Raw genomic sequence first — 55,481 nt, 5'->3', positions numbered from 1 at the left:
ACGCCGATCTTGGCGAGTTGTCCCATCACCTCGGCCGCCAGCCGCTGCGGCACGGCGGGCAGGATGCGGTCGGCCGCCTCCACCAGCGTGATCTTGAGATCCTTGGCCGGGTCGATCCGGTCGAGGCCGGTGCGGGCGACCTCGCGGGTGGTCCGATGCAGCTCCGCCGCCAGCTCCGTTCCGGTCGCGCCGGCGCCGATCACCGTCACGTGGAGCTGTCCGGGACGCACCGGGCCCTCCTGAGTGTGAGCCCGCAGCATGCCGTTGACGAGGCGCTGGTGGAAGCGCATCGCCTGCTCCTTGGTGTCGAGGGCGATGGCGTGCTCGGCGACGCCCGGCGTGCCGAAATCGTTGGTGGTGGAGCCCACGGCCATGACCAGCGTGTCGTAGGGAACGGCCCGCATCGGGGTGACCTCACGCCCCTCGCTGTCGCGGCTGGCGGCGAGGTGAATCACCCGCTTCTCACGGTCGAGGCCGGTCATCTCGCCGATACGGTAGCGGAAGTGGTTGGCATGGGCGTGGTGCAGGTAGTCAACCGCGTGGTGGCCGACATCGAGCGAGCCGGCGGCAACCTCGTGCAACAGCGGCTTCCAGATGTGCGTGCGTGCTCGGTCCACCAAGGTGACGTGGGCCTTGCCGCCCTTGCCGTACTTGTTGCCGAGCTTCGTCACCAGCTCCAGGCCGGCCGCCCCTCCCCCCACCACGACAATCTTGTGCAGATCCGTGACCGATTCGCTCGGAACCATCCTCGCCCCACTCGCCTCGCCGGCCGCCTCGTCCGGCGGCCCTTCAGTTTGGAATGATCTTACATCAGCAACCCGGCAAGCACCCACACGTTCGCAGTGTGCCTGGGACGCAAATCCGGCATCGATGATGGGGCGATATCGTAAAAAAATTTTCCACCCTAGGACACGGGCGCGCCGGGCTGCCGGAGCGGATGGGCTCGGGCGACGGCATCGAGGGAAAGAAGCGTGTCGGCGATCCGCCCGACTGTCGGATAGGCAGCGGTGTCGATCCCGAAAATTCCGGTCCCGACCCAGAGGCTGATCAGGCACAGATCGGCGTGGCTCACGGCGTCGCCATGGCAGAAGCGGCCGGTGCCTTGTTCGCTCGACAGCCGCGTCTCCAGCGTCGTCAGGCCGGTGGTGAAGGCATGGCGCAGGAACTCGAGCATCCGCTCCCGCGGCAGCCCATAATTCTCCATCAGGAAGCTGCGCACCCGCGGCACGTAGAGCGGATGCGTATCGCAGGCGACGACCTGGGCCAGCGAGCGCGCCCGCGCGCGTGCCCGCGGCTCGGCGGGCAGAAGCGGCACCTGCGGATGGGTCTCTTCGAGGTAATCGAGGATCGCCAGCGACTGCGTCAGCGGCGGCCCGTCGCCGTCGAAGAGAGCGGGTACGGCACCCTGCGGGTTGATCTTCAGGAAGTCGGGCTTGAACTGATCGCCGGCATCGAGGTCGAGAAAGATTTCCTCGTAGGCGATCCCCTTGAGATTCATCGCGATGCGCACGCGGAAGGCCGCGGCCGAGCGCCAGTTGCCGTACATTTTCATGGGCACATTCCCGTCTCGCTATGACCGCTCAGAACGCGCGAAGCGTCAGTTCGGTGTGTTCAACCTGAGGCGGGCTCGCGAACGTGTCGGCGACCATGGCCCGGTAGGTCTTCCAGGCTTCCGATCCGGTAAAGTCCTGCGTGTGCGCTTCCAGCGTGTCCCACTCGATCAGAAGGCGGTAGCGCTGCGGCTTCTCGACCGATCGCCGGACGGCGAAGCTGCGGCAGCCGGCGGCGGCGCGGAAGATCTCGGCGGCCCGAGCGATATTGGTCTCGAACGCGCCCTCCGAGCCGGGCTTCACGTCGATCTGCGCGATTTCCAGGATCATGTCCGTCGCTTCCCAGCGGGCCCACGTCGGAGACGGGGCGGAGTGCTCGATCGCTCCGCTATAGCGGCTGGGCCGGGACCGGCAAGGCGCGCGACGGTGCCGAAGACCTCACAGGCAAACCGGGTCGTAGATCGCCGTTATCGCAGTGATCCGGCCCTGTTCGTCCGCGCTCCAGTCGATGCTCCAGGTATGTCTGCAGGGGAACGCCTGCTGGACGAAGCTCGATTGTTGACGTCCCGCGCTCTCGCGACGCCGAAAGCCTTGAGCATCGAGGGTCCGGACGAGCGCGGCTTCTGCTGAACCGACCGGAAAGGCGTTCACGATGCGCAACGAGAAGGCCCGGTTTGCTTCCCGTAACTCCGGGGGCAGTCCCTCGGCGAGTGGAGGGCGCGAAGCGGGTGACGGCTTGAGCACGTACCACAGGGCGAGCCAAGCACCGCCGACCAAGGTGAGGATGACGAGAAGAGCGACGCCGATTCCCAGGAGCATGCGTTTCTGGCTTCGCTTCATTGCCCTCCACCCTTTCCGCCAACACGGCGAACTAAAAAGCCCCTCCCTTGCGGGAGAGGCTTTTCGTCGGCGTCGAGTGGCTGAAGCTTATGCCGCGAGCGTGCGCAGCACGTAGGGAAGAATGCCGCCGTTGCGGAAATATTCCAGCTCGTCGAGGGTATCGATCCGGCAGGTCAGCGGGACCTCCTTCTTCGAGCCGTCGGCCGAGGTGATCTCGGCGGTCAGGGTCTGACGCGGCTTGAGATCGCCCGCGAGCCCCTTGATCGTCACCGTCTCGTCGCCCTTCAGCCCGAGCGACTGCCAGGACGTGTCGCCCTGGAAAACGAGCGGGACGACACCCATGCCGACGAGGTTCGAGCGGTGGATGCGCTCGAAGCTCTCGGCGATCACGGCGCGCACGCCGAGCAGCTTGGTGCCCTTGGCCGCCCAATCGCGCGACGAACCGGTGCCGTACTCCTTGCCGGCGAAGACGACGAGCGGCGTCCCCTCCTCGGCGTATTTCTGCGCGGCGTCGTAGATGTACATCTGCTCGCCATCGGGCTGGTGGAGCGTCCAGCCGCCCTCGACGACGTTGCCGGCCTCGTCCCGCACCATCTGGTTCTTGATGCGGATGTTGGCGAACGTGCCCCGCATCATGACCTCGTGGTTGCCGCGGCGGGTGCCGTACTGGTTGAAGTCCTGTACCCGCACCTGATGCGACTGCAGGTACTCACCGGCGGGCGAGGCCGCGCGGATGTTGCCAGCGGGCGAGATGTGGTCCGTCGTGATCGAGTCGAGGAACAGGCCGAGGATGCGCGCGCCCTCGATGTCGGTGATCGGATCGGGCGTCTTGGTCATGCCCTCGAAATAGGGCGGGTTCTGCACGTAGGTCGAACCCGCATCCCAGGCGAAGGTCTCGGCCTCGGTCACCTCGACGCCCTTCCAGTTGGCGTCGCCGCCGAACACGTCGGCGTAGCGGCTCTTGAACAGCTCTGAGGTGATGTTCTCCTCGATGAAGCGGTTCACCTCCTCCGAGGACGGCCAGATGTCCTTCAGGTAGACCGGCTGGCCGTCCGAACCCTGCCCCAGCGGCTCCTTGGTGATGTCGATCTGGAGCGAGCCGGCGAGCGCGTAGGCCACCACGAGCGGCGGCGAAGCGAGGTAGTTCGCCCGCACGTCCGGGTTCACGCGGCCCTCGAAGTTTCGGTTGCCCGAGAGCACCGCCGCCGCGACCACGTCGTTGTCGTTGATCGCCTTCGAGATCGGGGCCGGGAGCGGGCCCGAATTGCCGATGCAGGTAGTGCAGCCGAAGCCGACGAGGTTGAAGCCGAGCGCATCGAGGCTCGTCTGCAGGCCGGACTTCTCAAGATACTCGCCGACGACCTGGGATCCGGGGGCGAGCGAGGTCTTCACCCACGGCTTCGAGGTCAGGCCCTTGGCGACCGCGTTGCGCGCCAGCAGCCCGGCGCCGATCATCACGCTCGGATTCGAGGTGTTGGTGCAGGACGTGATCGCCGCAATCACCACGTCGCCGTGGCCGATGTCGAAGTTCGTACCCTCGACGGGGAAACGGCTGGCGATGTCGGCCGCCTTCTTGAACTCCTTCTCCATGGCATCGGCAAAGCTGGCCTTGGCGGCGTCGAGCAGCACGCGGTCCTGCGGCCGCTTCGGGCCGGCGAGCGACGGGCGCACGGTGCCCATGTCGAGTTCCAGCGTATCGGTGAAGACCGGATCGGGGGTCTTCGCGTCGCGCCACATGCCCTGCGCCTTGGCGTAGGCCTCGACGAGCGCGATGCGGTCGTCCTGACGCCCGGTGACCTTCAGGAAGTCGATGGTCTTCTGGTCGATCGGGAAGAAGCCGCAGGTGGCACCGTATTCAGGCGCCATGTTGGAGATCGTGGCGCGGTCGGCGACCGGCATGTCGTCCAGGCCGGGGCCATAGAACTCCACGAACTTGCCGACCACGCCCTTCTTGCGCAGCATCTGCGTGACGGTGAGCACGAGGTCGGTCGCGGTGGTGCCCTCCGGCAGCTTGCCGGACAGCTTGAAGCCGATAACCTCGGGGATCAGCATCGACAGCGGCTGGCCGAGCATGGCCGCCTCCGCCTCGATGCCGCCGACGCCCCAGCCGAGCACGGCCAGACCGTTGACCATGGTGGTGTGCGAGTCGGTGCCGACGAGCGAGTCGGGATAGGCGATCTCGACGCCGTCTTCGGTCCGCGTCCACACCGTCTGCGACAGGTATTCGAGGTTCACCTGGTGGCAGATGCCGGTGCCCGGCGGCACCACGGAGAAGTTGCGGAAGGCCGACTGGCCCCATTTCAGGAAGGTGTAGCGCTCACCGTTGCGGGCGTATTCAAGGGCGACGTTGTCACCGAGCGCCTTCGGGGTGCCGAACTCGTCGACGATCACCGAGTGGTCGATGACGAGATCGACCGGCACCAGCGGGTTGATCTTCTGCGGGTCGCCGCCCAGCGAGGCCATGGCGTCGCGCATCGCCGCGAGGTCGACGACGGCGGGCACGCCCGTGAAGTCCTGCATCAGCACGCGGGAGGGGCGGAAGGCGATCTCGGTCTCGGCCTTGCCCTTGTTGCCGAGCCACGCCACGGCAGCCTCGATGTCGCCCTTGCGAACCGAGCGTTCGTCCTCGAAGCGGAGAAGGTTTTCCAGGATCACCTTCATCGAGAACGGCAGCGCGGTCGCGTCGGCCAGGCCGTTCCTTTGTGCCTCGGGGATCGAGTAATAAGTGTAGGTCTTGCCCCCTGCCTCGAGTGTCTGGCGGGCTTTGAAACTGTCGAGCGATGCCACGGCGAGTCGGGTCCTGAGCTGGCGTTAGCGAACACGGAGCAGGCATAACCTGCGCCACGAGAGGTGTTCGGCCGGATGCGCTCCAAGGAGCGCGCGCCGCCCCGGGGGTGCCCGGGTAGCGAGTGCCCTCGGTGGTCTCCCGGTGCCGGGAGGCCCGCGAATGACACTCAGGATGGTGCGCGAGGGGCGGTTTGGACGCCCTTGAATGATCGCGCGGCGCAGCCTGGGCCGGTCTATAGAACGTTTCGAAATTGCCCGCTACTGGCCCGATGACACAGGCGTGCGACTGACATCCCTCGTCCGAGCGACGCGCGAAAACCCCCGGTCAGCCCTCGCCGGCCGAGGCAAAGCAGCGGCGCAAAGCCGCCCGGAACGCCCTGATCTCGTCCGGTGTCAGGCGCGCGAGTCGGGCTTCCAGCCACTCGCGTCCGGCAAGCGCGGCCGGGTCGCGGGCAGCCTCCTCCTCGGTCGGACGGAGGGGAGCCGGCGGCGGCCGTTCGGCATCCATCTCGGCCTCCATGGCAGTGCTTCCCGCGAAATCAGCGATCAGCGTCGAAGAACCAACGCGTTGGGCAATCGGGCGGTTCGCACGGCGCGGAACGATCGGCTATAGGCCGCAAACGACCGGCTCGCCGACGAGATCCGGCCTCCAATGCTCCTCGTCTCACGAGAGGCAGACCAACTTCCCTCGGGACGAAGACGAGACGTGCGGATTTTCCCCTCTTCCAAGGCCGATCCGTGCGGTTGATCGTCGAGGATCTCGCCTGCCGCCGCTCCGGGCGCCGGATCTTCTCCGGCCTCTCCTTCGCCGTCGGTCCCGGTGAGGGGCTCATGGTGACCGGGCGCAACGGCGCGGGCAAATCAACCCTACTGGCGATGCTCGCCGGGCGCCTCAAGCCCGATGCCGGCACGATCCGCGCCGAAGGCCTCGGCGAGGCCAGCCTGCCGGAATGCCTCCACGTGATCGGGCATCGCGACGGGCTGAAATCGGCATTGACGGCCGAGGAAAATCTAGGATTTGCCCGCGACCTTCTCGGTAATCCCGCCGCAACCCCGAAAGCCGCGCTGGAGGCGATGGGCCTTCCGCACGTAGCGCGGCTGCCGGTCGGCTACCTTTCCGCCGGTCAGCGGCGCCGAGTCGCACTGGCCCGCCTCCTCGTCTGCCGCCGCCCGCTCTGGCTCTTGGACGAGCCGACCGCCGCGCTCGATCTCGCCTCGCAGGGCGTGCTCGCCGGCCTGATGCGACGCCACCGGACCGATGGCGGACTTGTGATTGCTGCGACGCACCAGGCCCTCGGTCTGGAGGATGCCCGCGAGTTGCGCATCGCACCGGCTTCGTCGGCTCCCGCAACCGATGCGGCGCTCGACGCGGAGGATTGGCTATGAGTCGCGCGTTCGCCGCCCTGCTAGCACGCGATCTGAAGCTCGCCGCCCGGGTCGGCGGCTCGGGCGCGCTGTCGCTCGTCTTCTTCCTGATGATTGTGGTGCTCGTGCCCTTCGCCCTCGGGCCGGACCTGAAGCTTCTCTCGCGGATCGGCCCGGCAATCCTGTGGCTCTCGGCGGTGCTCGCCACGCTGATCGGGCTCGATCGACTGTTTCAATCGGACGAGGAGGACGGCTCCCTCGACCTGATGACCGGCGCCGCCCTGCCGCTGGAACTTGTGGTGCTGGCCAAGGTGCTGGCTTCGTGGCTCACCACCGGCCTACCCCTCGCCCTCGCCTCTCCGCTGTTTGGATTGCTGGTGGCGCTCTCGCCGAAGGCCATGGGCGCAACGGCGCTGACGCTCGCGCTGGGCACGCCGGCCCTCGCGTTCATCGGGGCGGTCGGAGCGGCGCTGACGGCCACGATCCGCCGCGGTGGCCTGATCCTGGCGATCGTCGTGCTGCCGCTGATGATCCCGACTCTGATCTTCGGCGTCTCCGCAGCGGAGGCCGCCCTCGGCGGCACGGTGCCGTTCGCGACCCCGCTCACGGTACTGGCCGCCCTGAGCCTGATCGCGGCGGTCGTGGGCACCCTGGCTGCGGCCGCCGCCCTGCGCTGGTCGGAGTGAGCCGGCCGCCGCTCCAGGCACCCGCGTCGTGAACGGCTTTCTCGGACCGCGAAGGTACTCGGATCACGAAACTACTTGTCGCAGCCGATGCAGATCCCGGTGTCGATCTTGTCGTCCTTCCGCTCCATCGCGGTTTCGCGGTCGGGATTGTTCGAGTCCCGGCGCGCTCCTCCGCCCCCGGCCGGCGGCATGGTCCGGCCGACCGGCGAGGTGTTGGGTGCGTAGATCGTCGAGGCCGGATCACCGCCGGTGCCGGTTTGAGCCGGTCCCTGCGCGGTCGCGGGGACAGCGAGGGCGGCCGTGAGAACCGCTGCGGACATGAGACGTGCGATCATCGGTAAACTCCCTCGGAGTTCCAACGCGGTAGCCCTCTGCCGGTTCACGTCCCCCCTGCTCTCGTCTCTCATTCCGTCACTGATCAGAGATGCGTCTTAGCCTCGCAATCCGGAAAAACCGTATCCCGCCGTCAATCAGGCCAGCGGATCGCCGCTTCGCGCAATCCCAACAGGCGCGCCTCATCCAGCCCGAAGGCCCGGGAGGCATCGAAGACCTCGCCCGAGACGCTCACCTCGCAGGCCCGATCGAGGCTACCACCGGCGCATTGCGACAGCGCCCGCCTGTGGCCTGCAATCTCCGCCGCGCCGACGCGGATCAGCAGCTTGCCCGCCATCCGAACATCGCCTGCCGCATCGCGCGGCAACAGACCGACGCAGGTGATCTCCTCCTCGGTCGTGTAGACGAGGTGGCAGTGATCGAGCGTGACGCGCTCACCGATGTGATGCCGGGCCGCCCCAACGAAGGCGACGACGTCCGACTGCGCCTCAAGAGCGCGCGGCGCGGACGGCATCAGCAATCCGGTCAGCAATACTGCGCACCCGATCCGCATGACGGTCCCCTTCGAACGATCCTGCCGGTCAATCCTGCAATTTGCAGGCCGAACAAGGTCGAGTGACATGGAGGGACATGGGAGCTTCGAGGAAGAGCCGAACGAATCGGCCGTGTTATGGTGCGTCGACCTTTACTGCGTCTGGCCGCTCTGCGGGGCGTGGGTGTTCTGGTTGTCGGTCGGACCGGTGCGTGTGAACGCGAAGACGATGATCGCTGCCATCAGCAGCAGCACGATCGGGAATGCGAACATCCAACGCGGCATCTCGAGCATCCAAAGGCGCAATCTGGACGACCGGAACTCGTGGGTGATCGTTTTGCTCCACCGGCCCGCAGGCCGGCAACATATGCGAACGATGCATGCCCCGTCCGATCCGCCGTCGATTGCATTGTGCAGTGCAACGTGAGACACAGGGACATGCCGGATCGCGATGGCGTCGCGGTCCTGCAGCCCTTCTTGGGCGTTTCCTCCCTAGACTTCGGGCCGTCCCTCGGGACGGCCTTTTTTGTTTTTGCTTTCCTCCGGATCGCCCCAAGCATCTCAGGCCCGACTCCTCGGGTCAGGCTTGCTCAGGCCCGTCGTCGCAGGTTGTCGAACCGCCCGGCACTATCGAGCAGTGCCGCGATCGGTCATGGCAGCGCAGGCGGCTGGGCCGGCTCATGGTCGCCGATACGATCGCCTCGCGAGCAAGACCGCCGCTGCTGAGATGGCGGCCGGCGTTATCGACGAGGGGCGTTGTCATCACGCCGCAGGGCCGTCAGGCAACCGAGCAGTCTTCGAAGGACTTGATCGAAGACAGCGGCCCTCTGGATTCCGTTCAGACGTATCCGAGGGCCTTGTCCAGGAGTGCTTTCATGCGTCGCGTTGCCTTCACCCTCGCTGCCCTGAGCTGTCTCGGTTCGGGGGCGGCCATTGCCCAGGTTCAGCCTCCGGGCCTGCCGGGCGGTCCGTACCCGCCAGGCACGATCATCCAGCGCCAGACCAATACGACCGGCAACACGGTCGATTATGTCATCGCGCCCGGAGCCACGGGTGCCGACACCATCACCACCAATTCGGCGGCGGGCGGTAATGCCGGCCAGCCGGAGCGTGCGATCCCGCAGGGCAGCGCCGGCGGTGGCAATGGCGGCGGCAGCTCTCGCTGACATCGGCTCGGCCGTGCTCGGGCCGCTTCGACGCCGAGATCACCCGGCGACGGGCCGGCCCTCACCCGTATCGGAAGACGCGGAGCATCGAGAGAAAGCGCGCTTTGCGATGCTCGGCAGGATGCGGACCGACATCTCGCGGCTTCGGATCCAGCCGGCGCCGCCGAGTCGCGCTCGGCTTCCGATTCGGTGAAAGGCTGGACAACGCTCGTCAGGCACAACAACCTGACATCTGTCGCCGACTGAGCGTAGCAGTGGTGCCGCAAGAGGGATTCGAACCCCCGACCCCCTCATTACGAATGAGGTGCTCTACCAGCTGAGCTATTGCGGCGTCGCATCCGGCCCGACGCATCGAAGCCTGACGGAATGTGCCGGGTCTTAGACGGACCCTCTGTCCTTGGCAAGCCTCGGAGCGGGTCCGACGTCGACATCGCGTTGCGGTGTTGGGGGGCTTGTGCGTAAGACCACGCCGATGAACGAGCTCCTCACCACCGATGCCTTGAAGCCGCAGGGTCCCGTGGGCCCACGCCGGCCGCCTCTCGTGCTGGCCTCAGCCTCACCGCGCCGGCTTGCGCTGCTCCAGCAGGTCGGCATCGAGCCGGACGCGCTCCTGCCAGCCGATCTCGACGAAACCCCGCGCAAATCGGAATCACCCCGCGATCTGGCGCGCCGTCTTGCCCGTGAGAAGCTGGAAGCGGCCGGTGCCGCGGCACGGCGCCGGGATGAGTTTCGGGACGCCTATCTCGTATCCGCCGACACGGTGGTGGCGGTGGGACGGCGCGTGCTGCCCAAGGCCGAACTGCTCGATGAGGCGGCCGACTGTCTCCGCCTGCTCTCGGGACGGGCGCACCGCGTCTATACCGCCGTCTGCATCCTCTCGCCGAAGGACCGCCGCCGCGAGCGCATGGTCGAGACCCGGGTGCGCTTCAAGCGCCTGTCGAACCGCGAGATCGAGGGCTATCTCTCCTCGGGCGAGTGGCGCGGGAAGGCCGGCGGCTACGCCATCCAGGGCCTCGCCGCCGCCTTCGTGGTGAAGCTCGTCGGCTCACACAGCGCCGTGGTCGGATTACCGCTCTACGAGACCATGAGCCTGCTCGAAGGCGAGGGCTTTCCCGTACGCGGTGCGTGGGGCGCCGCGTCGTGAAGCGAGCAGTGAACGGGGGACTCGCGCCCTGTCCGATCTGCCGCAAGCCGGCAAACCCCGAGACGAAGCCGTTCTGCTCGGCGCGCTGCGCCGATATCGACCTCGGTCGCTGGCTCGGCGAGCGCTACGTCATTCCTGGACCGGAGGACGAGGAGCTGCCTCGGCCACCGCGATCCGATGACGGCGACCCTTCCTCCTGACGCCAGGATCTGTGCTCGGCAAAAAAGCTTCGCCTCGGGCTCAACAGAGGCTGGACAGGCCCGAAACGCTTCACTATACCCCCGCCAGCCGACGACGCAGCGCGACGCGGCGGTTGCCCAGGTAGCTCAGTTGGTAGAGCATGCGACTGAAAATCGCAGTGTCGGTGGTTCGATTCCGCCCCTGGGCACCATAGTATTTTCTGGCGCTCAGACTTTTGGTCGCTAGCAGCCGAAAAGTCCCCCACTCTTAGTTTCTATGTCCAGCGGGACTTCTCGTCCGGTTGATGAGATGCGTCGCACCGTCGGCGAGTATTTCTTCAAGGGCATGTGCGTGTAGAGCGCGGCCTGCCTCGGGTGGTCGACCCATAGATCGCAGCGGGCTGGCACTCGGTCGCGATCGCGGCGCTAGCCCTGCGCAGGCGATAGGCCGACTACCGTTCAGCGCTTTCGAAACGGATTTCCGAACCCGCTCGCCGTGAACGCCTTGCAGAACTTCGTCGTCAGGGAATCCAGCGCCGGTGCGGCGCTAACGGTACTCGGCGTCGCATCGTTCACCCTCCGTGTGACCCGTAGGACCAGCAACATCAACGTCACTGGACCGATTACGGCCGCTCGCGTGCACGTGCAGTCGGGACGGCAGCGCACGAGCATCGAGCCGGCCTGAGAGGTCATGCCTCAGGCGGCGGTGGACTGTTCCAGCTTCTCACGGGCCGCCGTGAAACGCACGACACGCTGCGCTGTCGCGACCGAAAGTTCTTGGAAGGATTGGAAGGCGCTCTGCATGTCGTCCGCGTTCGGCTCGCCGTCGGAGCGGCTCGCGAGAAAGAGCTTGAGGGTTTTCCAACCAAACCGAGCCGATCGAACAAGAAAGAGAAGAGGATCAGTAGTCGGCGCCATATGAGCGTTGAGCGCGATGACGGAGGGCACTCCAGCAAATCTTGCAAGCGCTACCAATGCGTAATTGGTCTGCCCCATGCTCAGCCATTCCTGCACATTCGTCTCGTCGAGCTCGACCTTGGCTTGTCGAGCAACAGCCACTTCGATCGGCGTCAAATCCACCGGCGGGGCAGCGAGAGACTCTGCGATGGCGAGAGTTGCCCTCTCGGCAGCGCTCGCACCGAACTCCGTCGCCAGCGTCCTGCGAGCCCGTTCGCGGGCCATGGCAATCAGCTGAGAGCGTTGTGCCGCCGGTACGTCTACGCGCTCAGCCAAAGTGTGCTCGAGCTCAACATCCCTCTCCGCCCGAGTGGTGAGGATCTGGAAGCCACTAAGCGAAAATTGTGCGCCCCGGTTGCCAGCGACGCTGCGGACTACCTTCTCGTCACCGCGCGAGACGATCACATCCGTGACGCGTTCGGCAAGAGCGCTACGGCGCGACAACGCCATCAAGTGCTGCTGGCCAGCACCGCTCGCAATCTGAATCAGATCGCTCTCATCAAGGCGAAGCGAGCGCTCAAGCACTGGGCCGGCTACCTCCGCAGAGGCGTCATATGCAAGGTCACGCACCACATGGCGCGGGGCATTCGCGACGTCTGCGAGGTTGGCTGCCAGATCTGCCCGGGCCCGAGTTTCGATGTCGCGAGAAAGACGCAGAATGACTTGATCGAAGGCTCCGACCTGATCTTCATTGAGGCGCGGCGCCTGTGTCGTGAACAAGCTTGTCATCCGACGAAGCATGCTGACGCGCTTAGCCGGATCACCGCTAGCGATGGCTCCTTCAACCTCGGCAACGACGGAATGCAGCGCGACCACAACCTACTCCAGCCCAATCCCACTAAATATAATTTACATATATTTCCGAGTGATGAACTCTGCCCATAAACTCATGCAGACTGCCATTTTCAGCACGTGTGCCAGATTATAGGTGCCATCAGACCGCCATTCTAATGAAAAAACCTTCTGCGCTGAAATATATTATTGTACATTTGATAATCTACAGAATACCCGCGCCCGCCCCAAACATTCTCCCTCGCCTATGCAATACGTTTCCCAGAAAATATAAATTGCTACTCCATGTATTGCAGATTTGCAATGCTCGGCGGAGCTGCTGATGCATTTATCTTCAATCAATGTAGAGCAGAGGACGCCGCAATCTCCCGTGCCACAATTTCTACCGCGGTTCCCTTCGCCACACCGTCGAGGCTGATCTGTCCGTCGCCAATCGACGTCGCGCAACGCCTTCCGCGACGATCCGGATCAGCATCGCTACCGCGTCTCAAATCTGTGGGCACACCGGTCGTCACACTACGATGCAAACGCTCACTTTAGTTGCTTTTATCGGCAAAGGCTGCGGATTGTCAGAGTGGCCGCGTTCAACTCCCGCTGATCGATAGATTCCCGGCTCGGTGCTCACGGGCAAAGTCAGCGCTCGGTGAACGCCTCGAAAACATCACCATTCGAAAAAAGAGTCGAGCCGCGGCATCAGGCAGATGAGGGTTCCTGCGGCGCCGACCACACCCGCTACCATCACAATCGCCGCCACAGCCGGGCCTCCGCGTCCTATCTTCGTGGCCTTAACGCGGGATGGGCTTGGCAAGTTTCAAGCAACCGATCGATGCGGTGCACGGTTGCCGATCACCATTTCAGAAATCGATCCGCACTCGGACGCGCGGCGACGGTGATGGCGATTGCGCCGAGGGCACCAATCAGCATGATGGCGGCGGCAAGGATCATGACGGCTGCTCCACTGCGCGGATCGAGAAATCTCCCGAGACCAACGAGCGAAAACTATGGCGCGTGCCGTGCGGCAGATTGGCCTGCGCGAGGCTGACGTTTTATCCCCTCGCGACCGTCAGCTATCCCGCCCGATCCCGAGCCCTCTCAGGATGTCGCCGATCGGATCGATCCGGGCCGCCCTCTGCGGTGCCGTCGCCGTGTCTTCCGGCGCGGGCGCGGGCGTGGCGGTCGCGGATTGCTCGACATGTGCGGTCGGACGCGTCCGAGCGGCAACCTTGGCGGCGCGGTGGCGGCGCACCGCCTGAACCCGCTGTCCCGCATCCATCCTCGCGAAGTCGTCGGAGGCGAGAAGGGCTGCCGTCTCGGGGGCCAGAAGGGTGAAGCTCGCGAGCCTGGGAGCCGGCAACTCACCAGCACGGCCCTGACTCGATGGCGCCGCCGCATCGGTCACAGCTGGCAACCCGACCCTCTGTCGCGGCGGATCGATCCATCCGTCGCTGCCATTGCCCGAATGTGTATCGGCAGCCACTCTCTGCATGCGTGGCGACGCCGAATTCTGCTCTCGGACGAGGGGAGAGGTCGCGACCAGGCCGAAGACCATGACAGCAGTGGTGGCAAGAACGGATCTATAGTGTTCCATGCTTGCAGAACGTACCGTCAAGGTTCCGGTTCCGCGGTCTAAATCGGATCTCGCGATGGATGGTGCGTCTCGCCTCCTTGCCGCAGCTCGCAGTGACTTCGCCGTGCGGATCTGACGTCCGTCCGCCTCATCGGCTCGGCGGCGATGTCCGCATCTTCCCGCGAATCGCGTCGCAGGTGCCTCATCCGCTTGACGGCCCCCGCGCCCGCCGTGCTAGAGACCGGGCGAGAAGCAGGCGGGCTCAAGGGTGCGTTTGCCATCAATCACTTAAGCGGCGCTTCGAACCTTTCCTGCATCGAGCGCACGTTTCGTGTTCGAAGGCGGTCGCAGGTTATGCCCGCGCTCTCGAACCTAGCGCCCCTCTCGCCCCGGTGACCGTTTGAGGACCCTCCTCGATCTCCTGCGGGTGATGCGGCGGCGCGACCGGCAGCGGCTGTCATGGCTCGGCCTGGGGCTCGGGCTCGCCGCTCTTCTCGAAGTGGTCGGCGTCGCGTCGGTGCTCCCGTTCCTCACGCTGGTGGGCGATCCCGGCGCGGCCGCACGCATCCCCTACCTGGCCAGCCTTCGCAGCGCCCTCGGCCTCGGCGATGACCGCGCCTTCCTCCTCGCTACGGGGTTCGCCGCCCTCGCCGCGATTCTGGTCACCAGCGCGGTCAACGCCGCCTTCGCCTACGCTCAGCTCCTGTTCGCGCATCTTGTCGGATACGACTTCGCGCGGCGCCTGCTCGCCCGCTACGTCGGTCGCGAGAGGCTGTTCTTCGCCCATGCCAACAGCGCCGAGCTCGCCAAGAACGTGCTGAGCGAGACCGATCGCCTCGTGGTCGGCGTGTTCACCCCGGCCATGGTGATCGCCTCGCGCGGTGCCTCGGCCCTCGCGGTGGTCATTTTCCTGATCGCCTATCAGCCACGGCTCGCGCTGATTCTCGGCGGCGGCTTCGGCGGGCTCTACGTCGCGATCTACCTCGTCATGCGGGCCCGCCTGGCCCGGCTCGGCACGCGGGCGGTGGCAGGCAACGAGGGGCGCTATCGGGTCGTGCAGGAGACCTTCGGGGCACTGACCGAGCTTAAGCTCTATGGACGGGCCGAAACCTTCACGGCCCGGTTCGACGCGCCGGCCCGCTCCTATGCGCACGCGCTCGCCTCCAGCCTCGTGACCGGGCAATTGCCGCGCTTCGTCATCGAATCGCTTGCCTTCGGCGGTGTGATCGCCGTCGTGCTCTTCGCGCTGACACAGGGCATCGACACCGCCGGGATGCTGCCGCTGCTCGGCCTGTTCGCCTTCGCCGGCTACCGCATGCTGCCGGCCTTCCAGAACATCTTCACTTCCGTCTCGCAGCTGCGCTTTCATCTGCCCGGCGTGCGCCTCGTCGTCGATGCGCTGGCGGGCGAGAGCGAGCCCCGCCCCCGCACTGCCGAGCGCCTGCCCTTCACCCAGGCGATCCGCTTGGAAGACGTGGCGTTTGATTACGAGCCCGGCCGCCCGACCCTGCGCGGCATCGACCTGACGATCCTCGCTCACACCACGGTCGGCCTCGTCGGCCGCACCGGCTCGGGCAAGTCGACCCTGGTGGGCCTGATCCTCGGCATTCTGACGCCGACCCAGGGCCGCATCCTGATCGATGGCCGGCCCCTCGATCCCGATAGCCTGCCAGCGTGGCAGAATCGGATCGGCTACGTGCCGCAGGACGTCTTTCTCGTCGATGGCAGCATCGCGCAGAACATCGCCCTCGGCATTGAGCCGGACCAGCTCGACCGGGCTGCCGTCGAACGCGCCGCGCGGCTCGCCGGCGCCCACGACTTCATCACCGCCCTGAGCCACGGCTACGACACCGGCGTGGGTGAGCGCGGGGCGAGGCTCAGCGGCGGCCAGCGCCAGCGCATCGGCATTGCCCGCGCGCTCTACCACGACCCCGATGTCATCGTGTTCGACGAGGCGACGAGCGCCCTCGACGGCGAGACCGAGGCGGCGGTGATGGAGGCGCTCGGTGCGCTCGGCGGCACGCGCACCATCATCATGATCGCCCACCGCCTGACCTCGTTGCGCCGGGCCGACACGGTCCACGTCGTCGAGAATGGGCGGATTGTCGCCTCTGGGCCGCCCTCGCAGGTGATCGCGGATCCGGCGGCGCCGACCCCGTCCACCGGCGCCATCGCGGCGGAGACCCCGTAGCGGTCCCGCTTCGGCCCAGCTATCGCTGCGGGGACGAGCAGCGGCGGGGGGGGAAGCAGCGATGGTCGAGACGGTCGAGATCCGAGCCGGCGACGGCAGCGCGGCGCAGATCGCGTTGCGCGGCGCCGAGCCGGTCTCCTGGCAGGTGAAGGGCCGCGAATACCTCTGGAACGGCGACCCGGAACACTGGAATCGGAGCGCGCCCTGGCTCTTCCCCGTCGTCGGCGCCTCGGCCGGGGGCGCGGTGCAGGTGGCGGGTCAGCGTTATCCGATGGCGCAGCACGGCTTTGCCCGCGATCTGCCCTTCGCTGTGATCGGCCGGAGTGAGGATGCGGTCTCCCTGAGCCTGAGCGACGACGAGGCGACGCGGGCGCACTACCCCTTCCCGTTTCGCCTGACCATCGAGGCGCGCATCACACCCGGGACGCTCGCCTTCGAGGTGCGCATCGAGAATCCGGGCGAGACTCTCCTGCCCTACGCCCTCGGCTTCCACCCCGCCTTTCCGTGGCCCTTCGCGGGCGGCGAGCGTCGCGCCGGCGGCGGTTACGCGGTTCTGTTCGAGCGGGCGGAGCGGCCGTTCGTGCCCGAGGTCGGCGCGGGTGGGCTTTTGGTGCGCAGCGAGCGCGCGCTCGCCCTCGACGGGGCGCGGCTCGATCTCGATCCGGACATGTTCACCGAGGCCCTCGTTTTCCTGAACGCGCATAGCCGGACAATGCGGTTCGCGGCGCCGAACGGCCGGGCCATCGCCATGCGGATGGAGGATTTCCCTCATCTCGCGGTCTGGACGAAACCGACAGCGCCGTTCCTGTCGCTCGAAGCCTGGACCGGCCACGCCGATTGGGCCGGCTTCGATGGCGAGCTGGCGGAGAGGGACTCGCAGCGCCAGCTGGCGCCGGGCGCGACCGCCCGGCACGGGATCGTACTGGCGATCGAAGACTGAGTCCGATCGTCAATCGACGGCGATGATGACGTCGGAGCTCTTGATCACGGCGTAGGCGTCACCGCCGACCTTGAGCCCGAGCGCATCGACCGACTCGTTGGTGATGGCCGAGGTGACGACCTGGCCGCTGGCGATCTCGATCTTCACATGCGCCGTGGTCGCGCCCTTCTCGACCGAAACGACCTTGCCCTTGAGGACGTTGCGCGCGCTGAGCTTCATGGATGGCTTTCTCCGTTGCTGGGATGGCCCTCCCTGCCCCAGCCGTCGCGGGCCGGCAAGCGGCAGCCATCCGCTTGTCCCTCACGCGTCAGGGAGATCGTCCTCGCTCAGATCGGCATCGGCCTCTTCCGAGACGCGCCGGCGGCAGCCCCACTCGGCCAGCATTGCGTTCATGTCGTCGAGCACGAAGTGACGGGCGCTGTCGCGGTCGTAGCCCTCGTCGAGGAGGTCGTCGTACTCGGTGAAGGCATGGCGGGCGAAAGCCGTGAGGGCGAGCCAGGCCGCATTTTCCGGTACGGCGCCCCGCAGGCCGGGGCTGCGCAGCGCCCGATCCACCACCGCCTCCGCTTCGAACTCCGGCAGCCGCGGGGCCAGCCGCATCAGCGCCTCCGTCACCAACGTGCGCCGATCCGCCAATGGGGCGACGCCAGCCGGATGGTCCGAGCTCACTCCCTTCTTCATGCGACGATCTCGCCTCGTTGCGCGACACGAAAAAGGGCGGAGCCTCGCGGCCCCGCCCCTGACGACGTCGAAGATGAAGCGCCTTAGCGCTTCGAGAACTGGAAGCTGCGGCGGGCCTTCTTGCGGCCGTACTTCTTGCGCTCCACGACGCGCGGGTCGCGGGTCAGGAAGCCCTCGCGCTTGAGCGGCGAACGCAGTTCCGGCTCGTAGTAGGTCAGAGCCTTGGACAGGCCGTGGCGCACGGCGCCCGCCTGACCGGAGAGACCGCCACCCTTCACCGTGACGGTGATGTCGTACTGGTCGACGCGACCGACGATCTCCAGCGGCTGGCGCAGGATCATGCGCAGCACCGGACGGGCGAAGTAGGTCTCGACCGGGCGGCCGTTGACGACCACGGTGCCGTTGCCGGGCTTGATCCAGACGCGGGCGACCGCATCCTTGCGCTTGCCGGTGGCGTAGGCGCGGCCCTGAGCGTCCAGCTTCTGGACGTGGACGGGCGCCTCGTTCTCCGAGTTGCTCGTCTGGGTGTTCGCCCGATTGAGATCGGCGAGGGACTGAAGGGTCGCCATGATCAAGCGCTCACGTTCTTACGGTTGAGGGAGCCGACGTCGAGCGCCTGCGGCTGCTGGGCCTCGTGGGGGTGCTCGGCGCCCTTGTAGACGCGCAGGTTGCCGAGGATCTGGCGGAAGAGCGGGCCGCGGGGCAGCATGCGCTCGACAGCCTTCTCGACCACGCGCTCGGGGAACCGGCCCTCGAGGATGAACTTGGCCGAGCGCTCCTTGATGCCGCCCGGATAGCCCGTGTGGTGGTAATAGACCTTCTGGTCGTACTTGCGGCCGGTGAACTTCACCTTGTCCGCGTTGATGACGATGACGTTGTCGCCGCAATCGACGTGGGGCGTGTAGGCGGCCTTGTGCTTGCCGCGCAGGCGCATCGCCACGATCGAAGCGAGACGGCCCACAACGAGGCCCTCGGCGTCGATCACGACCCACTTCTTGTCGACGTCGGCGGGCTTCAGCGAAGTGGTCTTCATGGCCGATTCCCGTGCCGGTGACGTTGGAAACAAGGCGCCGCCGCGTCGGGTGAGGACGCAGCGGCGTGCGGGAGGGTCACTACGGAGGATTCGCGGCCGCGTCAAGGCGCGAGACGGACGTCTAAGCCAGAAAACCGCAATGAAACGAAGGCTTTTGACACTGCGGTATCGAGATACCGCATCTCTCTTGGTGTCTGGGCCGGATTTGCACGCTCCCGAGCGGTCGATGTGAGGACAAGAAAAACCCGCCGCGGATAGGACCGGGCGGGTTGAGTTGGAGATTCGTCCGGATAACCCGAACATAAAGGCAGACGGGTGATCGCGCCGGTTAATCCGGCTCTGACGAAAAAAATTTCAGATTTCTTGCCGACGGCTCGGCAGAAGCGGTGAGGCAGACGCAATCACACGGCGCCAGCATGCGGGGCCGGTGTTTCGGTCGAGATTGCATCGACCGTCCGTTGTGCCGGCTCGGGGCCTCCATCGGCCCGGTCGATGCGGATCTCCATGCCGGTGGGCTCCATCGTCCCGAACGGCGTCGAGAAGGCGATCTCGGCGGCGTCCCGGCCGACCCCGATGCGGACGAGACCGTCGAGATGGGCTTGGCGGGTCGCGTCGAACAGCCACCAGCGCCCATCGAGATAGGCCTCGAACACGGCGTGGAAGTCGCGCGGTACGAGGCCGTAGGCGTAGCAACTGACGAAGCGGGCCGGGATGCCGAGCGCCCGGCAGAAGGCTGTGCCGAGATGCGCGAAATCGCGGCAGACGCCCGCCCGCTTGAGAAGCGTCTCGTCGGCGGTCGTCTCGCTGTCGCTGGCGCCGCGCTGATAAGCGATGTGATCGTGGATCCAGTTACAGATTGCGTTGACCCGCTCATGCCCCTGGGGCAACGCGCCGAATTCGGCCTGAGCGAACGGCGTCAGGCGGTCCGAGGAGACGAAACGGCTCGGTAGGAGGAAGGGCAGGATATCGAGGGGAAGCTCCGCGACCGGCGTCTCGCGGATCGTCGCCGGGTCGGCCCGGGTCACGCTCAGCGCGACTTCTGCGTTGTACTCGAGCGAGAGCGCACCCTCCTGCGCGGTGACGCCGAGGTAGCGGTTCTTGAGGTCGGGATGAACGTAGACCCGACGCCCCGGATCAGGCGTCAAGGTCAGGGCTTCGCTGATGATATCGAGGCTGCGCAATTGTGCGACCTCGACGTTGAAGATGAAGGTGGTGGGGCTCTTGACCTCGTAGGCGAGGCTGCAGCCGAGCTTAAACCGCACGGGTCGTCTCCGGATCTTTGCGGGGGTTGCCGCCTCGCCAAGCGAGGCATTTGGTCGCAAACGCGCGGAGGATCCGTCGGCTCCGTTCTCAGGCTGCCTGTTTTTTGCGCTGCAACAAAAGAACCGTCAGAGAGCGGACACCCTGCGCTCCGTGGATCAGGACGCCCTCGATGTCGGCGGTAGCCGACGGACCCGTGTGGAGCACGGCGTAGGCTGCCTGGGCGAAGTCGGGTCGCTTGTAGGCCGCCTGGATGTTCACGACGATGTCAGCCGGATCGAGCAGGACGATCAGGTGCTGGGCGAGATAGGCGACCGAGTTTACGATCAGGTCGCTTTCCGTGAACAGCACCGAGCCGGTTTCGGCCACGCCGAAGCGGGCGCGCACCACCGCAACGTCCACATCGGCCAGATCGCCCGGCTTGCGAACGGCGCCGAGATCGCGGTTTCCGACGAATTCCGGCACGGCGGAGGCGATCACCCGCGCCCCATCGAAGCGCGACCGCACCGTCGCGAACGGATCGGAGGCCGGACCGGCCCGCTCGACCCGGCCACCCATCTTGCCCAGGCGCTCGGAGAACTCGGCCACGAGGTCGTCGCCGACGAGGGGCGCGAAGGTCGGCACCTCGGGCAGCGGGAAGTCACCGGCCGGGCGGTTGGCGCGCAGCCGGTCGAGAATGGCGTCGCGGGCGCTCACGCGTCGCTCCCCTTCTTCATGCGGTTCTGACGGTACCACGCGTGAAAGCTCTGCCGCGGGGCATGGGGCATCTCGCGCTTTTTCCCCCAGGTGTTGGCCGGATTGTAAACGGCGAAGCGCGGCAGCACGCGAAGCGCCGAGTCGGCGGTCTGGATCGCGGCGCGGTAGGCGGCCGGACGGCTCAGCACGGCACCGGCCGCCTTCATCATCCCCTGCTTCAAGAGCGGGATCTGGTGCTCCTCGGCCAGCACCTTACGCCACGCGAAGATCTGCTCGTGGATGTTGATCTTGACCGGACAGACGTTGGTGCAGGAACCGTTCATGGTCGAGGAGAATGGCAGCGTCGAGTATTTCCGCTTGTTGAAGGTCGGGTCGATGATGAGGCCGATCGGGCCGGAATAGGTCGCGCCGTAGGACAGGCCGCCCGAGCGCCGGTAGACCGGGCAGGTGTTCATGCAGGCGCCGCAGCGGATGCATTTGAGGGAGGTCCAGAACTCCTCCATCGCCAGCCGCTCGGAACGGCCGTTATCGACCAGCACCATGTGCATCTCGGTGCCGGGCCTCGGCCCACGGAAATGCGAGGTATACTGGGTGATCGGCGAGCCAAGCGCGGAGCGCGACAGCAGGCGGATGAACACGCCGAGATGCTCGACGCGCGGGATGATCTTCTCGATACCGATGGAGTGAATCTGCAGCGGCGGCACGTTGCCCGAGAGGTCCGCATTGCCCTCGTTAGTGCAGGTGACGACCGTGCCGGTTTCGGCGATGGCGAAGTTGCAGCCGGTCAGCCCCGCATCGGCCTTGAGGATCAGCGGACGGGTCGTCTCGCGCTGGCTCTCGGCGAGGTAATGGGCGTCGTCGTTGTCGGGATCGGTGCCGAGCGTCCGGGCGAACACGTCGGCGACGTCGAGGCGGGTCTTGTGGACCGCCGGCATCACCACGTGGCTCGGCTCCTCCTCGTCGAGCTGCTGGATGCGCTCGCCGAGATCGGTCTCGATCACGTCGATGTCGTGGGCCGCCATGAAGTGCCGGAAGCCGCATTCCTCGGTCAGCATCGACTTCGACTTCACCAGCGACTTGGCGCCGTGCTTCCGCAGGATGTCGAGGACGATGCGATTGTGCGCCGCGCCGTCCTCGGCCCAGTGGACATGCACGCCGTTGGCCTTGGCGGCTGCCTCGAACTGCTCGAGGTAGTGGTCGAGATGCGTGAGCGTATGCGTCTTGATCTGCGAGGCGAGCTCGCGAAGCTCCTCCCATTCAGGGATGCCGTGGGCCGCGACGTCGCGCTTGCGGCGCACGTCCCAAAGGCGCTCGTCGTGAGCCTTCTGGTGAAGCGGCGCGGCAAGGAAGCGCTCGGCAGCCTCCGCCTGATCGATCGGCTTGTTCCCGCGCACCTTGGCGCCGCGGGGCTGCGGCTCGCGCGGAGCGTCGGCCCGGATCGGCTTCGAGGCGGCTTCCGCGTGCTGGAGCCGGTCGCCGCCGGGGCCGCGCTCGCTCTCGTCGGAGGGCGCGCGCACCTCCGGGTGGAGCACGTCACCGGTCTGGCGCGGAGTCAGGTCCTCGGTGCTCATGCGGCAGCTCCGTTCAGCACCTGGGCGATGTGGATGTATTTCAACGGCACGCCGAGACGCTCGGCGCAGCCCTTCTGATGCATCAGGCAGGAGGAATCGGCCGAGACGACGTACTCGGCGCCGGCGCGGGCCTGATCCGTCACCTTGTCGTAGCCCATCTTGGCGGAGACGGCCGGCTCGAACACCGAGAAGGTACCGCCGAAGCCGCAGCACTCGTCGGGGCGGGTCAGATCGACGATCTCAAGCCCCTTCACCTTCTTCAGCAGGTTGAGGGGTTTCGAGAAGAACGGCCGGTTCAGTTCCGTCGGCCGGGCATGGCCGATGCCGCGCAGCGCGTTGCAATTCGAGTGGTAGGCGACCTTGTGCGGGAACGCCGCCCAGGGCAGCGCCTCGATCTTCAGGACGTCGTGCAGGAACTCGACCAGTTCAAAGATCTTGGCCCGCACGGCCTTCACTTCGTCGGTCTGCGGGATCGCGGTGAGGTGCTCGCGGACCTGATGCACGCAGGAGCCCGACGGAGCGACGACGTAGTCGAAGCCGGAAAAATTCTTGACGAAAAGGGCCTCGGTCGCGGCCGCCTCCTGATGGCAGCCGGTATTCGTCATCGGCTGGCCGCAGCAGGTCTGATCGTACGGGTAATCGACGGTGAGGCCGAACCGCTCCAGCAGCTCCAGCGTGGCAATGCCGACCTCCGGCTCGAAGGCATCGACGTAGCAGGGGACGAACAGTCCGATCCGCATGGCGCTCTTTGATCGCGGTTTCAGCTGGGTGCGCGGCTCGTCCACCTTGGAACGGTTTCAAGCCGGCACGGGGTGCATACGCCTGCGGTCTCAGGTTTCCAAGCGCTGGCCGCGCCCGTCGGTCAGTTGGTCACGGGCGCGGGTCGGCCGGCGGCGCGGATGCGGCCCAGGACGCTGGCGTAATTCTCCGGCGTCAGGATGCCGACGAGCTTGTCGCGGATCACCCCGTCAGGCCCGATGATGAAGGTCTCCGGCACACCGTAGACGCCGAGATCGATGCCCGCCCGGCCGCTCGTGTCGGCGCCGACGGCCGCGAATGGCAGGCCGTTGCGCTCCAGCCAGCGCCGCCCGGCATCACCCGGATCCTTGTAGTCGATGCCGACGAGGCGAATGCCGGGCTCCTGTGCGAGCCGCATCAGCATCGGGTGCTCGACCTGGCAGGGGGCACACCACGAGGCGAAGACGTTGAGAACGGTCACCTGCCCCTTCAGGTCCGTGCTCGACAAGCCCGGCACCGGCTTGCCGTCGGCCTGCAGGCCGTTCACCGGCGCGAGCGCGAAGGCCGGCACGGGCTTGCCGATCAGTGCCGAGGGCAGCGCCTGCGGATCGGCGCCCGAACGCAGCCGCACGAAGAACGCGACCGCCAGCACGGCGAAGACAAGGACCGGCAGCAGCACGAGAAGCGAGCGGCGGGGACGCTCGCCGCTGCCGGGCGGGGTCGCTCCGGGCGTCGGGGCGTTCACGGCCGCCCTCCCCGGTCGTCCTGAAGCTCCGCGAGCGCGCGGCGTTGCGTCCGCCCATCCCACCAGCCGTTGAGGATCAGGCCACCGAGCACCAGGGCGGCGAAGCCGTAGGAGCCGGCGATGAATGCGGTGTAGGGTCCGAAATCCATGGCTCGGCCTCAGATCGCCTGTCCGACGGGAAGGGTCGCAGCCGCGCGGGTGACCGGGACGGCCTCCTGCACGCCGGCATCGAGCCGTTCGGCCTGCCGGATCAGCAGCGTTCGCACCCGGCGGCGGTAGATCTCGGTGCGCATCGCCTGCAGGTGCAGGGTAACCCCGAGCACGGTCATCGCCAGCACCGTCTCGAGCAGCGGGTAGAGCATCGACGAATCGATCGACGAGCCGCCCATGCGCAGGATCGAGGCCGGCTGGTGCAGCGTCGACCACCAGTTCACCGAGAATTTGATGATCGGCAGGTTCACCGCTCCCACCAGCGTCAGGATCGACACCGCACGGGCGGCCCGGCTCGGATCCTCGATCGTCCGCCACAGGGCGATGATGCCGCAATAGATCAGGAACAACACCAGCATCGAGGTCAGGCGCGCGTCCCAGACCCAATAGGTGCCCCACATCGGCTTGCCCCAGAGCGAGCCGGTGACGAGGCAGATCAGGGTGAAGGCCGCGCCGATCGGCGCGGCGGCGCGCTGCGAGACGTCGGCGAGGGGATGACGCCAGACGAGCGTCCCGATCGCCGAAAGCGTCATCGCCCCGTAGAAGCCCATGCCGAGGATCGCAGCCGGCACGTGGACGTACATGATCCGCACCGTGTCGCCCTGCTGGTAGTCGGGCGGCACGACGAAAAAGATAAGATACAGCCCGGCCGCAATCAGAGCGGCCGAGGTCGCGGCGAGCCACGGCAAAGCCGCACCCGACCAGCGCAGGAAGTGGCCCGGATGGGCGAGACGGTTCCAGAGAGCGGTCCACATGGCCGCTTCCATACCGCCGAGTGCGCTGCAGCAGCAATGCGCGTCAACGTCCCGGCCCGTGCGTCGTGGGGCGGCGACACTCAAGTCGGCGCACTGCGGAATATTTGTGCAGCGCACGAACGGAACGGCTCGTAGATTAAAAACTTACCGGCTTGCCCTGCCCGAAATCTGCTGTTCGGGATCAGCGGGCGATATTGCAGGCTGTCCCATGCTGATCAAGACCGGTTACCACATCACCTTCGAAACCGATGCTGCAACGCCCATGTCGCTGTTGCTGAGCGTCCACCCCTCGCGCCAGGGCGATCTGCGCAGCCCGGAGACGATTGCGTTCGACCCGCCGATCCCGCAGCGGCAAACGCTCGACGCTTTCGGGAACGTCTGCACCCGTATCGTCGCGCCGCCCGGCCGCCTCTCGATCTCGGCGGATTTCCTCGTGGCTGATTCGGGTCAGCCCGACGCGGTCGTTCCGGAGGCCGCCCAGGCACCGGTGGATGGGCTGCCGGACGATGTGATGCTCTACCTGATGGCGAGCCGCTACTGCGACACGGACAAGCTCTGCGGGATCGCATGGCAGCTCTTCGGCCAGACGCCCGAGGGCTGGGCACGGGTCCAGGCCATCGTCGATTACGTGCACACGCGCATCCGCTTCGACTACCAGCAGGCGGACGCCACCCGGACCGCCTCGGACGGATACCACCAGCAGGTCGGCGTCTGCCGCGACTTCGCGCATCTCGCGATCGCCTTCTGCCGCTGCATGAACATCCCGGCGCGATACTGCACGGGCTATCTTGGCGATATCGGCGTGCCGCCCGTGCCCGATCCGATGGACTTCTCGGCGTGGTTCGAGGTCTATCTCGGGGGCCGCTGGTACACCTTCGATGCCCGCCACAACACGCCGCGGATCGGCCGGATCGTGATGGCACGCGGTCGCGACGCCACGGATTGTGCGATCTCGACAAGCTTCGGCACGGCGCGGTTGATCCGGTTCGAGGTCCACACCGACGCGGTGGAAGATCGGACGAGAACGGACATGATGCGCGCCGCCTAGAGTAGTTCCCGACGGCGGGCGGCCGGCTCATCGACAGAATGTGTGTCAAAACGGGGTCCAGAACCGCGGCCGAGCGGAATCGATCAGCTCGGCCGAGGATATTGCGTCACATCATCAGCCGATCGGCCACTGCCTCGGCCAGTGACAGCGAGGACGTCAGGCCCGGGCTCTCGATCCCGAACAACTGGACAAAACCCGGCAGCCCGTGCTCCGCCGGGCCGTCGATGCGGAAGTCCGCCGCGGGCTCGCCGGGGCCGCTGAGTTTCGGTCGGATGCCCGCGTAGTCCGGCGTCAGGCGATCATCCGGCAGACCGGGCCAGTATCGCCGGATCGCCGCGGCGAAGCATTCGGCGCGCGTTGCATCGACGGCATAATCCGGGGCCTCCACCCACTCGACATTGGGTCCGAACCGCATGCGGCCGGCGAGATCCAGGGTCAGATGGATGCCCAAGCCGCCCTCGACCGGCGCCGGATAGATCAGCCGTGTGAAAGCCGGTCGGCCGGCGCACCCGAAGTAGCTGCCCTTGGCCAGCACCTGTCGAGGCACGGCGGCCGGCGCCAAACCCTCGATCCGGCGGGCAAGGGATTGCGCTCCGAGGCCGGCGGCATTGACGAGCCCGTCGACCTGCAATTCACCCGCTGCTGCACCGCCGAAGCGCACGTGCCAGCGCCCCGCCCGTCGCTCCGCGGCCTCGATCGGAGTGCGCAGAGCCAGCACGCCGCCGGCATCTTCGACATCACCGAGGAGGGCGAGCATCAGGGCATGGCTGTCGACGATCCCGGTCGCGGGCGAGTAGAGGGCGGCGACGCAGGACAGTGCCGGCTCCAGGGCGACGGCCTCTTTCCGTTCGAGCAGGTGGAGGCTCTCGACGCCGTTGTCGATCCCACGCGCGAGAATCGCCTCAAGCGTCGGGCGCTCCGCCTCCGACGTTGCCACGATGAGCTTGCCGCACAGCCGATAGGGTACGCCGTGGCTCTCGCAGAAATCGACGAGGCGGTGGCGTCCCTCGACGCAATGGCGGGCACGGAGCGAGCCCGGCGGATAGTACATGCCGCCGTGGATCACCTCCGAACTGCGCGCGGATACGCCGGTGCCGATCGCTTCGGCCGCCTCCGCGACGATGACCGCCGCGCCGCGCCGGGCGAGAACCCGCGCGATCGCGAGCCCAACCACTCCCGCTCCGACAACGAGCGCTTCCATGCCTCGCCTGCCTCACTAAAACCCCGCGACACCGGCTGTTTCCGCCGCGATCGGGAGGATCCGGCGGAGCCCGGTCGATGATCGGATGATCTTGCCGGCCCCCTGTCGAATCCGATGGAACCCTGTCGGGGCGGATTTCGATTTCGCTCGTGCGCCGCGTCGGTCCGACGGCACGGATCTCCGCTTCGAACGAGCGGGCCCCCGGGTCAGGACTTGCTGTCGAGGGGGCGGCCGAGGAGGCGGGCGAACTCCGCTTCGATTTCCTCCACCGAGAATGGATTCTGTCCTTGACCAGCCGGCTCCGGCGCTTCGGCCTTGGGCGGCTCAGGCTTCGGCGGCTCGGCTCTCGCTGGTTCAGGTCTGGTCGCCTCGGACTTGACGGGTTCGGACTTGGCCGGCTCGGGTCGGGACGGCGCTACGAACTGCGGTGGGGCGACGGGCTTGGCGGCCGAAGCCGGCTTCGGTTCAGGCCCGGGCTCGGGTTTCGGCTCGGATGCGGGCGGACTCGGAACAGCAGCCGGGGCTGGTTCAGGCCTGACCGAAGGGGGCGGCGGCACCGCCGCCGACGGAGCCGACCGGGCCGGCTCGGCCGGCCGTGACGCAGCCATCGCGGCCGCGATCGGATCGGGCCGGGGCGGCAGCGGCTCGCCGGGCTTCGGAGCCGGTGGCGAAGGGGGTGCTTCGCCGGTGCCCCCCGGCGGCGGCGTGACGGCGGATGAGGGACGCTTGAGGGCGACCTGGAGCTGCCGCGCCATGTCGGAGAGAACGGCCGGGTCGACCGCCCTCGGTTCACGGCTGGCCATGACCGGCGCCGCTTCGGGCGCAGAAGCCGCCGCCGCGGGCTCGGGGCGGAGCGTCCGTTCGGAGGCGGTCTCCGGGCGCGGGCTCACCACCGGCGGCGCGGTGCGCCGCATCAGGCGGCTGACCGGCGTGGCCGGCCGGGGCGGGGCGTCGGCGGGCGAGATCTCGGGCTCGAACAGGCCGGGATCGAGAGGCGCCGCCCGATCGGTCACGGGGGGAGCGCCGGGAACGGCGGCCGGCACCACCTCCGGCATCGCGAAGGTCGGAGGCATCGGCGAGTCGAAGAACGGATCGGTGCGCGGCGTCTCGATGCCGCCGGGTTCGACCGCGCCGATCTCGCCCGAGCGCGCATGCCCCTCCGCGGCGTAGCGGCTCCCCGCCCCGCGCTGGATATGGCGCTCGACCACGACGTCGTTGGGGCCGCCGACGAGAAGGAGGTGCTCCACGTTGTCCCGTCGAAGCAGGATCAGCTGCCGCTGACGATCGAGCTCGTAGATGTCGACGATGCCGAGCCGCGGCTGGCGACCGCGCTGGCCCGCCCCCGCCGAAAGGGTGAGGCCGCGCCCGGACAGCCGCACGAACAGCAGCGCCGCGATCAGGAGCAGCACCAGGATCACGACGAAGATCACCAGGAACTGCAGGGCGAGTGGGCCCTCGGAACTGAAGAACGCTTGCAAGACCCGCGTCTTTCGTAGTCGGAGCTCCGGTGTCGGCGCGCGGCGTCCAGCGGTGACTGGAGGCCGGCGGGCGACGCGATCTCGGCCCCACGCAATACAATGCCTGATTATCGCCGCCGCCTTGCCGCGCGGCAACAAAGGCTGACACTTCGTTAACAACTCGGTGCGCCGTGAGCGGCGCGTTTTCCACGCCGTTATCAGGGCAGGCCAGCAGGCACTCGGCAGGATTTGCCCGGTTAACGGCTCCTTAACCATGTCGGCGGCAGATTCTGCCGGGTCCGGATCTGCGGCTCCTCCGAGCCCCATCGCCCGCCGCACCGGATCCGAGGCACCATGTCGCTCACCGACCTGCCCCTGCTCGGCATGCTGCGCACCCGGATGCACTGGCATCAGGCGCGCCAAGCCCTGCTCGCCGAGAACGTCGCTAATGCCGACATGGCGGGCTTTCGCCCGCGCGACCTCGCCGAGCCTTCGGCTGCCTCGACCGGCCTCGCTGCCCCTGTCGGCGCCTCCGTCGGCGGCGACGGGCTCGCCCGCACCGATTCCGCGCATATCGGCATGCCGGCAAGCGCCGGCCCGAACGCCGACCCCCGCCGCTTCAAAGGCTTCGAGGTCCGCCCCTCCGGCAACGGGGTGAACCTGGAGGAGGAGATGATGAAGGCCGGTGACAACCAAGCCGACTATCAGCTCGTCGCCTCGCTCTACCAGAAGAGCCTCGACGCCCTGAAGATCGCCGTCGGCAAGCGCTGAGATCCGTAAACGGAGACCGTCATGGATTTCCTGAAGAGCCTCGGCATCGCCGCATCCGGCCTCAAGGCGCAATCCGGCCGGATGCGCATCATCGCCGAGAACATCGCCAACGCCGACTCGACGGCCCAGACCGCCGGCGGCGATCCCTACCGGCGCAAGATTCCGACCTTCACGAGCCGATTCGACCGCGAACTGAACGCAAGCGTCATCGAGGCCGGCCGAGTGCGGCGCGATCCCACGCCGTTCCGCACCAAGCATGACCCCGGCAACCCGGCGGCGGATGCCCGCGGCGAGGTGCGCCTGCCCAACGTCAACGGGCTGATCGAGAACATGGACATGCGCGAGGCCCAGCGCTCCTACGAGGCCAACCTCAACATGGTGACTGCCACCCGGCGGATGATCTCCCGCACCCTCGAGATCCTGAAGGCGTAGCCTCGATGACGACCTCCGCCTTCGCCGCCGGCGCCTATGGCGCCGCCCAGAGCCTCGCCCGCCCGGGCGCCGCGAAGCCCGCTCAAGGCTTGGCCCAGGGTCCGACCGCGCCGGGGGGCTTCACCGGCTTCCTGCAACAGAGCCTCGACAGCGTGGCCCAGTCCGGCGCTCAGGCCGACCGCGCCGCCCTCTCGGCGGCCACCGGCAAGGCCAATGTCGTGGACGTGGTCACCGCCGTCGCCGAGAGCGAGACCGCCCTCCAGACCCTGGTCGCCGTGCGCGACCGCGTGATCTCCGCCTACGAGGAGATCATGCGCATGCCGATCTGAGCGCTCTTCGATTCCTGCCCCTCCCCGCAGGCGGGGAATGCCGCCGACCCGCAGAGTAGACGAAAAGCCCGACGCCCCATGACCGGCCTTGCCATCCTCGACATCGCCCGCGACGGCATCTTCGTCTTCCTGAAGGTCGCCGGTCCGCTGATGATCGTTGCCCTCGTCGTCGGCCTGATCGTCTCGCTGTTCCAGGCGCTGACGCAGATTCAGGAGCAGACGCTGATCTACGTGCCCAAGATCGTCGCTGTGTTCGGGGTGATGCTGCTGATGCTCCCCTTCATCGGCGACGCCATGGCCGCCTACATGGCGCGGATCGCCGCCCGGATCGCCGCAGGCGGATGATGAAGCCGCAGCGCGGGCACGGCCGAGCGTGTAGGATGGGCGGGCATGACCACGCCGCTCGACCTGCTGCTGCCCGGCCTCGCGGCGGCCTTCCTCATCACCTTCGCCCGGGTCGGCACGCTGATCATGCTGATGCCGGGCCTCGGCGAGCAGCTCATCGCCGGCCGCGTCCGGCTCGCCCTCGCGCTCCTCGTGACGCTGGTGCTGTTCCCCACCGTGCGGCCGATGCTGCCGACGGGCAACGCCGCACTAGCGTCGCCCGCCCTGATCGGGCTCCTGTTCGGCGAGATCCTGATCGGGCTGATGCTGGGCCTGTGCGTGCGCATGATCCTGGCCGCGCTCCAGACGGCCGGCGTGGTGATCTCGCAGCAGCTCGGGCTGTCCTACGCCATGACGGTCGACCCGACGATGGGCGGGCAGCAGGCGGCGCTCGGCAACTTTCTGGCCCTGCTCGGCGTCACCCTCATCATGGCGACCGACCTGCACCACGTCGCCCTGGAAGCGATCGGGCGCAGTTACCTCCTGCTGCCGCCGAGCGGCGTCCCGGCCATGGCCGATGCCGCCAAGCTGGCGCTCGACGCGTTCAGCCGCGGCTTCGCCCTGGCCGTGAGGATTTCCGGACCGTTCATCGTGTTCGGCATCCTGTTCAATCTCGGGCTCGGCGTCCTCTCCCGGCTGATGCCGCAGCTACAGGTGTTCTTCCTCGCCGTTCCCGCGTCCGTGCTGATCGGCATGATGCTGCTCGTCGGCGCGCTGGGTCTCGTCATGGGACTGTTCCTGGACGATCTCGGCCGCTATCTCGGCGCGTTCCTCGGGCGCTGATCGCCCTTGCGCTGATCCGGAACACGGGAGCCTGAGCCGGTGTCCGACGAGAGCGACGACGAGGACAAGACCGAAGACCCGACGCCGCGGCGCCTTGAGCAGGCGATCGAGCGCGGCGACGTTCCGAACTCCCCCGAGATCAACACCTTCTTCATCCTGGCGGCCTTCACCCTCGTCCTGATGCTCTCGGCCCGCCCTGTGGCCGAGGGATTGACCCGCGACATGCGCGGCTTTCTCGAACATGCCGGCAGCCTGTCCTCGGATGGAGGCACCTATCTCGGTGTCGCCCTGCGCGCCTCATGGGTCTGCGCCAAGGCCCTCGCGGTGCCGCTCGGCATCGCGATGCTCGCGGCCATTGCCGCCGGCCTGATCCAGCACCGGCCGATCTTCACCGCCGAGAGCCTGATGCCGAAATTCGCGCGCATCTCGCCCATGGCCGGCGCCAAGCGCCTGCTCAGCGTCGATGCCTGGGTCAATTTCGGCAAGGGGCTCGCCAAGATCGCGGTGGTCGGTACGATCGCGGGGGCGATCCTTTGGAACGAGCACGACCGGGCGGAATCCTTCGCCCAGCTCGATCCCGGCGCGGCACTCCAGGGCACCCTCGCGCTTGCCCTCAAGATGATGGGCGGCATGCTCGCAGCCTACGCCGCCATCGCCCTCGGGGACGCCCTGTACCAGCGCCACCGCTGGCATGCGCGCCTGCGCATGACCAAGGAGGAGATGAAGCAGGAGCACAAGGAGAGCGAGGGAAGCCCCGAGGTCAAGGCCCGGATCCGTCAGCTGCGCCAGTCCCGAGTGAAGAAGCGCATGATGGCCGCCGTGCCCACCGCGACCGTGGTGGTGACGAACCCGACCCATTTCGCCGTGGCGCTTCGCTACGAGACCGGCATGGCCGCGCCGATCTGCGTCGCCAAGGGCGTCGACTCTCTGGCGCTGCGCATCCGCGCGGTCGCCGCCGAGCACGACGTGCCGGTGATGGAGAATCCGCCGCTCGCCCGCGCCCTGCATGCCACGGTCGAGGTCGATGCGGAGATTCCCGCCGAGCACTATCGCGCAGTTGCGGAGGTCATCGGTTTCGTGCTTCGCCTGCGCCGCCGAGCCGCCTGAGGCTCGATCCGGTTCCGCATGGGACGGCGAAGTCGTTCAGGCGCCACGGTTTATGCACCATTGTCCGGCAATGCTCCGGCAAGAGGCGCGGCGGTTGACGATCCACAGGGCTCGAAGCGGCCACTTGCGGCGGCTCGGTTGGCGGCCATGTGCGAGGGATGGGTAGGGCCTGATGGCTGAGGTCAGCGGACCAGCGGTGCCGGCGTCCGGTTCGATCGATCGTTCGGAACGGCCCGGCCGGGTCGGCCTGCTGCTGATGCTGGCGGGGCTGCTCGTCGGCGCGGCGGTCGGGCTGTCCTTCGTCGCCAACGAGCAGGCGCAGCCGCTCATCCTCGCGCTGCTGGCGCTGCTCGCGATGGCGGGCGTGTTCTTCCTGTTCGCTCTGGCCATCGGCGCGCTGCAGCTCGCCGGCCCGGCGGCGCGCGACGACGTCACCCGCGCCATCGTCGACGCCGCGCCCGAGGGCAAGCTCGTCGTCGAAGACAATGGCCGGATGATCTACGCCAACGAGGCCTATATGCGGCTGGCCGGCGGCGACAGCTTTTCGAATCTGCGTTCGATCGAGCGGATTTTCGTCGGCGCCCCGGAGGTATCGGAGGCGGTCTACCGGCTGGCGCAGGCATCGCGCGACGACCGCGCCTACGCCGAAGAAATCCGGATGTCGCCGCCGCCGGGCGGCGCGCCGGATCGTGACTTCGCCTGGTACCGCATCGCGGTGCGGCCGATCCAGCGCCACCGCGGCTCCGCCGCACTCTGGACGGTGAGCGACATCACTCACGAGCGCGAGCGCCAGGAAAACGTCTTCCAGGAACTCCAGCACGCGATCGACTATCTCGACCACGCGCCGGCCGGCTTCCTGTCGATCGATGCCGCCGGCTCGATCGTCTACATGAACGCGACGCTCGCCTCCTGGCTCGGCTACGACCTCGCCACGGTCGGCTCCGGCGGGCTGAAGCTCTTGGAAATCGCGCCCGGCGCCGACATGCTCACCACCGCGCCCGGTCTGCCCGGCGAGGTGCGCACCGACCGCTACGACATCGATCTGCGCCGCCGGAACGGTCAGCCGCTACCGACCCGGCTCTACCATCGCGTCGCCTACGGCCAGGACGGCGCGCCCGGTCCCTCCCGCACCTTCGTGCTCAACCGCTCCGCCGGCTCCGATGCCGACGAGCCGCAGCGCGCGGCGGAGGTGCGGCTGGCTCGCTTCCTCAACAACAGCCCGATCGCCATCGCCACCCTCGACCGCGACGGCCGCGTGATCCGCGCCAACGCCTCCTTCGTGCGCCTGTTCGCCGGCATGCCGCGCCAGCCGGCGGCGGAGGCCGGCCGCGACGCGCCCGACCCGATGATGCGCGACGCCGTGCTCGAGCGCGACCGCGGCGCGATGGAGGGGGCGCTGGCCCGTGCCGCCAACGGCTTCGGCGGTCTCGAACCGATCGAGGTCGGCCTGTCCGGTCCCGGCGATCGCTCGGCCCGCGTCTGGATGAGCCCGGCGGATGCCGACGGAACGCAGGGTCAGGACGCCGAGGGCAGCAAGGCCGGAAGCGACGGCGACCGGGAGCGGGTGATCCTCTACGCCCTCGACACGACCGCTCAGCGCCAGCTCGAACAGCAGATCGCCCAGACCCAGAAGATGGACACCGTCGGCCAGCTCGCCGGCGGCATCGCTCACGACTTCAACAACGTCCTGCAGGCGATCATCGGCTACTCGGACCTGCTGCTCGCCAGCCACCGGCCGACGGACCACGCCTTCCAAGACATCATGCAGATCAAGCAGAACGCGAACCGGGCTGCCTCCCTGGTGCGCCAGCTGCTGGCCTTTTCCCGCCGCCAGACCCTGCGGCCGGAGGTGATGGATGTCGGCGAAGCCCTCTCCGACCTGACGCTTCTGCTCAAGCGCCTGCTCGGCGAGCGCGTCCAGCTCGATTTCCGTCACGGCCGCGAGATCTGGCCGATCAAGGCCGACGTGAACCAGTTCGAGCAGGTGATCGTGAACCTCGCGGTCAACGCCCGCGACGCGATGCCGGGCGGCGGCAGCCTGACGATCCGCACCGCCAATTGCCCCGTCGACGGCGAGCGGCCGGTCGGGATTCCGGCGGGCGACCACGTGATGATCGAGGTGACCGATACCGGCGAGGGCATCCCGCCCGAGGTGCGCCAGAAGATTTTCGAGCCGTTCTTCACGACCAAGGAGATCGGCAAGGGCACCGGGCTCGGCCTCTCGACCGTGTTCGGGATCGTCAACCAGTCGGGCGGCGCGATCGACGTTCAGTCGACGGTGGGCGAGGGCACCACCTTCCGCATCTACCTGCCGCGCCACGAGCCCGGCATCGAGCCCCTGCCCGAGCCGCTGCCGCCGTCTCGGACGACCTCCGAGCGGGACGCGATCGCCGCCCCGGCAAAGCCTGCCGTTGCCGACGATACCGAGGCGAGCCCGGAATCGGTCGAGACGGCCGATGCGAAGCGAGCCGAACCGGAGACGGATGCGACGCCTCCGGTTGCGCGCGCAGCCGAGCAGCCGCCGAAGCCCGCGACGGACCATACGGGCCAGGGCACCGTTCTGCTTGTCGAGGACGAGGATCCGGTTCGTGCGGTTAATTCCCGTGCCCTGTCGGCGCGCGGATACACGGTGCTCGAAGCCGCTTCCGGCATCGAGGCCTTGCGCCTGATCGATGAGCATGCCGACGGCATCGATGTGGTGGTGTCCGACGTCGTCATGCCGGAAATGGACGGCCCGACCCTGCTGCGCGAGCTGCGCAAGCACTATCCCGACCTCAAGGTGATCTTCGTGTCGGGCTATGCGGAGGACGCCTTCCGCAAGAACCTGCCCGAGGGCGAGACCTTCAACTTCCTGCCGAAGCCCTTCAGCCTGAAGCAGCTTGTCGAGACGGTGAAGCGCACCATGGCGAGCTGACCGTCGCCGAGTGCACGGCGGCTCTCAACGGGAGAGGCGTCGCGAAGAGTATACGGATCCGCTTCCGTGATCGAAGCGGATCAGCACAGCGTCGAGCGGCCTTCACAGCCTCCGCTCGCCAGCAAAGGACGTTGTGCGGCCGTCGCCTTCCTGCGCGAGACCAACCGCGGGACAACGGTTTGACGGTTTTCCGGCTGATCGAATCGGCCCGACTCCGAGCTCCGGTCATTCCGAACCTTTCGACGCGGCCCCCGGGATGACAGCGGACTCGGCTTGGCCTTGAACGCGGTGCGGGTCTGCCGAGCGGATTCCCTCTTCGACCGAGCGAGGTCCGTATCATTTGTCCGGATCGTCGCTCTGCGACTCGGCCAGAGTATTCCTGTCGGCATCGTCGACCTCCGCCCGCAAACCGCGCCGCAACTCGAACAGGCTCATCTGCAACAATGTGCGCTGCCGGAATGTCGCACTCGGTCCCAATCGCTCTTCGGCTTCTTGAAGAAGCTGTTCAATCGCGCGGAGTTCATTGAGGTCTCGCGACATGAAGACGGCCTTGTCGTGTATTCGACGTAGTTGCGGTAGATTTTGCTGCCTGTACTACTCACAAGAAAACACTAATGAAATACTATAATTATATGTAGTTGAAATCACTCGACCGATCGCGAGCAAACGCTTTTCGAAGCGCATCATTTAATCAGACATCAGCACGAGCATTGCAGGCCGCATTATCTTCAATTGGATATGACGGATCGATAGATTTGGTAACATATAGTGAAAATACCTAAACGTACACTGGCAGCGCATCATCTTCAGATGCGACAAAAATGACAGGTCACGACGAAGGAGGGAAACCGACGTTACGCTGATCGCTTCGCCTCAACCTTGATCCAGACGACATATCCTTTGTGGCTCGTTCCATCAAATCGGGGGGTTCCGTTCGGAGTGGGTGAACGCCGCATTCGGCGCGAAGGCGGACGCTACGTGGCAACCGCCACAGAACGTGCACCTTGGCCCTTGCACACTGAGAACAAAACAAGTACGAAATGGATCAGCTCCGGCGGATTGAGCGCCGTGCCCCTCCCATGCATAAGGAAGCCTCGCGATGGCCCAGCCTGCGCTGAAGATGGTGGATTCCTCGACAATGGCAGCAGCCGACAAGGACAAGTCCAAGGCGATCGAGGCTGCGCTGACGCAGATCGAGCGGGCCTTCGGCAAGGGCTCGATCATGCGCCTCGGCAAGTCCGACAAGGTGCAGGAGGTCGAGACCGTCTCGACCGGCTCGCTCGGCCTCGACATCGCGCTCGGCGTCGGCGGCCTGCCGCGCGGCCGGGTGATCGAGATCTACGGACCGGAATCGTCGGGCAAGACGACGCTGGCGCTCCACACGATCGCCGAGGCCCAGAAGAAGGGCGGCGTCTGCGCCTTCGTGGACGCGGAGCACGCCCTCGATCCGGTCTACGCGCGCAAGCTCGGCGTCAATCTCGACGACCTGCTGATCTCGCAGCCCGATACCGGCGAGCAGGCGCTCGAAATCACCGACACGCTGGTGCGCTCCGGCGCCATCGACGTGCTGGTGGTCGATTCGGTCGCCGCGCTGACGCCGCGCGCCGAGATCGAGGGCGAGATGGGCGAGAGCCAGCCGGGCCTCCAGGCCCGCCTGATGAGCCAGGCGCTGCGCAAGCTGACCGGTTCGATCTCGCGCTCGAACTGCATGGTGATCTTCATCAACCAGATTCGCATGAAGATCGGCGTGATGTACGGCAGCCCCGAGACCACCACCGGCGGCAACGCGCTGAAGTTCTACGCCTCGGTGCGCCTCGACATCCGCCGCGTCTCGACGCTCAAGGACCGCGACGAGGCCATCGGCAACTCGGTGCGCGTCAAGGTCGTGAAGAACAAGGTCGCGCCGCCCTTCAAGCAGGTCGAGTTCGACATCATGTTCGGCGAGGGCGTGTCGAAGGTCGGCGAGTTGATCGACCTCGGCGTCAAGGCCGGCATCGTCGAGAAGTCGGGCGCTTGGTTCTCCTACGACAGCCAGCGTCTCGGCCAGGGCCGCGAGAACTCGAAGGGCTTCCTGCGCGACAACCCCGACATCGCCAACAAGATCGAGGCCTCGATCCGGCAGAATTCGGGACTGGTCGCCGACCGGATCCTCGAGAACGCCAAGCCGACGGCCGACGATCTGGACGAGGGCGAGGCGTAAGCGCCCCGCTCGACCCATCGGAACTGAAAAGGCCCGCCGCGATGGCTCGCGGCGGGCCTTTTCTTTAGTTCGTTGGGATGAACGCGGAGGGTCAGACCGCCGCGTAGCGGGCGTCGAACTCGGCGGCGAAGCGGGCGCTGGGCCGGTCCATGCAGCGATCCACCCAGGCATCGATCTCAGGCACACCCGGCTTGCCGAACCACGCATAGGGCGAGTGCAGCAGGAGGTCGACGGCGGTGAAGCGGTCGCCGAGCAGGAAGGGCTTGTCCTTCAAGGCGTCGGCGAGCCGCGACTTGATCTCCGTCTCGGTGCGGAAGGTGCCGGCGAGGGCCGGGTGTTCGACCCCGAGGGCCTTGAACACCAGCACCGGCTCGACGACGCCGGCATACCACGCCAACCAACTCAGATAGGGCCCGCGCCGCGGGTCTCCGACAGGGATGCCCAAGCCTGCCTCCGGGAACAGCTCTGTGAGGTGCTGGATGATTGCACTCGATTCCCACACCAAGACGCCGTCGTGGTCGAGCACCGGCACCTTGCCGTCGGGATGAGGGTTGCGCGGATCGCGGCCGCCCGATCCGTCCATGCGCGGGATGGTGACGACCTCGATGCCGACCGCGTCCAGGGCGTCGAGTTCCTTGAGGAGCGCGACGATTCGGGTCGAACGGCTGCGGGGCGAGTGGAACAGGGTGATCATCGGTGGCCTCCAGCTGGCGGGGTGACGGGAGACGGTGTAGCCAGGGCCACCTGCCAGTTTCCGTCAGTTGAGCGATGGCGCGGACCGATCGGCTTTTCCGGCTGCTGCACGCGATGCGCATCTTGCCCGCGCCGGTCACCGCGGCCCGGCTCGCGGAGGAGACCGGCGTGTCTCTGCGCTCGCTCTATCGCGACATCGACAGCCTGCGCGCGGCCGGCGCCCGCATCGAGGGCGAGCGGGGCTACGGCTACCGACTGATCGAGGATGTGGCGCTCCCGCCCCAGACCTTCGACCGGATCGAGATCGAGGCCCTGGTGCTCGGTCTCGCCGAGGTCCGCCATATGGGTGATCCGGCCCTGGAGACGGCTGCGGCCTCGGTGCTGGCCAAGGTCGCGGCCACCCTGCCCGACCGGGCCGAGCAGCACCTGCTCCACGCGGTCTCGCAGGTCCGCCGCGCCGAGCCGCGCTTTCCCGCGATCCCCGACATGGAGACGATCCGGACCGCCTGCTGGCGCGAGGAAGCGCTGCGGCTGCGCTACGCCGACAAGGACGGCGCCATCACCGAGCGGACGATCCTGCCGCTCTCCGTGGTCTATCTCGACAGCAAGATGACGCTGCTCGCGTGGTGCTGCCTGCGCGAGGCATTCCGCATGTTCCGGCTGGACCGCATCCGGGAGGCGGGTCCGGCGGGCACCAGCTTCCGGCCGCGGCGAGTGAGCCTGCTGCGCAGCTACCTCGCCGAATTAAGGTCGGGGGGGTTTCGCGGCCCGAGCCGACCCTACGCATCATGAGCCGACGTGACTCGCACAGCTCAGGCCCGTATGAGGGCGCAACAATGCTGCCGCGCTGCCCGTCAGCCGGCTCCCGACGCGACATGATTTTCGAGCCTATCCGATGAGCGGCGTCAACGAGATCCGATCGACCTTCCTGGACTACTTCCGGGATGCCGGGCACGCGGTGGTGCCCTCGTCCTCGCTGGTGCCCAAGAACGACCCGACGCTGATGTTCACGAACGCCGGCATGGTGCAGTTCAAGAACGTCTTCACCGGTGTCGAGAAGCGTCCCTACGTCAAGGCGACCTCGTCGCAGAAGTGCGTTCGCGCCGGCGGCAAGCACAACGATCTCGACAATGTCGGCTATACGGCCCGGCACCACACCTTCTTCGAGATGCTCGGCAATTTCTCCTTCGGCGACTACTTCAAGGCCGACGCGATCGAGCTGGCCTGGACGCTGATCACCAAGGAGTTCGGGCTCACCCCGGAGCGGCTGCTCGTCACCGTCTATGCCGACGACGACGAGGCGGCGGGTCTCTGGAAGAAGATCGCCGGGTTCGGCGACGACAAGATCATCCGCATCGGCACCTCCGACAATTTCTGGCAGATGGGCGATACCGGCCCCTGCGGCCCCTGCTCGGAGATCTTCATCGACCAGGGCCCGGCGCTCGCCGGCGGCCCGCCCGGCTCCCCGGACGAGGACGGCGACCGCTTCCTCGAATTCTGGAACCTCGTCTTCATGCAGTACGAGCAGGTCGAGCCGGGGGTGCGCAACCCCCTGCCCCGGCCCTCGATCGACACCGGCATGGGCCTGGAGCGGATGGCCGCGATCCTCCAGGGCGTCCACTCGAACTACGACACCGACCTGTTCCGGGCCCTGATCGATGCGGTGGCCCACGCGGTGTCCCGGGCGCCGGAGCCCGCGTCCCGCGCCTCCTATCGCGTCATCGCCGACCACCTGCGCTCGACCTCGTTCCTCATCGCCGACGGCGTGCTGCCCTCGAACGAGGGCCGCGGCTACGTGCTGCGCCGGATCATGCGCCGGGCCATGCGCCACCTCGAACTCCTCGGCGCCCGCGATCCGGTGATGTACCGCCTCGTCCCCACCCTGGTGCGCGAGATGGGGCAGGCCTTCCCCGAACTCGCCCGCAGCGAGGCGCTGATCTCCGAGACCCTGCGGCTGGAGGAAGGCCGCTTCCGCAAGACCCTGGAGCGGGGGCTTGCCATCCTCGACGCGGAAAGCCGCGATCTGAGCGCCGGCCAGAACCTGTCGGGCGAGACCGCCTTCACCCTCTACGACACCTACGGCTTCCCCCTCGACCTGACGCAGGATGCGCTGAAGGCCCGCGGCATCGGCGTCGACACGCAGGCCTTCGACGCGGCGATGCAGCGCCAGAAGCAGGCGGCCCGCGCCGCGTGGCAGGGCTCGGGCGAGGCCGCGACCGAGACGGTCTGGTTCGGCATCAAGGAGCGCACCGGCGCCACGGAGTTCCTAGGCTACGAGACCGAGACCGCCGAAGCCGTGGTCGGCGCGCTCCTGCGTGAGGGCGCCGAGGTCGAGGCGCTGAAGGCCGGTGAGAGCGGCCTCGTCGTCGTCAACCAGACTCCGTTCTACGGGGAGTCCGGCGGTCAGGTCGGCGATACCGGCACGATCACCGGGCCCGGCCTCAAGGCGCGCGTGACCGGTACGGACAAGAAGCTCGGCGACCTGTTCGTGCATCACGTCACGGTCGAGGAGGGCACGCTCGCCGTCGGCGCGGCTGTGGAGCTGAAGGTCGATCACGCCCGCCGCGCCGCGATCCGGGCCAACCACTCGGCGACCCACCTGCTGCACGAGGCCCTGCGTCAGGTGCTCGGCGACCACGTGGCGCAGAAGGGCTCGCTCGTCGCGCCCGAGCGCCTGCGCTTCGACATCAGCCACCCCAAGCCCATCGATGAGGCGGAGCTGACCCGCGTCGAGGAGATCGCCAACGCGGTGCTGCTGCAGAACGCGCCGGTGGTCACCAAGCTGATGGCGGTGGACGAGGCGATCGAGTCGGGCGCCCGCGCGCTGTTCGGCGAGAAGTACGGCGACGAGGTCCGCGTCGTCTCCATGGGCAGGCCCGTGGACGACGACGGCCGCGAGGTCGAGGGCCGCGAGATCAAAGGCTCCTTGCCGAACTTCTCGATCGAGCTGTGCGGCGGCACCCATGTGTCGCAGCTCGGCGAGATCGGCCAGATCACCGTGATCGGCGAGAGCGCGGTGGGCGCCGGCGTGCGCCGGATCGAGGCGATGACCGGAACGGCGGCGCGCCGCCACCGCGCCGCGGAGAGCCGTACGCTGAGCCAGCTCGCCGGCCTGCTCAAGGCGCCGGTCGCGGACGTGCCGGAGCGTCTCTCCACCCTCATCGAGGAGCGCCGCCGACTGGAGAAGGAACTGGCCGACGCGCGGAAAAAGATCGCCATGGGCGGGGCGTCCGGCGGCGGCGACGAGGCGCGCGAGATCAACGGCGTGAAGCTGATGGCCCGGGTGGTCGAGGGCGTCGAGATGCGCGACCTCAAGGGTCTGGCCGACGAGGGCAAGAGCCGCCTCGGCTCCGGCATCGTCGCCATCGTCGGCGTCTCCGCCGACGGCAAGGCCGGTCTTGTCGTCGGCGTGACCGAGGATCTCACCGGCCGCTACGACGCGGTCAACCTCGTGCGCGCCGGCGCCGGACATCTCGGCGGCAAGGGCGGTGGCGGACGCCGGGACATGGCTCAGGCCGGTGGCCCGAACGGTGCCGGTGCGGATGCCGCGCTCGCGGCCATTACCGAAGCGCTCGCGGCGGCCTGACGACTTTGCCGCTCGCGCGGACGGCGGTCGAACAAATTCAGTGACGATCACGGAACGGTGAGCGGGTTCGCGGCTTGGTTGCCCGCAAACCCCCGCCGCCTCCGGGCCTTGAGCCCGGTGCGACCCGCTCGCCGACCGGGCTCGACCCGGATCGTGGAACGGGCGTCAACGTCCCCGTGAGCCGATGAAACTCTTCCGCTGCCAATCCTGCGACAACGTCCTGTACTTCGAGAATCGCGTCTGCGGGCGTTGCGGTCACCGCCTCGCCTACCTGCCGCAACTCGGTCGGATTTCTGCCCTCGAGCCCGCCGGCGACAACAATGCCTGGACGCCGCTCGCGGCGCCTGACCGGCCAAGCTTCCTCTGCACCAACGCCGCGCACGACACCTGCAACTGGATGGTGCCTCCAGGCACGACCGACGCCTTCTGTCTCGCCTGCCGCCACAACGGCATCGTCCCGGATGTAAGCGACCCGCTGAACCTGGAGCGCTGGCGCGAGATGGAACACGCCAAGCACCGGCTGTTCTACACCCTGCTGCGCTGGAACCTGCCGCTGAAGACCCGTGCCGAGGATCCCGAGCACGGCCTGATCTTCAACTTCCTGGCCGATCCGCCGGATGCGAGCGGTCCGAAGGTGATGACCGGCCATGAGAACGGGATCATCACCATCGCCCTAGTCGAGGCCGATCCGGCCGAGCGCGAGAAGCGCCGCACGTCCATGGGCGAGCCCTACCGCACGCTGCTCGGCCATTTCCGCCACGAGGTCGGCCACCATTACTGGGACATCCTCGTGCGCGATGCCGGCAAGCTGTCAGCCTGCCGGGCGGTGTTCGGCGACGATTCGCAGGATTACGGTGCGGCCTTGCAGCGCCACTACGATCAGGGCCCGCCGCCGAACTGGCAGGAAACCTTCGTCTCCGCCTACGCTACCACCCACCCCTGGGAGGATTTCGCCGAGACCTGGGCGCATTACCTGCACATCGTCGATACGCTGGAAATGGCGAGCGCCTTCGGGATGCAGGTCGCGCCCAAGGCCGATATCGGGGGGGAGCTCGCCGCACGCGTCGATTTCGACCCCTACCGCGCCGATACGATCGAGCAGATCATCGATGCTTGGCTGCCCTTCGTCTTTGCGATGAACAGCGTCAGCCGGGCCATGGGCGAGGGCGACCTCTACCCGTTCGTGCTCGCGCCTCCGGTGGTACGAAAGCTCGGCTTCATGCACGACCTCGTTCACGGGCGGGTCTGAGACCGCTCGCATCCGCCGGGTGGAGGCCCGGCCCTCGCGTCAGGCCCGCCCGGCTTCCGCCGAGAGCATGGCAGGGTCGATGCCGATCGCCCTGAGAACCTGATCGTACTTGGTGCCGAGCCCGGGATCGAAGATCAGCTCCGGATCGGCCGGGCAGGTCAACCAGCCATTGGCCAGGATCTCGTTCTCGAGCTGGCCCGCCTGCCAGCCGGCATAGCCGAGCGCCAGCACCGCGTTCGAGGGACCGCGCCCGTCAGCGATGGCGCGCAGGATCTCGACCGTCGCCGTCAGGCACACGCCCTCGTCGATCTGCAGGGTCGACTGGTCGATGTGGAAGTCGGCGGTGTGCAGGACGAAGCCGCGCTTGGCATCGACCGGCCCGCCCATCAGCACCGGCATGTGGCCGACCCGCTCGCGCAGGCGGATCGCATCCGCCTCGCTGGCGATATCGAGCTGGATCAGAAGATCCGGCATGCTGAGATCCGCCACCGGCTTGTTGACGATGATACCCATCGCCCCGTCCGCCGAGTGGGCACAGAGATAAATCACCGAGCGCGCGAAGCGCTCGTCGCCGATCCCCGGCATGGCCACGAGGAACTGGCCATCGAGATAGGCCGGGTCTTTGAGCGCGGGGTCGGGTGTCTGCATCGGGCTATGCTAATGCGGCCGTCGTCATTGATCCATAAGCCAAACGCGCGGGCGGGATGCCGGTGCCTCGACAGGTGCCCGAACCGCGTCTAACGGTTCATGGCTTTTTCCAGGAGTGCGCGGATGACGATTCAGGTTGGCGATCACCTGCCCCAGGCCACCTTTCGGGTGAGCGGGCCGGAGGGTCCGCAGGCCAAGACGACCGACGACGTGTTCAAGGGGCGTCGCGTCGTGCTGGTCGGCGTGCCGGGCGCCTTCACACCGGCCTGCCACCGCAACCACCTGCCGGGCTTCGTCGCCAAGCGCGAGGAGATCCTGGCCCGCGGCGTCGACGCGATCGCCGTGACCTCGGTCAATGACATCTTCGTGCTCAACGCGTGGCAGCAGCAGAGCGGCGCCGAGGGCATCGAGTTCCTGGCCGACGGCAATGCCGAGTTCGCCAAGGCGATCGGCCTGGAGATGGACGGCTCCGGCTTCGGCCTCGGACCGCGCTCCCAGCGCTACGCGATGCTGGTGGATGACGGCGTGGTGCGGATCCTCAACGTCGAGGACACGCCGTCCAAGGCCGAGGTCTCGGGTGCCGAAGCCCTGCTGAAGGTGCTCTGACCCTTCCAGCCTGAGCCCTCCCCCGCCGGGGGAGGGTTCGAACCCACTATCTTTCCCAGCCGTAATCCCGCGCATCCGCGGCGGTGCGGTGGAAGGCGAGCCGGCGGTCGTATTCCAGCGGATCCTTCGGCTGCACCAGGGCGCCCGGCGGGACATTGAGCCAGTCCACGAGGCGGGTCAGCATGAAGCGCATGGCCGCACCGCGCGCCAACACCGGCAACGCGGCGATCTCGGCGGGCTCCAGCGTCCGGACCGCGTCGTAGCCCGCGAGCATCGCGCCCGCCTTGTCGCGGTGGAAGGTGCCGTCGGCGTCGAAACACCACGCGTTGAGGCTGATCGCCAGATCGTAGGCGAAGGCGTCGGTGCAGGCGAAGTAGAAATCGATCAGGCCCGACACCGCGTCGCCGATGAAGAATACATTGTCGGTGAAAAGGTCGGCGTGGATGACGCCGCCCGGCAGGCCCTTCGGCCAGGACGTCTCCAGGAAATCGAGATCGGCGCGGGTGCGAGCGGCGAGCCCGGGGGCCACCGTATCCGCCTGCGCCTCGGCCTGCGCGAAGAGGGGGCGCCACGCTCCCACCGACAGGTTGTTCTCGCGCACCATGGGAAAGTCGCGGCCCGCCGCATGAAGCCCGGCGAGGGCGGCGCCGAGCGCCCGGCAATGCTCCGCATTCGGGCGGCTCAAGGAAACGCCTTCGAGGAAGGTGACGATCGCCGCCGGCCGGCCACAGAGGCGCCCGAGAGCGGTGCCGGCGCGGTTGCGCACCGGCTGCGGGCAGGCGAGGCCGGCCCGCGCCAGATGACCCATGAGGTTGATGAAGAACGGCAGGTCCGCCTCGCTCACCCGCTTCTCGTAGAGGGTGAGGATGTAGTTGCCCGTGCTCGTGTGCAGGAAGAAGTTCGAGTTCTCGACACCTTCCGCGATGCCCTTGCAGGAGAGCAACTCGCCGAGCTCGTACTCTGTGAGGAAGGCGCGCAGCGCCTCGTCGGATACGTCGGTATAGACCGCCACGGGTGCCGCTGCCGGGTTCACGCAAGAGAAAGGGGCGCCGTGGGCGCCCCTGGATGTCGTTCGGCCGGCCGGGACCGGCGATGGTCTCGCCCTACTCGGCGGCCTCGCTGCGCAGCTCACGCGGCAGCGGAAAGGACATGTCCTCGACGGTCACCGAGACCTGATCCACCGTCACGTCGAAGCGCGCGGCGAAGGCGTCGATGATCTCCTCCACCAGAACTTCCGGCGCCGAGGCGCCGGCGGTGAGGCCGAGGCGGCGCACATCCTTGAAGGCGTCCCAATCGATCTCTTCCGCCCGCAGGACGAGTCGGGTGATCGGGCAGCCGGCGCGCTCCGCGACCTCGCGCAGGCGCTGCGAGTTCGAGGAATTGGAAGAGCCGACCACGATCAGCGCATCCACCCGCGGCGCGACCTCCTTGACCGCTTCCTGGCGGTTGGTGGTGGCGTAGCAGATGTCGTCCTTGTGAGGGCCGTGGATCGCCGGGAACTTGGCCTTGAGCGCCTCGACGATGTGCTTGGTGTCGTCGATCGACAGGGTCGTCTGCGTCACCCAGGCCAGCGCCTGATCGGAGGGCGGGTTGAGCGCGTCGATCTGCTCGATGTCCTCGACCAGAGTGATCGAGCCCTTGGGCAGCTGCCCCATGGTGCCGACGACCTCCGGATGGCCGGAATGGCCGACGAGCAGAACGTGGCGCCCGCGCTTGTGGTGAATCTCGGCCTCGCGGTGCACCTTGGTCACAAGCGGGCAGGTGGCGTCGATGGTGGTAAGGCCGCGCGCATCGGCGTTCTGCGGCACCGTCTTGGCGACGCCGTGGGCGGAGAAGATGACGGGCGCGCCGCTATCAGGCACCTCGTCGAGCTCGCGCACGAACACGGCGCCCTTCCGCTTCAGCGTCTCGACCACGTACTTGTTGTGGACGATCTCGTGGCGGACGTAGACCGGCGCGCCGTAGATCGCGAGCGCCCGCTCGACCACGTCGATGGCGCGCACCACGCCCGCGCAGAAGCCACGGGGGGCGCAGAGCAGGATCTCGAGGGGCGGCTTGTCGCCCGTCACGGCCGGCTGCGGGACCCGGTTCGGGTCAGCGGTGAGGTTGATGGTGTCAGCGCTCATGATCCGGCGGATGTGGAGAGGGGTGGCCGGGTCTGTCAACAGCGGCCAGCCCGAAAGCCGCGACAGGCTTGCGCCCATCCGTCGCTTTTACATAGCACACCCACCGCGATCCGTGACCCCCGCCATCCGCCCGGGGGACCTGCATCCTCACTCCTGTGGCAACGGTGCCCGTGGCGCCGGCCGAGACGGCGGGGCCGCGCATGTGACGAACGACACGCGAATCACCCTCGCGAAGGCGGGGCCAGCGGGATAAGGGGAAGCCCTTCTCCCATCCGGATTAAGCGAGGCACCAGGCTTTCATGGCGAGCGCCACGGACCATGCCAGCTTCCTGCCGCCCGTGCTGACCTTCCTGTCGGCGGCGGTGATCAGCGTTCCGCTCGTGCGCCTGCTCGGCCAGAGCGCGGTGCTGGGCTACCTCGTCGCGGGCGTGGTGATCGGCCCGGCGGGCTTCTCGCTGATCGCCGAGCCCGAGACGGCGGCGAGCGTCGCCGAGATCGGCGTGGTCCTCCTGCTCTTCATCGTCGGGCTCGAACTCGAGATCTCGCGGCTCGTCTCGATGCGGCGCGACATCTTCGGGCTCGGCGCCGCCCAGTTGGCCCTCTGCTCGCTCGTCATCGCGGGAGCAGCCCTCATCTACGGCCTGACGCCGGCGGCGGCGAGCGTCGTCGGCATCGCCATCGCGCTCTCGGCCACGGCCGTTGCGCTCCAGTTGCTGGAGGAGCGCGGCGATCTCGGCTCGCCCTATGGCGGGCGCTCCTTCGCCGTGCTGCTGTTCCAGGATATTTCGGTGGTGGCGATCCTGGCGCTGCTGCCGCTGCTGGCCTCGGCCGGGGCCACGCCGAAGGACGGCTGGCTCGACGAGGGCCTGCGCTCCACCGGCCGCGCGGCGATCGCGGTCACCGGCGTCGTGCTCGTCGGGCGCTACGGCCTCAACCCGTTCTTCCGCCTGCTCGCCGCCGCCGGCGGACGCGAGGTGATGACGGCGGCCGCCCTCCTCGTCGTACTCGGGACGGCACTGGTGATGGAGAAGGCCGGTCTCTCCATGGCGATGGGCGCCTTCCTCGCGGGCGTGATGCTCGCCGAGTCGAACTTCCGCCACCAGCTCGAAGCCGACATCGAGCCGTTCCGCGGCATGCTGCTCGGCCTGTTCTTCATGAGCGTCGGCATGTCGATCGACGGCGGTCTGCTCACGCATCATTGGCTGGCGCTTCTCGCGGCGACCATGGCGGCGATCGCGGTCAAGATCGCGCTCGTGGCCGGGCTGTTCCGCCTGTTCGGCTCGCCCTGGCTCGACGCCCTGCGCGGCGCGGCGGTGCTGGCACCGGCCGGCGAGTTCGCCTTCGTCATCCTGCCGGCGGCGGGCGACCTGCGTATCCTCGGCTCGGACGTGACCCGCTTCTGCGTCGCGCTCGCCGCCCTGACCATGCTGGTCGGACCCATCGCCGCGAAGGGACTCGACGCGCTGATCGCCCGCCGCCCGAAGGAGGCCGAGCCGCCCTCCGATGTCGGCGAGGCGCAGGAATCCGGCGACACCCGCGTGCTGGTGGTGGGCTTCGGCCGCTTTGGACAGATCCTGGCGCAGGTGCTGCTGGCGGAGGGCATCAACATCACCGTCATCGACAAGGACGTCGAGCAGATCCGCAACGCCACAAGCTTCGGCTTCCGCATCTATTACGGCGACGGCACCCGGCTCGACGTTCTGCGCGCCTCCGGCCTCGCCAAGGCGGAACTGATCTGCGTCTGCATCGACGATGCGCCGGCGGCGCTGAAGATCGTCGATATCGTCCACGAGGAATTTCCGAACGTACGCACCTACGTGCGGGCCTACGACCGCACGCACGCGATCGAGCTGATGAACCGCGACGTCGATTTCCAGCTTCGCGAGACCGTGGAATCCGCCCTCGGCTTCGGCCGCGCCACTCTCGAGAGTTTGGGGCTGTCGGCGGAAGCGGCCGCACGCCGCGTCGAGGACGTGCGCAAGCGCGACGTCGCCCGCCTCGTGCTCCAGCAGGCCGGCGCGATGCCCGACGGCTCGGGCTGGCTGCGTGGCACGCCGGAATTGCGGCCCGAGCCGCTCACCGCGCCGAAAAGCCCGTCGCGGGCGCTCAGCGCCGAGACCCGTGGGCTGATCGAACCGCAGCCGCACGAATCCGCTGCCCGCGCGCTGGAACCCGAGGATGCCGAGCCGAATGCCTGAGGCGGGCGAAGCTCCGGTGCCGGAGTCGAGGCCGGACGAGGGCGGGGCGCGCTTCGTCTCGGGCTCGATCCTGCGCCACGTCGTGGTGATGAGCGCGACCGGCTCCGTCGGCCTGATGGCGATCTTCGCCGTCGATCTCCTGTCGCTGTTCTACGTCTCCAAGCTCGGCGATCCGGCGCTGACCGCCGCCGTGGGTTTCGCCTCGATCGTCCAGTTCTTCGCCATCGCCATCAATATCGGCCTGATGATCGCGGCCGGCGCCCTGGTCTCGCGGGCGATCGGCGCGAATGATCCCTCCGGGGCGCGGCGGATCGCGACTTCGGTTACCATCCACTGCCTGATCGCATCCGGGCTCCTCGCCGCCTTCCTTCTCGCCGTGCTCGATCCGCTGCTCTCGGCGATCGGCGCGGAGGGACATACCCTCGACGTCGCCAAGCGCTACCTGTGGATCAGCCTGCCGTCGAACCTGCTGCTCGGGCCGGGCATGCTGTTTACCGGGCTCCTGCGTGCGGTCGGGGCGGCGCGGGAGGCGATGTATGTGACCCTCGGTGGGGCCGTCGTCACCGTCTTCGTCGATCCCCTCCTGATCTTCGGCTTCGGTCTCGGCGTCGACGGCGCCGCGCTGGCCGTCTGCGTGGCGCGGGTGACCTTCGTGGCCGTCGGCTGGGCCGGCGTCCGCCGCTACCGGCTGCTCGAGGCGCCGCGCCTTCACGCGATCCTCGGCGACCTTCCGCTGGTGACTCGCATCGCAGGGCCGGCGGTGCTCACGAACCTGGCCCCGTCCGTCGCCAGCGCCTTCGTCGCGCATGCCCTGTCCGGCTTCGGGCCGCCGGCCATCGCCGGCAATGTCGTCATCGAGCGCCTCGCGCCCGTCGCCTTCTGCGGGCTGTTCGCGATGTCGGGCTCGATCGGCCCGATCCTGGGCCAGAACTGGGGCGCGGGTCGCTTCGACCGGATGCGGGGCGTGCTGCGGGCCGGCGCGGGAGTCACCGCCCTCTACGTGGTGGTCGTCTGGCTTCTTCTTGCCGTGGCGCGGTCGCCGCTGGCCGGCGCCTTCGAACTGAAGGGCGTGGCGGCCGAACTGTTCGGTTTCTTCTGTCTGGTGAGCGGGCCGGTCTGGTTCTTCAACGGGCTCCTGTTTCTCGCCAACGCCTCGTTCAACAATCTCGGTTTTCCCTTCATCTCCACCTTTCTGAACTGGGGCCGGGCCACGCTGGGCACGGTCCCACCCGCCCTGGTCGGGGCGGCGTGGTACGGACCGGAAGGCGTGATCGCCGGCACGGGCATCGGTTCGATCGCCTTCGGGGTGGCGGGTCTCGCCCTCGCCTTCCGAACCGTTGGCCGGCTTGAGCGGGGTGTGAGCAGCGAGGCGGGCCCCGTTCTCGATCCGCCCGCGGCCGACGAGGCGGTGCAGGCGGCGCCTTCCAGCGGAATGTCGCTGTGACGATTCCGGCGCCGAATCGCCGCTATCCCTAGGGAAATCGGCGCGGAATCCGGCTTAGCGCTGGTCAGCCCCGCCCGGTTGCGACACACTCGACGCCGAGGCCGTTCCGGCGAGCCTCCGGGCACGGGTGTCGACGGCCATCACCGACGCCCGGCCGGATCGAGGATGGGCCCGCGTCATGCGCTCGTTGTCACGGCGCGATCGTGACAGGGCCCGGAGACGTTCGGCATCCGGACCGTTGCTGCTCCCGCGAGGCGCCCGGCCATGTACACGATGTTCGACATCCTCCAGAGCCAGGGCGACGCGAGCGTGCAGGCCTTCGGGCAACAATTCGGTCTGTCGCCGGAGCAGACGCGGCGCGCCATGGAGGCCCTGTTGCCGGCCCTGTCCATGGGGATCCAGCGCAATGCCGGGGCCGATCCGATGGGGTTCGGGCGCCTGTTCGGCCTCGCACAGCCGGGACGGGCGCAACAGCAGCCCGGCGCGGACATGCTGGCAGGACTGTTCGGTTCGCCGATGATCGCGCAGGCGGTGATCCAGCAAGCCTCGGCGGCGAGCGGCGTCGGTGCCCAGGCGCTCCGCCAGATGTTGCCGATCATGGCCGGCATGATCGTGGCCGGCGTCGTCCACCTGCTCCTCAACGCACCCGCCCCGGCTCCGGCGGCCGACCCCCCACCCTCCCCCTATCCGGTCGGCACGCTGTGGACGGACTGGTTCAACGGGCTCAGTGCCGCCGCCGCGCAGATGACGCCCGGCGCAACGTCCTCGGCCCCGCCGCCCGAGCGGCGCGCGACCTCCCGGAAGCCGGAGGCCGCGCCGCTGCCCGACGCGACGAAGGCCTCGATGGAGGTGATCCAGCAGATGCTCCAGACCGGTGCCGAGGTTCAGGAGCAGAACGTCAAGGCGATGAGGGAGGTGTTCGAAGCGTTCTGGAACCAGCCGAAACCCGAGGTCGACCGGCCGGGCGCGGAAGGCGCCGCGTCTCCGGGGGCCGCACCACTCGGCAAGGAAGGGACGTCTCCGTCGAGACGCAAACCGGGCGGCAAGAGCTGATCATTCCAGAGCTGATCATCCCCGGCTTGCCGCCGAGGCACGAGCGTTTGCGCGCGCCCCGCGGTTCGGCCCGCGACCACGCCGCGGGAGCAATAAAAGACAGTTCGGAACGTCCCTTGCGAGGACTTATTGTATCGAGGGGAAGCTCACGATTTTCGGATACGCTTGCATCAACGTACTTCCGAAAACCTGCATGCCCGCCAAAACCGCGAGCCCGATGAAGACGCAGATCAGGCCGTACTCGATCGTGGTCGCACCATCGTTATGCCGTGAGAACCGCCGGGAGACGCCGAGCAACGGAGTGAGGTAGCGCGCAATCGGTCCGGCGGAGAAGAGAGACACGGCGAATATTCCGGACCAATTGCTGTCGCGCCAAGCTATCGACCGAAACTTGCAGCGAGCTTAAGGGCTTTCCAGAAAAGCGGCCCTAACTCGCAGATCCCCGATGCCGGAACACCATCCATCCGGCGAGAGGCGAGAACATCCGAACGACGTCTTGCGACGCCTTCGCGCCGAATCGATCAGGCGACCGCCAGGACGGCCCGCCCTCGCTCGGACGGTGCCGGGTCCCGCCGACGCCGTCCGAGCTTCGCGCTGACGTTCGAACGCTCAGTCCTTGCCGGTCTCCTTGCGCAGGGCGTCGATGCGCTTCGACGCCTCCGCCTTGTCGAGATCGGCCTCGTAGGCGTCCGGCGCCTTAGCCTGCTCGGACAGCGTCTTCAGGTAGGAGGCCTGCGCTCCCGTCATCGGCTCGGAGCCGGTCGTCCACTCGTCCGGGTCCTTGATCCGGTTCGACTCGTCGGTCGGATCGGATTTCGGATTCTCGGCCGCAGCTTGGTCCTTGGTCGTCTTGCCAGTCATCGGCATACCCATCTCGTTCATGAATTGTTCTCATGAACGCGGGCCCGGCCGCGAGGTTCCGAGCGCCTCGACGGGCTCGGAACCTCGCGCGATCCTTAGGCCGCAACGGCTCGCGGCTGCACCTCGTCGAGGTAGTCGTCCATCAGCGTCTTGGTCAGGGCGCCGGGCGTGAAGCGGTAAGGACCGATCTCGGAGACCGGCGTCACCTCGGCGGCGGAGCCGGTGATGAAGCACTCGGAGAAGCCCGTCATCTCCTCGGGGCGGATGCGCCGCTCGACGACCTCGATCCCGCGCCGCTTGGCCAGCTCGATCACGGTCTGGCGGGTAATGCCGTTGAGGAAGCGGTCGGCCTGGGGCGTGTGGATCACGCCGTCGACGATGAAGAAGACGTTGGCGCCGGTGCATTCGGCGACGTTGTCCTCCCAGTCGAGCATCAAGGCGTCGGCATAGCCCTTGTTCTCGGCCCGGTGCTTAGAGATCGTGCAGATCATGTAGAGACCGGCCGCCTTCGAGGTGGAGGGCGCCGTGCGCGGGTCGGGGCGGCGGTAATCGGCGATGTCGAGGCGGATGCCCTTCATCTTGGTCGCCGGGTCGAAGTAGCTCGGCCATTCCCAGGCGGCGATCGCCAGGTGGATGGTGTTCTTCTGGGCCGCAACACCCATCATCTCCGAGCCACGCCACGCCACGGGACGCAAATAGGCGTCCTGCAGGCCGCTGGTGGCCAGCACCTGAGCCTTGGCCGCCTCGATCTGATCGACCGAGTAGGGGATCTCGAAATCGAGGAGCTGGGCCGAGCGGCGCAGGCGCTCGGAATGCTCGCGGCTCTTGAAGATCCGGCCGCCATAGGCCCGCTCGCCCTCGAACACCGACGATCCGTAGTGGAGGCCGTGGCTGAGCACGTGGATCTTCGCCTCGCGCCACGGCACCATGACGCCATCGTACCAGATCGTGCCTTCGCGCTCATCGAAGGGAATCACGGACATTTCTCGAAGTTCCTCTGCGCGGCCTCGGCGAAGCACGGGGTCGCAGGGTGGGGCAGGAGCCGGCGCGCGGACGCAGAACGATGCAGCGGGCAGCTGTACCGGCAGGGTTGACGGGTAGCAACGGGGCTGAGATATGTCAACAACACTGACTTATCTTCCGGGACCGCCGAGGCCCTGCGATCCGCCGAAGACCGAGGTATTCGCGACGTGAACCGTGTGATGACGCCCGATGCCGATACAGCGGTACAGGCTTCCGGCGAGGCTTCGCTTCCGGGCGGTCCCGCGACGGGCGGCGACAGCGACGACCTGATCGAGCTTCTGTTCTTCGCCTATCGCGATTTCGTCGGCGACCCGGATCGGATTCTGGCGCAGTACGGCTTCGGCCGCGCGCATCACCGCGTGCTGCACTTCGTCGATCGCTACCCTGGCCTCACCATCGCCGAACTCCTCGATATCCTTCGCATCACGAAGCAGAGTCTCAACCGGGTGCTGAAGGACTTGATCGATCAGGGCTACATCGAGCAGCAGACCGGCACGAGCGACCGGCGCCAGCGGCTCCTGTTCTGCACCCCGCCCGGCCGGACGCTGACGGCCGACCTCACCCGCGTCCAGGTTCGCCGGATCGTGCGGGCGCTCGACGCGCCGGCCGAGGAGGACGAGGCGGAAGGCGGGCGCGGCGCCCGCGCGGCCTCCGCGCAGGATTTCCTGCTGGCGATGATCGAACCGGCGGAGCGCGCCGCGATCCGCCGGCTGATGGCGCGCCGCGCCACGGTGCGCGCCTGATGTCGGCCGAGACCGCGCTCAAGGCGCGCCCCGAGCTTCCAGACCACGCACCGCACATCCTGCTCGTCGATGACGACCGGCGGGTGCGCGAACTGTTGTCCCGCTTCCTCTCCGAGCAGGGATTTCGCGTGACGGCGGCGGCGAACGCGGCCGAGGCGCGCCTGCGCGGGCAGTGCTTCGTATTCGACGCCCTCGTGCTCGACGTGATGATGCCCGGCGAGAGCGGCTTCGACTATGCCCGCTCGGTGCGCGAGACCTCGCGGGTGCCGATCCTGATGCTGACAGCCCGCTCCAACCCCAACGACCGGGTGACCGGCCTGGAGATCGGTGCCGACGACTACCTGCCCAAGCCCTTCGAGCCGCGCGAGCTGATCCTGCGGCTCAACAACATCATCCGCCGCCACGCCGCCCCGGAGGCACGCGCTTCGGGCGACGCCTCGGTCGGCTTCGGCCCCTTCACGTTCCGCGCCGACCGCGGCGAGCTGCGGCGCGAGAACGAGCCGGTGAAGATCACCGAGCGCGAGCGCGAGATCCTGACTATCCTGGCGCAGGCGCGCGGCGGCAATGTCGAACGCGAAACGCTCGCGGGCAATGGCGGCTTGGCGGCCGAGCGCACCATCGACGTGCAAATCAACCGTCTGCGCCGTAAGATCGAGCCGGATCCGGCCAATCCGAGCTTCCTGCACACCGTTCGCGGCGTCGGCTACCGCCTCGCCATCGACTGAGGATCCCATGGCGGCCCCCGCCGGCCTCTCATCGGGCGAATCCCGGACCAAGCCCCGTCGGGCCGGCGCTCTCCCCGCCGCCTTCGGCCGGATTCGGAAGGGGTGGCGGCGCATCAGCCGATCCATCGGCGACGCCCTGCCGAAAGGCCTCTACGCCCGCTCGCTGATCATCATCATCGCACCGATGGTGCTGCTGCAGTCGGTGATCGCCTACACCTTCATGGAGCGGCACTGGCAGCTCGTGACCCGCCGGCTCTCGGCGGCGGTCACCGCAGACATCGCTGCGCTGATGGACATCTACGAGTCCTACCCGCAGGACAAGAACGCCGAGACGCTCTCGCGCATTGCCGGCGAGCGGCTGAACCTCGACATCGACATCCTGAAAGGCGCCAAGCTGCCGAGCCCGGGGCCGCGTCCGTTCTTCTCGATCCTCGACGAGGTGCTCTCGGAGGAGATCCGCCGCCAGATCCGGCGCCCGTTCTGGATCGACACGGTCGGCCGCTCGAATCTCATCGAGATCCGCGTGGCGATCCCGGAAGGCGTGATGCGGGTCACGGCCCGGCGAAACCAGGCCTACGCCTCGAACTCGCACATCTTCCTGCTCTGGATGACCGGCTCCTCGCTGGTGCTGCTCGGCGTGGCGATCCTGTTCCTGCGCAACCAGATCAAGCCGATCCTGCGGCTGTCGGCGGTGGCGGAGGGGTTCGGCAAGGGGCGCGAGATCGAGTTCAAGCCCCGCGGCGCCCGCGAGGTCCGGCAGGCGGGCCACGCTTTCATCGAGATGAAGCGGCGCATCGAGCGCGCCATGGAGCAGCGCACGACGATGCTCAACGGCGTGAGCCACGACCTGCGCACCATCATCACCCGCTTCAAGCTGTCCCTCGCCCTGGTGGAGCAGACGCCGGAGGTCGAGGATCTCCAGCGGGACGTCGACGAGATGAGCCGGATGCTGGAGGGCTATCTCGCCTTCGCCCGCGGCGATTCCGCCGAGACCGCCGCCGAGACCGACATGCGGATCCTGCTGGAGGATCTTCGCAGCGACGTCGAGCGGCTCGGCGCCCATGTCGAGGCGGTCGAGATCGAGGGCAGCCCCCTCGTGACCGTGCGGTCGGACGCGATGCGCCGCTGCCTGTTCAACCTCGCCGCCAACGCCGCGCGCTACGCCGACACCGTGGCGATCTC

The 55,481-nt window shown here is 67.6% G+C and carries 57 protein-coding genes and 2 tRNA genes (2 of these 59 running past the window's edge); 27 read left to right on the top strand and 32 right to left on the bottom strand.

Features of this window, described 5'->3' with window-relative positions:
* The 6 genes from MPPM_RS14465 to MPPM_RS14440 form a co-directional block, all read right to left on the bottom strand.
* Nucleotides 1-746, bottom strand: partial view of an NAD(P)/FAD-dependent oxidoreductase gene (locus MPPM_RS14465; protein ID WP_096485625.1) — the 5' portion only. It extends 586 nt beyond the left edge of the window; only the first 746 of its 1,332 coding nucleotides appear in the window; its start codon is at nt 744-746; the stop codon falls past the left edge of the window.
* A 158-nt stretch (nt 747-904) separates the two neighbouring features.
* Nucleotides 905-1,552 carry a maleylacetoacetate isomerase gene (gene maiA / locus MPPM_RS14460; RefSeq protein WP_096485624.1) on the bottom strand — a complete coding sequence of 216 codons (648 nt, stop codon included), beginning with the start codon at nt 1,550-1,552 and terminating at the stop codon, nt 905-907.
* Nucleotides 1,553-1,580: 28 nt separating this feature from the next.
* The gene (locus tag MPPM_RS14455; protein ID WP_096485623.1) at nt 1,581-1,880 is read right to left on the bottom strand and encodes an antibiotic biosynthesis monooxygenase family protein; all 300 of its coding nucleotides are present in this window, start codon (nt 1,878-1,880) and stop codon (nt 1,581-1,583) included.
* A 108-nt stretch (nt 1,881-1,988) separates the two neighbouring features.
* Nucleotides 1,989-2,369: a hypothetical protein gene (locus MPPM_RS14450; RefSeq protein WP_244573318.1), complete on the bottom strand. Its 381-nt coding sequence runs from the start codon at nt 2,367-2,369 to the stop codon at nt 1,989-1,991.
* 108 nt (nt 2,370-2,477) lie between these two features.
* Nucleotides 2,478-5,177: an aconitate hydratase AcnA gene (acnA, locus tag MPPM_RS14445; RefSeq protein ID WP_096485621.1), complete on the bottom strand. Its 2,700-nt coding sequence runs from the start codon at nt 5,175-5,177 to the stop codon at nt 2,478-2,480.
* Between the two features lie 325 nt (nt 5,178-5,502).
* Nucleotides 5,503-5,697 carry a DUF4240 domain-containing protein gene (locus tag MPPM_RS14440; protein WP_244573317.1) on the bottom strand — a complete coding sequence of 65 codons (195 nt, stop codon included), beginning with the start codon at nt 5,695-5,697 and terminating at the stop codon, nt 5,503-5,505.
* 218 nt (nt 5,698-5,915) lie between these two features.
* On the opposite strand from MPPM_RS14440, the gene ccmA reads away from it, so the two are divergent.
* Both ccmA and ccmB read left to right on the top strand, forming a co-directional pair.
* Nucleotides 5,916-6,563: a heme ABC exporter ATP-binding protein CcmA gene (gene ccmA / locus MPPM_RS14435; protein WP_096485620.1), complete on the top strand. Its 648-nt coding sequence runs from the start codon at nt 5,916-5,918 to the stop codon at nt 6,561-6,563.
* Nucleotides 6,560-7,228, top strand: a complete 669-nt coding sequence (gene ccmB, locus MPPM_RS14430; RefSeq protein WP_096485619.1) for a heme exporter protein CcmB — start codon at nt 6,560-6,562, stop codon at nt 7,226-7,228. Before ccmA ends, ccmB begins: the two co-directional genes overlap by 4 nt.
* A gap of 71 nt (nt 7,229-7,299) precedes the next feature.
* Here the strand turns inward: ccmB and MPPM_RS14425 are convergent, their stop codons facing one another.
* Nucleotides 7,300-7,563 (bottom strand): hypothetical protein, encoded by a 264-nt coding sequence (locus MPPM_RS14425; RefSeq protein ID WP_096485618.1) that lies wholly within the window; start codon nt 7,561-7,563, stop codon nt 7,300-7,302.
* Nucleotides 7,564-7,694: 131 nt separating this feature from the next.
* The gene (locus MPPM_RS14420) at nt 7,695-8,093 is read right to left on the bottom strand and encodes a hypothetical protein (RefSeq protein ID WP_244573316.1); all 399 of its coding nucleotides are present in this window, start codon (nt 8,091-8,093) and stop codon (nt 7,695-7,697) included.
* A gap of 875 nt (nt 8,094-8,968) precedes the next feature.
* Here MPPM_RS14420 and MPPM_RS14415 point away from each other — a divergent pair.
* Nucleotides 8,969-9,259: a hypothetical protein gene (locus tag MPPM_RS14415; protein ID WP_096485616.1), complete on the top strand. Its 291-nt coding sequence runs from the start codon at nt 8,969-8,971 to the stop codon at nt 9,257-9,259.
* 255 nt (nt 9,260-9,514) lie between these two features.
* On the opposite strand, the gene MPPM_RS14410 is transcribed toward MPPM_RS14415, so the two are convergent.
* A tRNA-Thr gene (locus MPPM_RS14410) sits at nt 9,515-9,590 on the bottom strand.
* 141 nt (nt 9,591-9,731) lie between these two features.
* Here MPPM_RS14410 and MPPM_RS14405 point away from each other — a divergent pair.
* The 3 genes from MPPM_RS14405 (at nt 9,732) to MPPM_RS14395 (ending at nt 10,794) form a co-directional block, all read left to right on the top strand.
* Complete coding sequence (locus MPPM_RS14405; protein ID WP_096485615.1) at nt 9,732-10,403, top strand: Maf-like protein; 672 nt, start codon at nt 9,732-9,734, stop codon at nt 10,401-10,403.
* Entirely contained in the window at nt 10,385-10,603 is a 219-nt protein-coding gene (locus MPPM_RS14400; RefSeq protein ID WP_096485614.1) for a DNA gyrase inhibitor YacG, read from the top strand. Before MPPM_RS14405 ends, MPPM_RS14400 begins: the two co-directional genes overlap by 19 nt.
* A gap of 115 nt (nt 10,604-10,718) precedes the next feature.
* A tRNA-Phe gene (locus MPPM_RS14395) sits at nt 10,719-10,794 on the top strand.
* Between the two features lie 484 nt (nt 10,795-11,278).
* Here the strand turns inward: MPPM_RS14395 and MPPM_RS14385 are convergent.
* Nucleotides 11,279-12,355: a DUF2336 domain-containing protein gene (locus MPPM_RS14385; protein ID WP_157914196.1), complete on the bottom strand. Its 1,077-nt coding sequence runs from the start codon at nt 12,353-12,355 to the stop codon at nt 11,279-11,281.
* Between the two features lie 1,039 nt (nt 12,356-13,394).
* Nucleotides 13,395-13,685, bottom strand: a complete 291-nt coding sequence (locus MPPM_RS28920) for a hypothetical protein (protein WP_244573315.1) — start codon at nt 13,683-13,685, stop codon at nt 13,395-13,397.
* 613 nt (nt 13,686-14,298) lie between these two features.
* Here MPPM_RS28920 and MPPM_RS14375 point away from each other — a divergent pair.
* Nucleotides 14,299-16,089 (top strand): ABC transporter ATP-binding protein, encoded by a 1,791-nt coding sequence (locus MPPM_RS14375; RefSeq protein ID WP_096485610.1) that lies wholly within the window; start codon nt 14,299-14,301, stop codon nt 16,087-16,089.
* A gap of 61 nt (nt 16,090-16,150) precedes the next feature.
* A complete protein-coding gene (locus MPPM_RS14370) occupies nt 16,151-17,029 on the top strand; it encodes an aldose 1-epimerase family protein (protein ID WP_096485609.1) in 879 nt (292 codons plus the stop codon).
* Between the two features lie 9 nt (nt 17,030-17,038).
* Here MPPM_RS14370 and MPPM_RS14365 read toward each other — a convergent pair whose 3' ends face one another.
* The 11 genes from MPPM_RS14365 to MPPM_RS14315 all read right to left on the bottom strand — a co-directional run bounded on the left by MPPM_RS14365 (nt 17,039) and on the right by MPPM_RS14315 (nt 24,718).
* On the bottom strand, nt 17,039-17,248 hold the full coding sequence (locus MPPM_RS14365; protein ID WP_017485894.1) for a TOBE domain-containing protein: 210 nt from the start codon (nt 17,246-17,248) through the stop codon (nt 17,039-17,041).
* An 81-nt stretch (nt 17,249-17,329) separates the two neighbouring features.
* The gene (locus tag MPPM_RS14360) at nt 17,330-17,710 is read right to left on the bottom strand and encodes a DUF2293 domain-containing protein (protein WP_096485608.1); all 381 of its coding nucleotides are present in this window, start codon (nt 17,708-17,710) and stop codon (nt 17,330-17,332) included.
* Nucleotides 17,711-17,793: 83 nt separating this feature from the next.
* On the bottom strand, nt 17,794-18,279 hold the full coding sequence (gene rpsI, locus MPPM_RS14355; RefSeq protein WP_017485892.1) for a 30S ribosomal protein S9: 486 nt from the start codon (nt 18,277-18,279) through the stop codon (nt 17,794-17,796).
* Nucleotides 18,280-18,281: 2 nt separating this feature from the next.
* Nucleotides 18,282-18,743, bottom strand: coding sequence for a 50S ribosomal protein L13 (gene rplM, locus MPPM_RS14350; RefSeq protein ID WP_017485891.1), 462 nt, complete (start codon nt 18,741-18,743; stop codon nt 18,282-18,284).
* 401 nt (nt 18,744-19,144) lie between these two features.
* A complete protein-coding gene (locus MPPM_RS14345) occupies nt 19,145-20,005 on the bottom strand; it encodes a transglutaminase-like domain-containing protein (RefSeq protein WP_096485607.1) in 861 nt (286 codons plus the stop codon).
* 88 nt (nt 20,006-20,093) lie between these two features.
* Entirely contained in the window at nt 20,094-20,699 is a 606-nt protein-coding gene (locus MPPM_RS14340) for a LutC/YkgG family protein (protein WP_096485606.1), read from the bottom strand.
* Nucleotides 20,696-22,270 carry a lactate utilization protein B gene (locus tag MPPM_RS14335; RefSeq protein WP_096485605.1) on the bottom strand — a complete coding sequence of 525 codons (1,575 nt, stop codon included), beginning with the start codon at nt 22,268-22,270 and terminating at the stop codon, nt 20,696-20,698. The genes MPPM_RS14340 and MPPM_RS14335 overlap by 4 nt, the downstream gene beginning before the upstream one ends.
* Nucleotides 22,267-23,010 (bottom strand): (Fe-S)-binding protein, encoded by a 744-nt coding sequence (locus MPPM_RS14330; RefSeq protein WP_096485604.1) that lies wholly within the window; start codon nt 23,008-23,010, stop codon nt 22,267-22,269. The genes MPPM_RS14335 and MPPM_RS14330 overlap by 4 nt, the downstream gene beginning before the upstream one ends.
* A gap of 122 nt (nt 23,011-23,132) precedes the next feature.
* A complete protein-coding gene (locus MPPM_RS14325) occupies nt 23,133-23,753 on the bottom strand; it encodes a DsbE family thiol:disulfide interchange protein (RefSeq protein ID WP_096485603.1) in 621 nt (206 codons plus the stop codon).
* A complete protein-coding gene (ccmD, locus tag MPPM_RS14320; RefSeq protein ID WP_096485602.1) occupies nt 23,750-23,902 on the bottom strand; it encodes a heme exporter protein CcmD in 153 nt (50 codons plus the stop codon). The genes MPPM_RS14325 and ccmD overlap by 4 nt, the downstream gene beginning before the upstream one ends.
* A 9-nt stretch (nt 23,903-23,911) precedes the next feature.
* Complete coding sequence (locus tag MPPM_RS14315; protein WP_096485601.1) at nt 23,912-24,718, bottom strand: heme ABC transporter permease; 807 nt, start codon at nt 24,716-24,718, stop codon at nt 23,912-23,914.
* 208 nt (nt 24,719-24,926) lie between these two features.
* On the opposite strand from MPPM_RS14315, the gene MPPM_RS14310 reads away from it, so the two are divergent.
* The gene (locus MPPM_RS14310; RefSeq protein WP_096485600.1) at nt 24,927-25,766 is read left to right on the top strand and encodes a transglutaminase-like domain-containing protein; all 840 of its coding nucleotides are present in this window, start codon (nt 24,927-24,929) and stop codon (nt 25,764-25,766) included.
* A 106-nt stretch (nt 25,767-25,872) separates the two neighbouring features.
* On the opposite strand, the gene MPPM_RS14305 is transcribed toward MPPM_RS14310, so the two are convergent.
* Together MPPM_RS14305 and MPPM_RS14300 are read right to left on the bottom strand one after the other, a co-directional pair.
* The gene (locus tag MPPM_RS14305; RefSeq protein WP_096485599.1) at nt 25,873-26,967 is read right to left on the bottom strand and encodes an NAD(P)/FAD-dependent oxidoreductase; all 1,095 of its coding nucleotides are present in this window, start codon (nt 26,965-26,967) and stop codon (nt 25,873-25,875) included.
* Nucleotides 26,968-27,173: 206 nt separating this feature from the next.
* On the bottom strand, nt 27,174-28,445 hold the full coding sequence (locus tag MPPM_RS14300; protein WP_096485598.1) for a hypothetical protein: 1,272 nt from the start codon (nt 28,443-28,445) through the stop codon (nt 27,174-27,176).
* A gap of 333 nt (nt 28,446-28,778) precedes the next feature.
* On the opposite strand from MPPM_RS14300, the gene flgB reads away from it, so the two are divergent.
* The 7 genes from flgB to MPPM_RS14265 all read left to right on the top strand — a co-directional run bounded on the left by flgB (nt 28,779) and on the right by MPPM_RS14265 (nt 35,144).
* Complete coding sequence (gene flgB / locus MPPM_RS14295; RefSeq protein WP_017485879.1) at nt 28,779-29,195, top strand: flagellar basal body rod protein FlgB; 417 nt, start codon at nt 28,779-28,781, stop codon at nt 29,193-29,195.
* Nucleotides 29,196-29,216: 21 nt separating this feature from the next.
* Nucleotides 29,217-29,627 (top strand): flagellar basal body rod protein FlgC, encoded by a 411-nt coding sequence (gene flgC, locus MPPM_RS14290; protein ID WP_096485597.1) that lies wholly within the window; start codon nt 29,217-29,219, stop codon nt 29,625-29,627.
* Between the two features lie 5 nt (nt 29,628-29,632).
* A complete protein-coding gene (gene fliE, locus MPPM_RS14285; RefSeq protein ID WP_096485596.1) occupies nt 29,633-29,956 on the top strand; it encodes a flagellar hook-basal body complex protein FliE in 324 nt (107 codons plus the stop codon).
* Between the two features lie 78 nt (nt 29,957-30,034).
* A complete protein-coding gene (gene fliQ, locus MPPM_RS14280; RefSeq protein WP_012454514.1) occupies nt 30,035-30,301 on the top strand; it encodes a flagellar biosynthesis protein FliQ in 267 nt (88 codons plus the stop codon).
* Nucleotides 30,302-30,346: 45 nt separating this feature from the next.
* Nucleotides 30,347-31,123 (top strand): flagellar biosynthetic protein FliR, encoded by a 777-nt coding sequence (gene fliR, locus MPPM_RS14275; RefSeq protein ID WP_017485876.1) that lies wholly within the window; start codon nt 30,347-30,349, stop codon nt 31,121-31,123.
* Nucleotides 31,124-31,162: 39 nt separating this feature from the next.
* Nucleotides 31,163-32,230 (top strand): flagellar biosynthesis protein FlhB, encoded by a 1,068-nt coding sequence (gene flhB / locus MPPM_RS14270; RefSeq protein WP_096485595.1) that lies wholly within the window; start codon nt 31,163-31,165, stop codon nt 32,228-32,230.
* 172 nt (nt 32,231-32,402) lie between these two features.
* Nucleotides 32,403-35,144 carry an ATP-binding protein gene (locus tag MPPM_RS14265; RefSeq protein ID WP_096485594.1) on the top strand — a complete coding sequence of 914 codons (2,742 nt, stop codon included), beginning with the start codon at nt 32,403-32,405 and terminating at the stop codon, nt 35,142-35,144.
* 336 nt (nt 35,145-35,480) lie between these two features.
* Here the strand turns inward: MPPM_RS14265 and MPPM_RS14260 are convergent, their stop codons facing one another.
* The gene (locus MPPM_RS14260) at nt 35,481-35,684 is read right to left on the bottom strand and encodes a hypothetical protein (RefSeq protein WP_096485593.1); all 204 of its coding nucleotides are present in this window, start codon (nt 35,682-35,684) and stop codon (nt 35,481-35,483) included.
* Nucleotides 35,685-36,264: 580 nt separating this feature from the next.
* Between MPPM_RS14260 and recA the strand changes: the two genes are divergently transcribed.
* Nucleotides 36,265-37,344, top strand: coding sequence for a recombinase RecA (gene recA / locus MPPM_RS14255; RefSeq protein WP_432419855.1), 1,080 nt, complete (start codon nt 36,265-36,267; stop codon nt 37,342-37,344).
* Nucleotides 37,345-37,435: 91 nt separating this feature from the next.
* Here the strand turns inward: recA and MPPM_RS14250 are convergent, their stop codons facing one another.
* Nucleotides 37,436-38,038 (bottom strand): glutathione S-transferase family protein, encoded by a 603-nt coding sequence (locus tag MPPM_RS14250; protein WP_096485591.1) that lies wholly within the window; start codon nt 38,036-38,038, stop codon nt 37,436-37,438.
* Nucleotides 38,039-38,112: 74 nt separating this feature from the next.
* Here MPPM_RS14250 and MPPM_RS14245 point away from each other — a divergent pair, with 74 nt between their 5' ends.
* The 3 genes from MPPM_RS14245 (at nt 38,113) to MPPM_RS14235 (ending at nt 42,872) form a co-directional block, all read left to right on the top strand.
* On the top strand, nt 38,113-38,829 hold the full coding sequence (locus MPPM_RS14245; protein ID WP_096485590.1) for a helix-turn-helix transcriptional regulator: 717 nt from the start codon (nt 38,113-38,115) through the stop codon (nt 38,827-38,829).
* Nucleotides 38,830-38,932: 103 nt separating this feature from the next.
* Nucleotides 38,933-41,623 carry an alanine--tRNA ligase gene (alaS, locus tag MPPM_RS14240; RefSeq protein ID WP_096485589.1) on the top strand — a complete coding sequence of 897 codons (2,691 nt, stop codon included), beginning with the start codon at nt 38,933-38,935 and terminating at the stop codon, nt 41,621-41,623.
* Between the two features lie 184 nt (nt 41,624-41,807).
* A complete protein-coding gene (locus tag MPPM_RS14235; RefSeq protein ID WP_096485588.1) occupies nt 41,808-42,872 on the top strand; it encodes a zinc-binding metallopeptidase family protein in 1,065 nt (354 codons plus the stop codon).
* 39 nt (nt 42,873-42,911) lie between these two features.
* Here the strand turns inward: MPPM_RS14235 and MPPM_RS14230 are convergent, their stop codons facing one another.
* Complete coding sequence (locus MPPM_RS14230; protein WP_096485587.1) at nt 42,912-43,520, bottom strand: YqgE/AlgH family protein; 609 nt, start codon at nt 43,518-43,520, stop codon at nt 42,912-42,914.
* Nucleotides 43,521-43,643: 123 nt separating this feature from the next.
* Between MPPM_RS14230 and MPPM_RS14225 the strand changes: the two genes are divergently transcribed.
* Complete coding sequence (locus MPPM_RS14225; RefSeq protein WP_096485586.1) at nt 43,644-44,126, top strand: peroxiredoxin; 483 nt, start codon at nt 43,644-43,646, stop codon at nt 44,124-44,126.
* A gap of 46 nt (nt 44,127-44,172) precedes the next feature.
* Here MPPM_RS14225 and thrB read toward each other — a convergent pair whose 3' ends face one another.
* Both thrB and ispH read right to left on the bottom strand, forming a co-directional pair.
* Nucleotides 44,173-45,138 carry a homoserine kinase gene (thrB, locus tag MPPM_RS14220; RefSeq protein ID WP_096485585.1) on the bottom strand — a complete coding sequence of 322 codons (966 nt, stop codon included), beginning with the start codon at nt 45,136-45,138 and terminating at the stop codon, nt 44,173-44,175.
* A gap of 91 nt (nt 45,139-45,229) precedes the next feature.
* Complete coding sequence (gene ispH, locus MPPM_RS14215) at nt 45,230-46,252, bottom strand: 4-hydroxy-3-methylbut-2-enyl diphosphate reductase (RefSeq protein ID WP_096487855.1); 1,023 nt, start codon at nt 46,250-46,252, stop codon at nt 45,230-45,232.
* Nucleotides 46,253-46,551: 299 nt separating this feature from the next.
* On the opposite strand from ispH, the gene MPPM_RS14210 reads away from it, so the two are divergent.
* The 3 genes from MPPM_RS14210 (at nt 46,552) to MPPM_RS14200 (ending at nt 50,947) form a co-directional block, all read left to right on the top strand.
* The gene (locus MPPM_RS14210; RefSeq protein WP_096485584.1) at nt 46,552-48,450 is read left to right on the top strand and encodes a monovalent cation:proton antiporter-2 (CPA2) family protein; all 1,899 of its coding nucleotides are present in this window, start codon (nt 46,552-46,554) and stop codon (nt 48,448-48,450) included.
* A complete protein-coding gene (locus MPPM_RS14205; protein WP_096485583.1) occupies nt 48,443-49,894 on the top strand; it encodes an MATE family efflux transporter in 1,452 nt (483 codons plus the stop codon). Before MPPM_RS14210 ends, MPPM_RS14205 begins: the two co-directional genes overlap by 8 nt.
* A 264-nt stretch (nt 49,895-50,158) precedes the next feature.
* Entirely contained in the window at nt 50,159-50,947 is a 789-nt protein-coding gene (locus MPPM_RS14200) for a DUF937 domain-containing protein (protein WP_096485582.1), read from the top strand.
* A 126-nt stretch (nt 50,948-51,073) separates the two neighbouring features.
* Here MPPM_RS14200 and MPPM_RS14195 read toward each other — a convergent pair whose 3' ends face one another.
* The 3 genes from MPPM_RS14195 to MPPM_RS14185 all read right to left on the bottom strand — a co-directional run bounded on the left by MPPM_RS14195 (nt 51,074) and on the right by MPPM_RS14185 (nt 52,791).
* On the bottom strand, nt 51,074-51,289 hold the full coding sequence (locus MPPM_RS14195; RefSeq protein WP_096485581.1) for a Flp family type IVb pilin: 216 nt from the start codon (nt 51,287-51,289) through the stop codon (nt 51,074-51,076).
* A 267-nt stretch (nt 51,290-51,556) separates the two neighbouring features.
* A complete protein-coding gene (locus MPPM_RS14190; RefSeq protein WP_173807915.1) occupies nt 51,557-51,829 on the bottom strand; it encodes a DUF3072 domain-containing protein in 273 nt (90 codons plus the stop codon).
* A gap of 74 nt (nt 51,830-51,903) precedes the next feature.
* Entirely contained in the window at nt 51,904-52,791 is an 888-nt protein-coding gene (locus MPPM_RS14185; RefSeq protein WP_096485580.1) for a branched-chain amino acid aminotransferase, read from the bottom strand.
* A 207-nt stretch (nt 52,792-52,998) separates the two neighbouring features.
* Here MPPM_RS14185 and MPPM_RS14180 point away from each other — a divergent pair, with 207 nt between their 5' ends.
* The 3 genes in view from MPPM_RS14180 to MPPM_RS14170 are tightly spaced (at most 7 nt apart) and all read left to right on the top strand, a layout consistent with a single transcriptional unit that may run on beyond the window.
* Complete coding sequence (locus MPPM_RS14180; RefSeq protein ID WP_096485579.1) at nt 52,999-53,574, top strand: MarR family winged helix-turn-helix transcriptional regulator; 576 nt, start codon at nt 52,999-53,001, stop codon at nt 53,572-53,574.
* Complete coding sequence (locus tag MPPM_RS14175; RefSeq protein WP_096485578.1) at nt 53,574-54,299, top strand: response regulator; 726 nt, start codon at nt 53,574-53,576, stop codon at nt 54,297-54,299. Before MPPM_RS14180 ends, MPPM_RS14175 begins: the two co-directional genes overlap by 1 nt.
* Nucleotides 54,300-54,306: 7 nt before the next feature.
* Nucleotides 54,307-55,481 carry the 5' portion of an ATP-binding protein gene (locus MPPM_RS14170; RefSeq protein ID WP_096485577.1) on the top strand. Its footprint extends 244 nt past the window's final position, so 1,175 of the gene's 1,419 nt are visible here — the first part of the coding sequence; it begins with the start codon at nt 54,307-54,309; its stop codon lies off the right edge, out of view.

It is taken from the genome of Methylorubrum populi (assembly GCF_002355515.1).
Taxonomy (GTDB): domain Bacteria; phylum Pseudomonadota; class Alphaproteobacteria; order Rhizobiales; family Beijerinckiaceae; genus Methylobacterium; species Methylobacterium populi_A.
Note: the sequence above shows the minus strand (reverse complement) of the source record. Positions and strands in the feature narration are given on the sequence as shown.

Bases quoted from the DNA above. Each gene is read 5' to 3' on its own strand.
- maiA (WP_096485624.1), bottom strand. From the start codon at position 1,552: ATGAAAATGTACGGCAACTGGCGCTCGGCCGCGGCCTTCCGCGTGCGC.
- MPPM_RS14455 (WP_096485623.1), bottom strand. From the start codon at position 1,880: ATGATCCTGGAAATCGCGCAGATCGACGTGAAGCCCGGCTCGGAGGGC.
- MPPM_RS14450 (WP_244573318.1), bottom strand. From the start codon at position 2,369: ATGCTCCTGGGAATCGGCGTCGCTCTTCTCGTCATCCTCACCTTGGTC.
- MPPM_RS14440 (WP_244573317.1), bottom strand. From the start codon at position 5,697: ATGGAGGCCGAGATGGATGCCGAACGGCCGCCGCCGGCTCCCCTCCGT.
- ccmB (WP_096485619.1), top strand. From the start codon at position 6,560: ATGAGTCGCGCGTTCGCCGCCCTGCTAGCACGCGATCTGAAGCTCGCC.
- MPPM_RS14425 (WP_096485618.1), bottom strand. From the start codon at position 7,563: ATGATCGCACGTCTCATGTCCGCAGCGGTTCTCACGGCCGCCCTCGCT.
- MPPM_RS14415 (WP_096485616.1), top strand. From the start codon at position 8,969: ATGCGTCGCGTTGCCTTCACCCTCGCTGCCCTGAGCTGTCTCGGTTCG.
- MPPM_RS14405 (WP_096485615.1), top strand. From the start codon at position 9,732: ATGAACGAGCTCCTCACCACCGATGCCTTGAAGCCGCAGGGTCCCGTG.
- MPPM_RS14370 (WP_096485609.1), top strand. From the start codon at position 16,151: ATGGTCGAGACGGTCGAGATCCGAGCCGGCGACGGCAGCGCGGCGCAG.
- MPPM_RS14365 (WP_017485894.1), bottom strand. From the start codon at position 17,248: ATGAAGCTCAGCGCGCGCAACGTCCTCAAGGGCAAGGTCGTTTCGGTC.
- MPPM_RS14360 (WP_096485608.1), bottom strand. From the start codon at position 17,710: ATGAAGAAGGGAGTGAGCTCGGACCATCCGGCTGGCGTCGCCCCATTG.
- rpsI (WP_017485892.1), bottom strand. From the start codon at position 18,279: ATGGCGACCCTTCAGTCCCTCGCCGATCTCAATCGGGCGAACACCCAG.
- rplM (WP_017485891.1), bottom strand. From the start codon at position 18,743: ATGAAGACCACTTCGCTGAAGCCCGCCGACGTCGACAAGAAGTGGGTC.
- MPPM_RS14335 (WP_096485605.1), bottom strand. From the start codon at position 22,270: ATGAGCACCGAGGACCTGACTCCGCGCCAGACCGGTGACGTGCTCCAC.
- MPPM_RS14330 (WP_096485604.1), bottom strand. From the start codon at position 23,010: ATGCGGATCGGACTGTTCGTCCCCTGCTACGTCGATGCCTTCGAGCCG.
- ccmD (WP_096485602.1), bottom strand. From the start codon at position 23,902: ATGGATTTCGGACCCTACACCGCATTCATCGCCGGCTCCTACGGCTTC.
- MPPM_RS14315 (WP_096485601.1), bottom strand. From the start codon at position 24,718: ATGTGGACCGCTCTCTGGAACCGTCTCGCCCATCCGGGCCACTTCCTG.
- MPPM_RS14310 (WP_096485600.1), top strand. From the start codon at position 24,927: ATGCTGATCAAGACCGGTTACCACATCACCTTCGAAACCGATGCTGCA.
- MPPM_RS14305 (WP_096485599.1), bottom strand. From the start codon at position 26,967: ATGGAAGCGCTCGTTGTCGGAGCGGGAGTGGTTGGGCTCGCGATCGCG.
- flgB (WP_017485879.1), top strand. From the start codon at position 28,779: ATGTCGCTCACCGACCTGCCCCTGCTCGGCATGCTGCGCACCCGGATG.
- flgC (WP_096485597.1), top strand. From the start codon at position 29,217: ATGGATTTCCTGAAGAGCCTCGGCATCGCCGCATCCGGCCTCAAGGCG.
- fliE (WP_096485596.1), top strand. From the start codon at position 29,633: ATGACGACCTCCGCCTTCGCCGCCGGCGCCTATGGCGCCGCCCAGAGC.
- fliQ (WP_012454514.1), top strand. From the start codon at position 30,035: ATGACCGGCCTTGCCATCCTCGACATCGCCCGCGACGGCATCTTCGTC.
- fliR (WP_017485876.1), top strand. From the start codon at position 30,347: ATGACCACGCCGCTCGACCTGCTGCTGCCCGGCCTCGCGGCGGCCTTC.
- MPPM_RS14265 (WP_096485594.1), top strand. From the start codon at position 32,403: ATGGCTGAGGTCAGCGGACCAGCGGTGCCGGCGTCCGGTTCGATCGAT.
- MPPM_RS14260 (WP_096485593.1), bottom strand. From the start codon at position 35,684: ATGTCGCGAGACCTCAATGAACTCCGCGCGATTGAACAGCTTCTTCAA.
- recA (WP_432419855.1), top strand. From the start codon at position 36,265: ATGGTGGATTCCTCGACAATGGCAGCAGCCGACAAGGACAAGTCCAAG.
- MPPM_RS14250 (WP_096485591.1), bottom strand. From the start codon at position 38,038: ATGATCACCCTGTTCCACTCGCCCCGCAGCCGTTCGACCCGAATCGTC.
- MPPM_RS14245 (WP_096485590.1), top strand. From the start codon at position 38,113: ATGGCGCGGACCGATCGGCTTTTCCGGCTGCTGCACGCGATGCGCATC.
- alaS (WP_096485589.1), top strand. From the start codon at position 38,933: ATGAGCGGCGTCAACGAGATCCGATCGACCTTCCTGGACTACTTCCGG.
- MPPM_RS14235 (WP_096485588.1), top strand. From the start codon at position 41,808: ATGAAACTCTTCCGCTGCCAATCCTGCGACAACGTCCTGTACTTCGAG.
- MPPM_RS14230 (WP_096485587.1), bottom strand. From the start codon at position 43,520: ATGCAGACACCCGACCCCGCGCTCAAAGACCCGGCCTATCTCGATGGC.
- MPPM_RS14225 (WP_096485586.1), top strand. From the start codon at position 43,644: ATGACGATTCAGGTTGGCGATCACCTGCCCCAGGCCACCTTTCGGGTG.
- ispH (WP_096487855.1), bottom strand. From the start codon at position 46,252: ATGAGCGCTGACACCATCAACCTCACCGCTGACCCGAACCGGGTCCCG.
- MPPM_RS14210 (WP_096485584.1), top strand. From the start codon at position 46,552: ATGGCGAGCGCCACGGACCATGCCAGCTTCCTGCCGCCCGTGCTGACC.
- MPPM_RS14205 (WP_096485583.1), top strand. From the start codon at position 48,443: ATGCCTGAGGCGGGCGAAGCTCCGGTGCCGGAGTCGAGGCCGGACGAG.
- MPPM_RS14200 (WP_096485582.1), top strand. From the start codon at position 50,159: ATGTACACGATGTTCGACATCCTCCAGAGCCAGGGCGACGCGAGCGTG.
- MPPM_RS14190 (WP_173807915.1), bottom strand. From the start codon at position 51,829: ATGAACGAGATGGGTATGCCGATGACTGGCAAGACGACCAAGGACCAA.
- MPPM_RS14185 (WP_096485580.1), bottom strand. From the start codon at position 52,791: ATGTCCGTGATTCCCTTCGATGAGCGCGAAGGCACGATCTGGTACGAT.
- MPPM_RS14175 (WP_096485578.1), top strand. From the start codon at position 53,574: ATGTCGGCCGAGACCGCGCTCAAGGCGCGCCCCGAGCTTCCAGACCAC.